Annotated in this window: 57 protein-coding genes (1 of these 57 running past the window's edge); 10 read left to right on the top strand and 47 right to left on the bottom strand. The window is 41.1% G+C overall.

Annotated features, from left to right (window positions below; genetic code table 11):
- The 12 genes from CKK03_RS06840 to CKK03_RS06785 form a co-directional block, all read right to left on the bottom strand.
- On the bottom strand, window positions 1-487 hold the 5' portion of the coding sequence (locus tag CKK03_RS06840; RefSeq protein ID WP_099361879.1) for an SDR family oxidoreductase. The gene continues 269 nt to the left of window position 1, outside the view; only the first 487 of its 756 coding nucleotides appear in the window; it begins with the start codon at window positions 485-487; the stop codon falls past the left edge of the window.
- Window positions 488-497: 10 nt separating this feature from the next.
- On the bottom strand, window positions 498-1,502 hold the full coding sequence (locus CKK03_RS06835; protein ID WP_099361878.1) for a zinc-dependent alcohol dehydrogenase: 1,005 nt from the start codon (window positions 1,500-1,502) through the stop codon (window positions 498-500).
- Window positions 1,503-1,576: 74 nt separating this feature from the next.
- Window positions 1,577-2,881 carry a TRAP transporter large permease gene (locus CKK03_RS06830; protein ID WP_099361877.1) on the bottom strand — a complete coding sequence of 435 codons (1,305 nt, stop codon included), beginning with the start codon at window positions 2,879-2,881 and terminating at the stop codon, window positions 1,577-1,579.
- Window positions 2,882-2,907: 26 nt separating this feature from the next.
- Window positions 2,908-3,399: a TRAP transporter small permease gene (locus CKK03_RS06825; RefSeq protein WP_099361876.1), complete on the bottom strand. Its 492-nt coding sequence runs from the start codon at window positions 3,397-3,399 to the stop codon at window positions 2,908-2,910.
- A 187-nt stretch (window positions 3,400-3,586) separates the two neighbouring features.
- Window positions 3,587-4,624, bottom strand: coding sequence for a TRAP transporter substrate-binding protein (locus tag CKK03_RS06820; protein WP_099361875.1), 1,038 nt, complete (start codon window positions 4,622-4,624; stop codon window positions 3,587-3,589).
- Between the two features lie 26 nt (window positions 4,625-4,650).
- Window positions 4,651-5,619, bottom strand: a complete 969-nt coding sequence (locus CKK03_RS06815; protein WP_099361874.1) for a C-terminal binding protein — start codon at window positions 5,617-5,619, stop codon at window positions 4,651-4,653.
- 102 nt (window positions 5,620-5,721) lie between these two features.
- A complete protein-coding gene (gene yiaK / locus CKK03_RS06810; protein WP_099361873.1) occupies window positions 5,722-6,726 on the bottom strand; it encodes a 3-dehydro-L-gulonate 2-dehydrogenase in 1,005 nt (334 codons plus the stop codon).
- Window positions 6,727-7,041: 315 nt separating this feature from the next.
- Window positions 7,042-8,136 carry a YecA family protein gene (locus tag CKK03_RS06805; protein WP_099361872.1) on the bottom strand — a complete coding sequence of 365 codons (1,095 nt, stop codon included), beginning with the start codon at window positions 8,134-8,136 and terminating at the stop codon, window positions 7,042-7,044.
- A gap of 586 nt (window positions 8,137-8,722) precedes the next feature.
- Window positions 8,723-14,065: a LysM peptidoglycan-binding domain-containing protein gene (locus tag CKK03_RS06800; RefSeq protein WP_099361871.1), complete on the bottom strand. Its 5,343-nt coding sequence runs from the start codon at window positions 14,063-14,065 to the stop codon at window positions 8,723-8,725.
- Window positions 14,066-14,197: 132 nt separating this feature from the next.
- Window positions 14,198-14,368, bottom strand: a complete 171-nt coding sequence (locus tag CKK03_RS06795) for a YvrJ family protein (RefSeq protein ID WP_099361870.1) — start codon at window positions 14,366-14,368, stop codon at window positions 14,198-14,200.
- Between the two features lie 61 nt (window positions 14,369-14,429).
- A complete protein-coding gene (locus CKK03_RS06790) occupies window positions 14,430-14,645 on the bottom strand; it encodes a DUF2922 domain-containing protein (protein WP_099361869.1) in 216 nt (71 codons plus the stop codon).
- A gap of 36 nt (window positions 14,646-14,681) precedes the next feature.
- Entirely contained in the window at window positions 14,682-14,912 is a 231-nt protein-coding gene (locus CKK03_RS06785; protein ID WP_099354519.1) for a DUF1659 domain-containing protein, read from the bottom strand.
- 258 nt (window positions 14,913-15,170) lie between these two features.
- On the opposite strand from CKK03_RS06785, the gene CKK03_RS06780 reads away from it, so the two are divergent.
- On the top strand, window positions 15,171-17,561 hold the full coding sequence (locus tag CKK03_RS06780; protein ID WP_099361868.1) for a bifunctional diguanylate cyclase/phosphodiesterase: 2,391 nt from the start codon (window positions 15,171-15,173) through the stop codon (window positions 17,559-17,561).
- Window positions 17,562-17,827: 266 nt separating this feature from the next.
- On the opposite strand, the gene CKK03_RS06775 is transcribed toward CKK03_RS06780, so the two are convergent.
- The gene (locus CKK03_RS06775; RefSeq protein ID WP_099361867.1) at window positions 17,828-18,364 is read right to left on the bottom strand and encodes a glycerol-3-phosphate responsive antiterminator; all 537 of its coding nucleotides are present in this window, start codon (window positions 18,362-18,364) and stop codon (window positions 17,828-17,830) included.
- Between the two features lie 832 nt (window positions 18,365-19,196).
- Between CKK03_RS06775 and CKK03_RS06770 the strand changes: the two genes are divergently transcribed.
- Window positions 19,197-19,661, top strand: coding sequence for a hypothetical protein (locus CKK03_RS06770; protein ID WP_245864046.1), 465 nt, complete (start codon window positions 19,197-19,199; stop codon window positions 19,659-19,661).
- 517 nt (window positions 19,662-20,178) lie between these two features.
- A complete protein-coding gene (locus CKK03_RS06765) occupies window positions 20,179-20,883 on the top strand; it encodes a YwaF family protein (RefSeq protein WP_099361866.1) in 705 nt (234 codons plus the stop codon).
- 142 nt (window positions 20,884-21,025) lie between these two features.
- On the opposite strand, the gene CKK03_RS06760 is transcribed toward CKK03_RS06765, so the two are convergent.
- From CKK03_RS06760 to CKK03_RS23645, 3 genes are all read right to left on the bottom strand, one after another.
- On the bottom strand, window positions 21,026-21,676 hold the full coding sequence (locus CKK03_RS06760) for a response regulator (RefSeq protein ID WP_099354526.1): 651 nt from the start codon (window positions 21,674-21,676) through the stop codon (window positions 21,026-21,028).
- Window positions 21,651-23,507, bottom strand: coding sequence for a GAF domain-containing sensor histidine kinase (locus tag CKK03_RS06755; RefSeq protein WP_099361865.1), 1,857 nt, complete (start codon window positions 23,505-23,507; stop codon window positions 21,651-21,653). The genes CKK03_RS06760 and CKK03_RS06755 overlap by 26 nt, the downstream gene beginning before the upstream one ends.
- A gap of 368 nt (window positions 23,508-23,875) precedes the next feature.
- Window positions 23,876-24,037 (bottom strand): YwzD family small protein, encoded by a 162-nt coding sequence (locus CKK03_RS23645; protein WP_180271186.1) that lies wholly within the window; start codon window positions 24,035-24,037, stop codon window positions 23,876-23,878.
- Window positions 24,038-24,381: 344 nt separating this feature from the next.
- On the opposite strand from CKK03_RS23645, the gene CKK03_RS06750 reads away from it, so the two are divergent.
- From CKK03_RS06750 to CKK03_RS24120, 3 genes are all read left to right on the top strand, one after another.
- Window positions 24,382-25,980, top strand: coding sequence for an SWIM zinc finger family protein (locus tag CKK03_RS06750; protein WP_099361864.1), 1,599 nt, complete (start codon window positions 24,382-24,384; stop codon window positions 25,978-25,980).
- A gap of 12 nt (window positions 25,981-25,992) precedes the next feature.
- Entirely contained in the window at window positions 25,993-28,746 is a 2,754-nt protein-coding gene (locus CKK03_RS06745) for a DEAD/DEAH box helicase (RefSeq protein ID WP_099361863.1), read from the top strand.
- A gap of 122 nt (window positions 28,747-28,868) precedes the next feature.
- The gene (locus CKK03_RS24120; protein WP_281254478.1) at window positions 28,869-28,994 is read left to right on the top strand and encodes a hypothetical protein; all 126 of its coding nucleotides are present in this window, start codon (window positions 28,869-28,871) and stop codon (window positions 28,992-28,994) included.
- A gap of 36 nt (window positions 28,995-29,030) precedes the next feature.
- On the opposite strand, the gene CKK03_RS06740 is transcribed toward CKK03_RS24120, so the two are convergent.
- The 9 genes from CKK03_RS06740 to ssb all read right to left on the bottom strand — a co-directional run bounded on the left by CKK03_RS06740 (window position 29,031) and on the right by ssb (window position 34,451).
- Window positions 29,031-29,648: a hypothetical protein gene (locus tag CKK03_RS06740; RefSeq protein ID WP_142354003.1), complete on the bottom strand. Its 618-nt coding sequence runs from the start codon at window positions 29,646-29,648 to the stop codon at window positions 29,031-29,033.
- A gap of 86 nt (window positions 29,649-29,734) precedes the next feature.
- The gene (locus CKK03_RS06735; protein ID WP_245864048.1) at window positions 29,735-30,187 is read right to left on the bottom strand and encodes an RNA polymerase sigma factor; all 453 of its coding nucleotides are present in this window, start codon (window positions 30,185-30,187) and stop codon (window positions 29,735-29,737) included.
- Complete coding sequence (locus tag CKK03_RS23640; protein ID WP_180271184.1) at window positions 30,132-30,281, bottom strand: hypothetical protein; 150 nt, start codon at window positions 30,279-30,281, stop codon at window positions 30,132-30,134. The genes CKK03_RS06735 and CKK03_RS23640 overlap by 56 nt, the downstream gene beginning before the upstream one ends.
- 82 nt (window positions 30,282-30,363) lie before the next feature.
- Window positions 30,364-31,554: a hypothetical protein gene (locus CKK03_RS06730; RefSeq protein ID WP_099361860.1), complete on the bottom strand. Its 1,191-nt coding sequence runs from the start codon at window positions 31,552-31,554 to the stop codon at window positions 30,364-30,366.
- Window positions 31,555-31,570: 16 nt separating this feature from the next.
- Window positions 31,571-32,401 (bottom strand): hypothetical protein, encoded by an 831-nt coding sequence (locus CKK03_RS06725; RefSeq protein WP_099361859.1) that lies wholly within the window; start codon window positions 32,399-32,401, stop codon window positions 31,571-31,573.
- The gene (locus CKK03_RS06720; protein ID WP_099361858.1) at window positions 32,398-33,087 is read right to left on the bottom strand and encodes an ABC transporter ATP-binding protein; all 690 of its coding nucleotides are present in this window, start codon (window positions 33,085-33,087) and stop codon (window positions 32,398-32,400) included. The genes CKK03_RS06725 and CKK03_RS06720 overlap by 4 nt, the downstream gene beginning before the upstream one ends.
- An 11-nt stretch (window positions 33,088-33,098) precedes the next feature.
- Complete coding sequence (locus tag CKK03_RS06715; protein ID WP_099361857.1) at window positions 33,099-33,464, bottom strand: GntR family transcriptional regulator; 366 nt, start codon at window positions 33,462-33,464, stop codon at window positions 33,099-33,101.
- A 433-nt stretch (window positions 33,465-33,897) separates the two neighbouring features.
- Window positions 33,898-34,074: a hypothetical protein gene (locus CKK03_RS23635; protein WP_180271183.1), complete on the bottom strand. Its 177-nt coding sequence runs from the start codon at window positions 34,072-34,074 to the stop codon at window positions 33,898-33,900.
- A gap of 35 nt (window positions 34,075-34,109) precedes the next feature.
- Window positions 34,110-34,451, bottom strand: coding sequence for a single-stranded DNA-binding protein (gene ssb, locus CKK03_RS06710; RefSeq protein WP_099361856.1), 342 nt, complete (start codon window positions 34,449-34,451; stop codon window positions 34,110-34,112).
- Between the two features lie 305 nt (window positions 34,452-34,756).
- On the opposite strand from ssb, the gene CKK03_RS06705 reads away from it, so the two are divergent.
- Window positions 34,757-35,194, top strand: coding sequence for a YwpF-like family protein (locus CKK03_RS06705; RefSeq protein WP_099361855.1), 438 nt, complete (start codon window positions 34,757-34,759; stop codon window positions 35,192-35,194).
- A 48-nt stretch (window positions 35,195-35,242) separates the two neighbouring features.
- Here the strand turns inward: CKK03_RS06705 and CKK03_RS06700 are convergent, their stop codons facing one another.
- From CKK03_RS06700 to CKK03_RS06615, 18 genes are all read right to left on the bottom strand, one after another.
- A complete protein-coding gene (locus CKK03_RS06700) occupies window positions 35,243-35,647 on the bottom strand; it encodes a hypothetical protein (protein WP_180271182.1) in 405 nt (134 codons plus the stop codon).
- A 160-nt stretch (window positions 35,648-35,807) separates the two neighbouring features.
- Window positions 35,808-36,242, bottom strand: a complete 435-nt coding sequence (fabZ, locus tag CKK03_RS06695; RefSeq protein ID WP_099361854.1) for a 3-hydroxyacyl-ACP dehydratase FabZ — start codon at window positions 36,240-36,242, stop codon at window positions 35,808-35,810.
- Between the two features lie 151 nt (window positions 36,243-36,393).
- Window positions 36,394-36,690, bottom strand: a complete 297-nt coding sequence (locus tag CKK03_RS06690) for a DNA-directed RNA polymerase subunit beta (RefSeq protein WP_099361853.1) — start codon at window positions 36,688-36,690, stop codon at window positions 36,394-36,396.
- 148 nt (window positions 36,691-36,838) lie between these two features.
- On the bottom strand, window positions 36,839-37,681 hold the full coding sequence (locus CKK03_RS06685; RefSeq protein WP_099361852.1) for a flagellar hook-basal body protein: 843 nt from the start codon (window positions 37,679-37,681) through the stop codon (window positions 36,839-36,841).
- Between the two features lie 93 nt (window positions 37,682-37,774).
- Entirely contained in the window at window positions 37,775-38,611 is an 837-nt protein-coding gene (locus CKK03_RS06680) for a flagellar hook-basal body protein (protein WP_099361851.1), read from the bottom strand.
- A gap of 151 nt (window positions 38,612-38,762) precedes the next feature.
- The gene (locus CKK03_RS06675; protein WP_099361850.1) at window positions 38,763-39,764 is read right to left on the bottom strand and encodes a rod shape-determining protein; all 1,002 of its coding nucleotides are present in this window, start codon (window positions 39,762-39,764) and stop codon (window positions 38,763-38,765) included.
- Window positions 39,765-39,912: 148 nt separating this feature from the next.
- The gene (gene spoIIID / locus CKK03_RS06670; protein ID WP_010677153.1) at window positions 39,913-40,188 is read right to left on the bottom strand and encodes a sporulation transcriptional regulator SpoIIID; all 276 of its coding nucleotides are present in this window, start codon (window positions 40,186-40,188) and stop codon (window positions 39,913-39,915) included.
- 299 nt (window positions 40,189-40,487) lie between these two features.
- Window positions 40,488-41,144 carry a 3'-5' exonuclease gene (locus CKK03_RS06665; RefSeq protein ID WP_099361849.1) on the bottom strand — a complete coding sequence of 219 codons (657 nt, stop codon included), beginning with the start codon at window positions 41,142-41,144 and terminating at the stop codon, window positions 40,488-40,490.
- 13 nt (window positions 41,145-41,157) lie between these two features.
- Window positions 41,158-43,038: a DUF294 nucleotidyltransferase-like domain-containing protein gene (locus tag CKK03_RS06660; protein WP_245864045.1), complete on the bottom strand. Its 1,881-nt coding sequence runs from the start codon at window positions 43,036-43,038 to the stop codon at window positions 41,158-41,160.
- Between the two features lie 77 nt (window positions 43,039-43,115).
- Complete coding sequence (locus CKK03_RS06655; protein ID WP_099361848.1) at window positions 43,116-44,774, bottom strand: sodium:solute symporter family protein; 1,659 nt, start codon at window positions 44,772-44,774, stop codon at window positions 43,116-43,118.
- 212 nt (window positions 44,775-44,986) lie between these two features.
- Window positions 44,987-45,289 carry a DUF4212 domain-containing protein gene (locus CKK03_RS06650; RefSeq protein WP_099361847.1) on the bottom strand — a complete coding sequence of 101 codons (303 nt, stop codon included), beginning with the start codon at window positions 45,287-45,289 and terminating at the stop codon, window positions 44,987-44,989.
- Between the two features lie 101 nt (window positions 45,290-45,390).
- Entirely contained in the window at window positions 45,391-45,570 is a 180-nt protein-coding gene (locus CKK03_RS06645) for a hypothetical protein (protein ID WP_099354549.1), read from the bottom strand.
- A 591-nt stretch (window positions 45,571-46,161) separates the two neighbouring features.
- On the bottom strand, window positions 46,162-46,689 hold the full coding sequence (locus CKK03_RS06640) for a chromate transporter (protein ID WP_099361846.1): 528 nt from the start codon (window positions 46,687-46,689) through the stop codon (window positions 46,162-46,164).
- Window positions 46,686-47,237, bottom strand: coding sequence for a chromate transporter (locus CKK03_RS06635; RefSeq protein ID WP_099361845.1), 552 nt, complete (start codon window positions 47,235-47,237; stop codon window positions 46,686-46,688). The genes CKK03_RS06640 and CKK03_RS06635 overlap by 4 nt, the downstream gene beginning before the upstream one ends.
- A gap of 176 nt (window positions 47,238-47,413) precedes the next feature.
- A complete protein-coding gene (pcp, locus tag CKK03_RS06630) occupies window positions 47,414-48,019 on the bottom strand; it encodes a pyroglutamyl-peptidase I (protein WP_099361844.1) in 606 nt (201 codons plus the stop codon).
- Window positions 48,020-48,034: 15 nt separating this feature from the next.
- Window positions 48,035-48,565, bottom strand: coding sequence for a chromate transporter (locus CKK03_RS06625; protein ID WP_099361843.1), 531 nt, complete (start codon window positions 48,563-48,565; stop codon window positions 48,035-48,037).
- Window positions 48,562-49,137: a chromate transporter gene (locus CKK03_RS06620; protein ID WP_099361842.1), complete on the bottom strand. Its 576-nt coding sequence runs from the start codon at window positions 49,135-49,137 to the stop codon at window positions 48,562-48,564. The genes CKK03_RS06625 and CKK03_RS06620 overlap by 4 nt, the downstream gene beginning before the upstream one ends.
- A 24-nt stretch (window positions 49,138-49,161) precedes the next feature.
- A complete protein-coding gene (locus tag CKK03_RS06615; RefSeq protein WP_099361841.1) occupies window positions 49,162-50,772 on the bottom strand; it encodes a gamma-glutamyltransferase family protein in 1,611 nt (536 codons plus the stop codon).
- A 271-nt stretch (window positions 50,773-51,043) separates the two neighbouring features.
- On the opposite strand from CKK03_RS06615, the gene CKK03_RS06610 reads away from it, so the two are divergent.
- Both CKK03_RS06610 and CKK03_RS06605 read left to right on the top strand, forming a co-directional pair.
- On the top strand, window positions 51,044-51,493 hold the full coding sequence (locus CKK03_RS06610) for an Lrp/AsnC family transcriptional regulator (protein WP_099361840.1): 450 nt from the start codon (window positions 51,044-51,046) through the stop codon (window positions 51,491-51,493).
- 129 nt (window positions 51,494-51,622) lie between these two features.
- Window positions 51,623-52,357 carry a polysaccharide deacetylase family protein gene (locus CKK03_RS06605; protein ID WP_099361839.1) on the top strand — a complete coding sequence of 245 codons (735 nt, stop codon included), beginning with the start codon at window positions 51,623-51,625 and terminating at the stop codon, window positions 52,355-52,357.
- Between the two features lie 108 nt (window positions 52,358-52,465).
- On the opposite strand, the gene CKK03_RS06600 is transcribed toward CKK03_RS06605, so the two are convergent.
- Entirely contained in the window at window positions 52,466-54,889 is a 2,424-nt protein-coding gene (locus tag CKK03_RS06600; protein WP_099361880.1) for a S8 family peptidase, read from the bottom strand.
- Between the two features lie 326 nt (window positions 54,890-55,215).
- On the opposite strand from CKK03_RS06600, the gene CKK03_RS06595 reads away from it, so the two are divergent.
- Window positions 55,216-55,581, top strand: a complete 366-nt coding sequence (locus CKK03_RS06595; RefSeq protein ID WP_099361838.1) for a cupredoxin domain-containing protein — start codon at window positions 55,216-55,218, stop codon at window positions 55,579-55,581.
- A 33-nt stretch (window positions 55,582-55,614) separates the two neighbouring features.
- Here the strand turns inward: CKK03_RS06595 and CKK03_RS06590 are convergent, their stop codons facing one another.
- Genes CKK03_RS06590 through CKK03_RS06580 form a run of 3 tightly spaced genes read right to left on the bottom strand, consistent with a single transcriptional unit; the run spans window position 55,615 to window position 57,501 of the window.
- Complete coding sequence (locus CKK03_RS06590) at window positions 55,615-56,394, bottom strand: ABC transporter permease (RefSeq protein WP_099361837.1); 780 nt, start codon at window positions 56,392-56,394, stop codon at window positions 55,615-55,617.
- Window positions 56,391-57,302: an ABC transporter ATP-binding protein gene (locus CKK03_RS06585; RefSeq protein WP_099361836.1), complete on the bottom strand. Its 912-nt coding sequence runs from the start codon at window positions 57,300-57,302 to the stop codon at window positions 56,391-56,393. The genes CKK03_RS06590 and CKK03_RS06585 overlap by 4 nt, the downstream gene beginning before the upstream one ends.
- 1 nt (window position 57,303) lies before the next feature.
- The gene (locus tag CKK03_RS06580) at window positions 57,304-57,501 is read right to left on the bottom strand and encodes a PLDc N-terminal domain-containing protein (protein WP_099361835.1); all 198 of its coding nucleotides are present in this window, start codon (window positions 57,499-57,501) and stop codon (window positions 57,304-57,306) included.
- Window positions 57,502-57,671 lie beyond the last annotated feature (170 nt).

The raw sequence follows: 57,671 nt of genomic DNA, 5'->3' as shown, positions 1-57,671 counted from the left end.
CCGCACCCTTACTTGCTGCATAGGCAGGTACCGTAAAGCCACCAAAATATGAAAGCATCGAAGCTAAGTTAATAATCTTACCTTTACCTTGTTCAATCATATGCTTGCCAACCTTTTGACAAAGGAAAAAGACAGCATTTGCGTTAACATCCATCACGAGATCCCAATCTTCTTTTGGAAATTCCACAGAAGGATGTCTTCGTTGAACACCAGCATTATTGACTAAAATATCAATTTTGCCCATTTCCCCGATGATTTGCTCAACTAAGCCGTCAAGCCCATCAACATCACCAAGGTCATATGAAATTCCAACTGCCTTAACTCCTTGGCTACGGATTTCTTCAAGAGCATCTTCTTTTATAGTACGCGCTACAACGACAACATCTGCCCCTGCACTTGCTAACCCGATGGAAATGTCTTTACCAAGACCACGCGTACCACCTGTGACAACAGCTACTTTTCCGGTTAAATCAAATAATTTATTCATTTTCCTCACCTCATCCGAAAGAATACATGACCTTGACAGCATCAGAAGGAGTTGTTAACAGCTCAAACCCCTTTTGTGCTTCTTCAGGTGGGAGGACATGTGTAATGATTTTTTCAAAGTTTGGTTCTTTCGCTACTAATTCAGCGGCGATCTCAAAGTCCTTATGTGTATAGACGCGAACAAATCGAATCGAAAGCTCTTTGAACATTCCTTGCTGCAATTGAAGAGCAGCAGGATTTTTATAGGAAGCAACAATTACAACGGTGCCTCTTACTTTTACAACTTCAGTCACTTGAGTTGCTACTGCCGGATGACCTGCACAATCAAAAACAAAGTCAAAGCCACTGCCGTTTGTTTCCGCTAATACAACTTCCTTCACATCTTGGGTGAGAGAATGAATAGCTGTAAAACCAAGCTCCTCCGCCTTTTTAATACGGTCAGGATTTGTTTCAACGATCACGACTCTACGCGCACCCAAGTTTTTTAATGCAAGAGCCACACATAGACCGATTGTTCCAGCTCCATAAACGAGGGCTTCATCTCCTGGTACAAATCCAGCCTGTCTTACAGCGTGCACACCTACTGCAATTGGCTCCATGAGCGCACCAAGCTTAAGGGAAACACCTTCTGGTAGTGGAATGATTTTATCAATCGGAGCTTGAACATATTCTCCCATGCCGCCGTCACAATCGATACCAACTAATTGTAAGGTTTCGCATACATGAGATTGACCAGATAGACATGGTGGACATGTACCACAGCTAAGTAATGGATTCACTGTTACTGGGATTCCTGGCTTTAGGGTCGGATGACCACTAACAATTGTACCGGAAAATTCATGTCCAGGTATAAGGGGAGCAGCAGCACGCGGGTGCGTGCCGCCATAAATGATTAAATCTGTACCGCAAATGCCAGCATGCGAGGCCTTAATTATAGCCCACCCTTCCTTTACTGCAGGCATTTCTCTTTCTTGGACGTTTACTGTTTGAGGTCCTTCATACACGATTGCCTTCAATTCTAGCACTCCTTTTTCTAGTCTTAACTTAGATGAATCTTTGTTTATCTCATACAAATTAAAATTTCATAGATTTACAAGCCGAACAAACTTGGAAGCCAGAGTGAAAGTTGTGGAATATATGTGACAAGCAATAAGGCTATGATCAATACTCCAAAGAAAGGTAGTAATGGCTTAATCACATTTTCAATTTTCAGATTGGCGACCTTCGCCCCAACGAATAAAACGTTTCCGACTGGTGGTGTAATGGTTCCAATACATAGGTTCATAACGATCATGATTCCGAAATGAACAGGGTCCATTCCAAAGTCCATTACAATCGGTAGAAAGATTGGTGTGAAAATAAGAACCGCAGGAGTTGGGTCCATAAATGTCCCAACAATTAATAACACAACATTCATGATTAATAGAATAATAATAGGACTATCCGTTAAGGCTAATAGAGTATCGGCAATTAGGCCTGGAATGTTCGTAAAAGCCATAACCCATGACATGATGGATGACACACCGATCAATAAAGTAACCATAGCAGTCGTTCTCGTTGATTCTAAAATAATTCTTGGTAGGTCTTTGATTTTAATTGCTCGATAAATGAATGATAATAACAGAGAATACACAACCGCAATCGCTGCCCCTTCAGTAGCTGTAAAAATCCCTCCGATAATCCCTCCGATTACAATGACAATCAGTAACAAGCTTGGGATCGCATCAAGAACAGTCTTAAGTGCTACTTTTAAAGAAACCCGCTCAGAGCTTCGGTATCCATGTTTTTTTGATATAAAAAATGCAACAACCATACAAGCAAGTGCCCATAAAATACCAGGGATATATCCTCCCATGAACAAGGCTGCAATGGACGTACCTCCACTAACTAAGGAGAACACGATTAATGTATTACTTGGGGGAATAAGCATTCCAGATGGAGCTGATGCAACGTTAACTGCAGCTGAAAACTCACGTCTGTATCCATCCTTCTCCATTTCTGGTGTTAAAGACGTACCTACCGCTGCAACAGCCGCAACAGCAGATCCACTAATTGAACCAAACATAGCGTTCGCTAATACGTTTGTCTGTGCAAGAGATCCAGGCATACGACCGCTTAGAACCTTTGCACAGTTTACTAATCTTGTTGCAATTCCCCCATTATTCATGATCACCCCAGCAAGGACGAAAAAGGGGATAGCAAGTAGTGGGAAAGAATTAATTCCTGTAAAAAGACGTTGTGCAGAGGTTAGCATTCCGTTATCAAAATCAACAATTAAAAACATTGCCAATACGGAAGGAATCCCAACTGCAATACTAATAGGTGCACCGATAAGTAATAAGATCACTAGACCTATCAACATAATCAGTGCCGCTTGAATAACGACCGGATCCATATTCGATCTCCTTCCTACAAAAGAAGTTATTGCTGCTGCTCTTCTAAAGTTTGCTTTTTCGCTAAAATTAAATAGATGCAATTAATAGCATAGAAAATGATAAAGGCACCACTCATTGGAATCCCCAAATATAAATAGCCCATCGGAAGCTTAAGACTTGGGTTAACTTGATTCCATGCTAGTTCAGCGGCATTGCCTCCACCTTTGACGAGAACAATCGCAGCAAATGCGATGATGACAAGCTGAATGAATAATTCAACACCCAGTCTAAGTGGTCTTGGAAATTTATCCTTGATAAAGTCCATCGCCATATGACCATTTTCCCCAAATAAAAATGCTGCTCCAAACAGTCCGAGCCACACAAAGCAGTACTTCGCAAGCTCTTCTGAAAAAGCACTCGGATCGTTAAAAATGAACCGAGTAATAACTTGCCAAGTAACAAGTACTACCATGGCCGCGAACAAAATAATGCAGATTACGCTTAATATTTTGTCTAATATACTTTTGATGAGTTTCATATAATCACTCCATTATTTATCCCGCATTAATGAGCATTTTCCCCCATAATCAAAGACCTCATTTGGAAGTCAATGAGTTAGGGGGAACGATTGCCCGATTAAGAAGAACAAAGACTAAGAACGCACATCATGTGGGCTCATCTACCATTCAGGGGGGTTATAGCTCCCCCCTGGATGATGTTTCACTTTATTGAGCTGATTCACGTACCTTTTCATATAGATCTTTTTGGAAATCATTTGCTAATTTTTCTTCTAATAATGGTGCAACTGCATCTTGGAAGATTGTAATATCAACATCGTTAAACTTAGCACCTTGCTCTTCTGCTGCTGCCTTTGCTTCTGCAACGAACTCAGCGAATAATTCGAATTCACGGTCGAATGCTGAAGTAAGACCTTCACGTAGAGCTTTTTGATGCTCTTCCGACATACCTTTTAACACATCTGCATTAATCATTAGATAGTCAGGTACCATTAAGTGTTTTGTGTAAGAATAATATGGTGCAATTTCAACATGCTTTAAGTTGTTATAGATTAACTCGTTATTTTCTCCACCTTCAAGAACTCCGGATTGAATAGCCGTGTATACTTCACCTTGTCCCATTGGTGTACCAACGCCACCCATAAGTTCCATCATTTGAATATTTGTATCAGATTCCATAACACGAACCTTCATACCTTTTAAATCATCAGGTGTATTAACTGGCTTCTCACTGTTGTATACGTTACGTACTCCACCGTGGAATCCACCTAGAACCGTTAAACCATTTCCTTCTAAAGAAGAGAATAACTCACCTGTTACATCAGGGTTGTTCAGAACAGCCTGTTGGTGTTCTACAGAATCAAATACATATGGTAAGTTAAATACCACGAAATCTGGGTTTATGTTTTCTAATAAACTTCCTGGTGTGATTGACATGGCAACTGTACCAGATTGAACTAATTCAAGAACTTCACGCTGAGCGCCTAGTAATTCGTTTGGATAGATTTCAATCTTATAAGCGCCATCTGTATCTTCGTAAAACTTTTCACTGAATTCTTCCATAGCTTTATATTGTGGGTGGTTTTCTGGTTGGTTAAAGCCTAGTTTTAAAACCTTTGTATCTTTTTTGCCTTCAGAATCTCCACCAGAAGTTGAGTCTGAGCTGCCTCCTCCACATGCTGCCAAGAATGACATCATAAGAATTGCTACTGCAAGAATTGAAAATAATTTAATCCCCTTTTTCATTTTCCTTCACTCCTATATATTTAAGTTTATTTACTACCTACGGTTAATTGGTTTACAGCGTAATGAACCTGCTCCCCATTTAAAAATCTGACTGTTTCCTCTGCAACCTTGCGTTTCAACTCAACTGCTGCTTCCTCTGAATACCAAGCCATATGTGGCGTAATCAGGAAGTTTTCATGTCTCATTAATTTGGCGTCTGCGCCCATTGGCTCAGACTTCGCCACATCAATGGCCGCTCCAGCAATCCAGTTTTCTTCAAGGGCGCGATCTAGAGCATCCTCATCAATGATGCCGCCGCGGGAAACATTGACAATATAAGCAGAAGGCTTCATGAGTTGAAGCTCTTTTTCACTAATTAAATTTCTTGACGTGTCTAGTGCACAGTGGATGGAAACCACATCTGATTGTTTAAGCAATTCTTCAAGTGAAACAAACTCGACAAAGTCTGGATATGTTTCTTTTTCATTAATGTCATTAACAATCACCCTACAGCCAAGAGCATGGACCTTATGAGCAAAAGCTGTACCAATCCGGCCAAGGCCGATGATTCCTACAGTTTGTACACTGTGGCGGTAGACAGGAATACTTTTTGAATAATCCCATGTACCTGATTTTACAAGCTGGTTCATGAATGTAATTTTTCGTGTTAACGCTAACATTAAAGCTAATGCATGGTCAGCCACTTCATTCGTTCCATAGTCAGGCACATTACAAACCTGCACGCCATATTTTGTTGCCGCTTTCAAATCGACGTTATCAACGCCAACTCCGTAGCGTACGACAAACTTCAAATCTGGCAAACTAGCAAAAACTTTTTCTGTAATCGGTGCATATTGGTTAATGAACGCTACAGCACCCTGGCACTGGTTAATCACATCATCCTCCGTCTTGCACTGAAGCAATTCAAATGAATAACCTGCTTTCGAAAATACAGTTTGCTCTGCATCAAAATTATCATGATCACAATCTGTAATAATCACTTTTCTTTCAGTCATGTTGTCTACTACACCTCCGCAATTTCATCACCACTCAACCGCAAACGCTGTCAGTTAAGTGAATTTTCCATACTGTCTGTCTGTTGAAAAAGGGTAAAAGTCTTATAGACTCTTAACCTTTTCCCAAACAGAATCATCTGCATGAATGCCTTCTGTCTTACTTCTTTCACGAGCTGCTGCTTGACCTTCACCAGGGTAACGTACTGTCGCACCTTCTTGAATTGGTGTGCTGTTCTTTAGTTGGTCTACGGTACCTTGGATAATCGATTCCATTTGCTCCTCTGTAATAAAGCGCTTAGGATCAAATGCCATGTAGATTTGCGAACATCCTGTACAGCTTCCTTGATTAATCTCATCCATCATGGCTGTTGTGTTACCGTTTGCAAGAACAGATCCAAATAAATCTAGTAAAATCGCAAAGCTTGAACCTTTCCAGTAACCCATTGGCATAATTCTTCCAGAATCCTCAATCTTACCTGGGTCTGTTGTCACGTTACCTTCAGAATCAAATCCACCTGCAAATGGTAACTGTTTTTCAGCTAGCCGTGTTACTTGAATTTTACCCCAAGAAAATTGGCTTGCAGCCATATCTAGCAGGAATGGACCTTCTTCTCGCGGAATACCCATACAGATTGGATTGTTCCCGATATTTTGATTCGCAGAGCCCCATGCTGGCATACAAGATTCTGTATTTGTCCAGCTAATTCCCATTAATCCTTCATTAATCATATCTAGAATATATGTACCACCGCGCATCCAGTGTGTTGTGTTACGTAAAGCCACAATTCCAACACCATTTTCTTTCGCTAATTCAATCGCGCGCTGTGAAGCTTTTTTCGCATTGATAATACCTATACCACGATGTCCATCATATTGTTCAACAACACCGAAGCTGTTCACTAATTCAAGCTCAGCCTCAAGATTGATCCAACCTTTTTTAACGTAATTCAGAAAACGAGGAACACGGTTCAAGCCATGAGATTCAATTCCATCTCTACTGTTTTCCGTATGCACCTGTGAACAAAGCTCTGCTTGCTCTTCGCTAAGTCCATTTCGTAAAAATGCTTGTTTAACTTCATGCTTCATATCCTCAAAAGCAATATACATTTATATCCTCCTCTGTGTTTCCTGGCACCTAGAATCCCATTACGGACCCTTTTTTTGCAAGAAAATGGTCTTTTTTGTCAAGTAAGCCCTTTCATCGAAGTTAAAAAAATATAGTCTGGCTTACTTAGATGAATTTGTTAAATACATGAGTACTTGTATACAAGTATGCTAACATAGCGATAGTAGAAATAGCAATCCCCTTTTTTAGAAAATTTTACATATTCATTTTTCGCAAATTTTTTCCCAATTTCACCTTAAACAAAGATGCTACCCATAAAAAAAACAACCCATCAAATGGATTGTTAGTGGTTTTTATTAATCGAACAAAAATTCATCATCTATATCAGGGCCATTGATAATTTCATCGTATTTCTCGAGTTCTTCCTGAAGGACTTTTTCGAGTTCTCTAAATTTTGTCGAGATGCTGCTTGGTGACACATCAAATTCTTCAGCAAGCTCCTCGTGCGTAGAAAGACCCTCGTATGGATAGATCATTTCAAGCATGTAGACCAAAGCTGCCTCGTAAATACCTGTTTTGATGATCCTTGGATTTTTGCGCTTGCAGTATTTATGCCATAGCGAAAGTCCAATTCCAACGATCTCCTCGTCGTAATCGTACTCTTTCATCCGAATCTGAAACATTTCGGCGACCTCTTGCTGTTTTGGCGTCTGCCACTGGTAATCATCCGCAGATACTTTCGCCTTTCCGAACATAAAAACCATGAATACATCGATAAATTCATTGGACATAAACTCAACCGGACTCGTCTCACCGCTTTGTTTATAGAGTTCGAGAATCATGTTACGCATATCGCCTGCAAACTCCGTTGGCAATTCAAGAAATGTCGGGAAAAAGATCGAGTTCGCACCTGCAGGCAGTAACATTCCGAACACAAAATAGCCTGCTTCCACATCTGTTTCCGTCTCATAAATTCGCACCTGATGCTCATCTTCCGTAAAAATATCCTGAACCGTCATATACGTTCTCCGCTCATCAACCTCAGTCACCGTATATGCAGAAGGTCTTGCAGCCTTCCATCTCTGTAAAAGGTCCCGCGTCCGTGGACGGCTATATTTTGGACCGTACATATCAACATACTCTTCTAAAATCGTTTTTCCATCGGCCGGAATCGAACTAATGATCCAAACTCGTGAAAAGAATGAAAATAAATCGTACACATCATCTGGTAGCTCATCAAAAATATCACCATACTCATCCAGAACGTCATCAAAAAACTCATCATACAAATGAATGGCGTACTGAAACATATCATGTTGGACATCGTTCAGTTCATTTTCAACGACTTGGTCAATGGAAACTACCGCAGACCGTCCACAGCATCTTTTATACTTTTTCCCACTCCCGCACGTGCATTGGTTATTCCGTCCCGCTACCTTCATGAAATTCATTCACCCTTCTTTGTTATCCTATGACACTATCATATCACTTTTTTTCGGATATTTCAGTGGGCGATGTGGTCTATTGGCGATAAATTCATTCAATTTGAAATATTTTAATGAAACCGGCGATAAATTGTATTTTCGCCATTATTTTACTGGCGATCCGCACTAGTGAATGATTGTTTTTATTAAAATAAAGACAATCTAAAAACTCCGAACGACGATTTACGGCTGATAATTAAAAATTACGGCCAATAAATAAAATTTTCGGCTGATATTCGGAAAATATGGCTGATAAACAGTGTTTATAGACGATAGCATTTCGCTTCAAATTTTGTGAGGTAAACGCAACGGCGATTTACTATCACTATTCTCAAAATACTATCACTATCCCAGAAATACTGTCACTGTTTGAAAGTTACTGTCACTAGCCCGAATACGAATACTGCCACTATTCCAGATTTACTGCCGCTAATCTTAAAATACTGCCACTATCCAAAAAATACTCCCACTAATCCAAATTTACTGCCACTAGCCCAATTCACCCCCACCACCAAAAACCCGAATGCCTACGAAAAGCATTCGGGTTCACATCCTAAACCTGGATCTTCAACGTTTGTCCGATACTGAGTATATCGCTTGTTAGATTGTTGGTTGTTTTGATGTTGGCAACGGTAGTGTTATATCGCTTGGCGATACTGTACAGGGTTTCGCCGGATGCCACTGTGTGAGTCACAATGTTTGTTGGCACTTTTAATACTTGCCCAACGTAGATCATGTCCGATGTTAAGTTGTTAGCATTTTTAATGGCGGTCACGATAGTGCCATTTTTAACAGCAATTCCTGACAGCGTATCGCCCGCTACTACTGTATAATTCACCGTATACACGGGTGCAGTTGTCCCAGTTTCAGGCACAGACGTAGCAGGTGGTGTGACTACACTTGCCTCGCCCGTCGGAATCCGTAAGACTTGGCCCACAAACAGTGAATCTGTCGTTAGCCCATTTGCTTCCCGCAATTCACTAACTGTCGTATCGTTTCGATTGGCGATTCCCCAGAGCGTATCGCCTGCCGATACGGTGTACGTTTTATAGTTTTGGGCTTGCCCCGTATATACTGGCGACACGACAGGAACCGTGTTTGGCAGTGTCGTCGTATAGCTGTTCCAGACATTTTTATTTTCCTGGCCGAGACTCCAGTTGCCGACACCGCGAATGTTATATTTGCCGACAAGCTCAAGCTTCTTAGCTATTGACTCTTCATTTTCATACCAAATCGTATAGGTCCCCGGAGAAAGTGTAGTGCCATTTACTACTGTCACGGGATCGCCTGCTTTAATCGTGATAATCGCTTTTGGTGTTTTGCTGACTTCATCAAACACAACGGTCCCATTATAGCGGTCAATCATCGTCTGAACCTGCGTGTTCGAAATTCCGAAGCCACCATAGCTTTTACCCTCGATCCAATAGCGTCCAAAATGCGCGATTCCAAGGACAATTTTATCGGGCGCAACATCCTGCGCGAGCGCATACTGAACTGATTTTTCAACCCACGAATAGCTTGCGACCGAGCCAGGGTCGCCTCCCTGATAGCTCTCATCGTACGCCATAATCATGAGATAATCCGCATACTTCGCAAGACTTGTGTAGTCATACGACCCATGCCAGCCTGCTGCCCAGCCATTTGGATTCGCCGCGACTGCAACTGAAACTTCCTTTGTCGGCGGTATTTTTTCACGCAGTAACCTTACAAATTCGGTATAGTTTGCGCGGTCAGCATCGGTCACATTTTCAATATCAACATTGACCCCATCCAAGTTGTAGCGCGCGATTGCATCGGCAATCTGTTGAGCCGCAAGCTCCTTGTTTGCAAGCATCGCACGACCGACATCGCGGTTCCAATGATTACTTAAAAATGGAACCACGCGAATTCCTTGGCGGTGCATGGTCTCGATAAAATTAGGATCTACCTGGTAGGTGAGCTTCAGCGTTCCATCCGCATTGATATCAAAATAACTTGGCGACGCAATGTTCACCGCGTGCCCCGTCGAATTTACTGTATTTACATATTGCTTCGTATTTCCAAAATACATGTAGCCAAGATTGACAACTTCACTCGCCGTGATCGGCAGGCGCAATGTTTGGTTCGCTTGAATCGTGTCACTCGTCAAATTGTTCAGCGACATCAATGCATCAACTGTTGTATTATAGCGCTTCGCCACGGCATACAAGGAATCACCCTGCGTAACGGTGTACGAGCTTAACGAAACATTCGTCACCTCACTCGTATTTCCAGCGACATCGGTTTGAGTAACAGATGCCGAAGCAACCTTGGAAGCATTGTCGACAAACACATCTACGGAGTAAAATCCATTCTCGTCCGCATTCGCAATTCGCGTTACAAGCACATTTTTATCGGCATCAAAAAGTGATACTTCCACCTTCGCATTTGCTTCAGCGGTTCCAATGACGGTATAAATGTACTGCAGGTTTTCATAACGGAAACCATTTTTCGTTGCGACCGCATTTTCAACCACCGTATCCTTCACAATGGTTGTCGCTTCAACGATACTTCTATTTCCGAACGCGTCAGTTTGTCGCGCTTCAAAGGTTAATGTCCCATCCTTCAGCCCCGACAGGTTAAAACTGGCACCGAAAGCTCCGTTCACAACCTGAGCAGTTTGCCTCACTGTTGTCGTGCCATCACTCACTACCATCTCAACCGTTGCGCCTTCTTCAACGCTCGAGCCCGTAATTGTAAAATTGGACTGGTTTCCGCTGTTGACATAAGTAGGCTGATTCGTCACCACTCCAGCCGGTGCTGTTGTATCTTTTTCAAGCGTAAAGGTTTGCGCTTCACCAACATTACCCGCGTTATCCGTCGCTCGGAAAGTAGCTGTAAGCTCGCCATCCCTGAGCGTACTCAGGTCAAAGATTTCCTCAAATCTGCCATCGCCATCCGTTTCAATCGTTTTCGTAACCGCATTGACACCGTCAGAAATTTCGACGACCACTGTCGCATGTGGCTCCACTACCCCTCGTATTGGATACACCAGAACATTATCCGTAAAAATAGGCAGTGGAGTTTCCATCTGAATCGCGTTTGGCCCCACCGTATCCTTGATCAATGTCTTCGTTACTGCAGGACTCACATTCCCTGCTTGGTCGACCTGGGTCAATTCAAACGACAAATCCCCATCCGAAAATTCCGTTAGGTCAACTGGCACACGGTATTCCCCGTTTTCATTTGTGGTTGCAGTGACCGTTTTTTCCTGGCCATATTCGTTATAGATACGAATTTGCAGGTCCGTGTTTGCCTCAGCTTTTCCGAGCAACTCGTAGTTTGCCTGATTTTCTATAGTGATGAAATGATCGTTGTGAAAAATCGGCGCAGTTGGCGCCTGCGTATCTTTTTCAACTGTGCTATTGCTGACATTACTTGTGATACCGGCTGCACTCGTTTGAAACGCCGAAATCGTTAGGCTAGTGTCTAACAAGGCGCTCACATCAACTGAGAAATTGTACTCACCGTTTTCGTTCGCGGTTGTTGATGTGATGATATCAGGATTCACCCCATCAGACACCGTGATATCAACAGTTGTCCCCGGCTGTGCCATCCCAAAAATATGATAGCTACTTGCATTTTTACTATTAATTATTTCGGTATTGCTGATCACTGGTGGCGCAAGAGTCGTTTCCTTGATTAAAGTGGCTTGCTCGACCTCACTACGATTTCCGTGCTCATCGATTGCACTTGCCGTGATAAAAATTTCCCCGTCGTTCAAGGTACGTAGGTCAACATTGGTCCGAAATTCACCACTGTCATTCGCAACAGCCTCCACTGTCAGCTCAGGATTTACTCCGTCAGATAAGACAATTTGTACAGTCGAGCCCGGGTCGGCCATCCCAACTAACGTATAGCTATTGGCATTTTGCGTCGTGATCGATTGCCTTGTATCAAGAATAGGCTCACTAACGAAGGTGTCCTTTGTTACAGTAACCTGCTGCTGTTTCGAGCTATTTTGAGCTTCATCAGTGGCAATAGCAGTAAACGTGATTGCTCCGTCATTTAGACCTGATAAATTGAGATTTGTCCGGAAATCACCATTCTCACCTGTTGTAATCACTGCCTCCACGGCTGGTTTTACACCGTCTGTGGCACGAATCGTAATGGTTGAGTGTGGCTCCGCTGTTCCCGCGAATGTATAGCCGTTCGCATTTTCACCAGAGATGTTCGGAAGTTCCTGAAAAACGGGTGCATCAATTGTGGTATCCTTTTTCACCGTTAGTTTTGTCATACCACTTTCATTTCCGAATGAATCCACGGCCTTCGTGGTGATTGAAATGGGGCCGTCACGTAATTTGCCAAGGTTAACTAATGCACTAAATTCTCCTTTTTCATTCGCCAGTATCTCCGTGGTAATCGGTGCATTTACTCCATCGAAAAAGACGATTTGTACTCGCGATGCAGGTTCAGCCGTACCTCTTACAGGATAAGCGGTCGTCGATTTGCTGTTGATGATTTGCGTATTGACGATAGTTGGTGCATCTATTTTAGTATCTTTTTTAATGGTTTGGATTGCTTCCGTGCTCTTATTTCCTGCTTCGTCCGTTGCTGTTGCTGTGATTGTTAGCGAGCCATCCCGGAAGCCCGACAGATCAATTCCCGTCTGAAACGCACCATTTGCATCTGCCTTCACTTGAATGGCCTTAGGCTCATTCACTTCGTCCGTTATTCGGATTGTTACCAGCGCATTTGCCTCTGTCGTACCAGCCACGTTAAGATTCAACTGATTGGCTGTTGAAACCAATGGAATCGGCGCGAGTGTTGGCACGATTGGCGCGATGGTGTCGGCAGGTGGTGGCGCGGGCTCTTCTGGTGCAACTGTTGGCTCCTCTGGTGGAGGCACCGGTGCTTCTGGTGCATTCGCCTCTCCCGGTATCGTCAACACCTGGCCAATCGATAAATTTGTTGATGTTAAATTGTTTGCAGCCTGTATATCGCTTACCGATACGCTAAATCGTTGCGAAATATTATATAAGGTATCACCCGCCGAAACCGTATACGACGTAGCCGGAGCCGGACTTGTCGGCACAGGTTCTGGTTCTGTCGGTGCAGGAGCCGTTTCCACAGGCTGTACTTGGCCCGTCGTCCCAGGAACCTTCAACACTTGTCCAATATTAAGTACGTTTGTCGTCAAATTATTAAGTGACTTCAGCTGATCGACTGTCGTACCAAATTTTACAGAAATCCCATACAACGTATCGCCCGCTATGACTGTATAAGTCGACGTCTCTGGCGTTGGTGCAGGTTCCTCTACAGGTACTGTCTCTTCCGCAGGTGGTGGTGTTGTCGTACTTGCCGCCTGGAGTTGCGGAATTCTTAGTTTTTGGCCAATCATCAGCATGTCTGATTTTAATTGGTTTGTACTGCGAATTTGGTCCACTGTCGTGTTATATCGCTTTGCAATGTTATACAGTGTATCGCCTGAGCTTACGGTATATGTAAAGAACGGCAGCCTCAGTTGTTGGCCGACAAATAACATATTCGATGTAAGCCCATTGACTTTTTTGATCGAATCGACCGATACATTGTAACGAGTCGCAATTGAGTACAGCGTATCACCCGCTTTTACTGTGTACATATCATTGATGGACTGCGTTTGACCACTAGTGGTTTGGGCCCCCACATTTGGCGCGGTTGCACCTAAGTAAAAAGTGGTGATCAGCATCGAACCTGCTAGCACCTTTGCCACCCTTACCGGCAGGTGCGGGAACTTTTCTTTTACTAGATGGCGAATTTGTGTGTTCAGGTCCTTTTTTTCCTGATGAAAATGGTTGCCAAACTCAGATGCAAACTCTGTCATATGAGACTCCACATAGACAACTAATGTATATTCATTATTGTTTTTTTCAAGCTTATACCCTCGAATCTCCAAACGAAACACCTCATTATCGCTTCTTCTCGTCTTAGTTTCTCAACTTCCCTTTTATTCATTCCTATTTTTAGACTTTAGACCAGTTTGCCCCTATAAAAAACACCCGACTCATCTAAGTCAGGTGTTCGTTCTTTACGATATATTTTTCTTCGTTTCAAATGATGGTTCGGCCTTTATGCTATGTGGCAGCATTTGAATCGAGTCTATGACACTATCTAGCTTTGATTCGATTCGGTGCAGCAGATAGAATGTCACGACGACAGGAAAGCCAACCTCCTGGATAAAAGGCAGTAGCTGATCCATTCCATTTTCCTCCTCCCTAAAAGGAAAGCCAACTCCCTAAAGAGAGCTGGCTCCATTTTAATTAAAGTTGAACTTCTTCAACATTACGTTCTACAATACGTGCGCCTTTTTTTGATACAATCGGACCACCCGATGTTAGGAATGCATCCGTTGCTATGATTAAATCCATTGCTGCGGTAAGTGCTTGTACATCTACAGGTTCGACTGGATTTTCAATCGAAACGGTTGCTGTTTTTCCAGCTATATTCGTAAACTGCATTTCCAGTGTTTTTGCCATTTATTACTCCCCCTTTCTAAATATTCAATGTAAAAATTACTCTGCAATGCCTACTAACATAAAGCTATCGTTACGCTCGATGTCAGATAGATCTAATGTTTGAAGACCGATGATTGCTGTTGCAACTGCATGTAAATCATCCGCTGATACAGAAGGGTTAATATTGTTATAGTTTTTGTTTTTATAAACGAGCTTTCCCTTACCGTCCACACCGTTTTCAAACACTAGACGTAACTGTGTATCTAGAATTTCCTGTTTTGCTGCCATGTCTCTCACCTCCTTTACACTATTGTTATAGAGGGGGGAGGGGCGAAAAGGGGCATCATATTTAAAATTTTGGGCAAAAAAAATACCTCCACTAGGGAGGTCAACAAAAATATATAACAAAGGGGGGGAATACATTATACAGGATGACCCCTTTTCACCCATCTTATACCCCAAAAAGAAAAAATTCTCGGAAGTCCCATTAAATTCCCTCTAATGGCTCATACTAATCCTACATTTGCATGTCGCTGAGGTGTACGTATGATTTCTATTTTTATGTCCGAACTCAATATCGCATATTCCTTATTTTCCATTTTTATTGCGCTTTCTGCGAGCATTATTTGTTTTGATATCGCGTTAAACCTTGTCCCGAAATCAAATAAACGTATCGGGATCATTTGGCTTCTACTTGCTACTCTCACCTTTAGCCTTGGAACCAAGACGGCTTATGTCGTGGGCGTTTCTGGTCTTTTCGAATTTTCGACTGTTCAATTTCGTATTACAGCATTTTGTGTGTCTTTCGTAATAATGTTCATTACGAGCTTTTTAGGATTAAAATTACTTTTACATCGGAATACCCCATATCTTGTTCCAGCGATTTTATTTACGATTGGAAGTAGTGCTGCCTATTTTACCATCATCATATCAAACAGCGCCTTCACTCTTTCTTTTTACAATAAGTGGTTTTTACTTAGCGTGGTTACTAGCTTCATTCTTAACATGGTTGCCAGCCATTTAATTAAAAAGAAACTTCTAAAGAACAATTCGGTGAAAACAGGTTTAATCGGTGTGTTATTTGGAATTTCCATGATTAGTCATCACCTACTCTCGATAAAAGGACTTCAGCATGTGATAACGTACGATGATCATGTGTATACAGGCAATGTCATAGTGCCTTTCCTTTTATTAAGTGTATTTTTGTTTATGTTCATTGCATTAATCGGCAATTTGTATCAGCAAAAACTACTTGCTAAGCAAAGAAAACTAGAAAGCCAGGAGCGCTATTATCGCTCTCTCTATGAGTTAAATTCGCTCGCGATTATCATGATGGACGTAACAGGAACCATTATTGATTTAAATCTAACTGCAGAAAAACTTGCTGAGATGGAAAAAGAAGAAATTATCGGAATGCATTATCTCCAATTCATACCTGAATACGAGCAAGCATTTGCGAAACAGCAATTTGAAAAAACGATAGCAGGTGAAGTGGTTGAGTATGAAGTTCAAATGTACAATTCTTCTGGTGATATCATTCATTTAACTGTCAGAAACATTCCGATTTCGGTCGATTATAAGATTCATGGCATCTACGGGATGATAAAGGACATCTCCGAAGAAAAAAGAAATCTGGAAAAAGTTCAATACATGGCCTACCATGCCCCACTCACAAATTTACCGAACAAGCGAAAACTTAGTGAGGATATGGCCAAAAAAATGTCGGAGCAAATCCCTTTTAGCCTTGTTTATCTTGATTTAAATGAATTTAAGAAGACAAATGACCGCTACGGACATTTAGCTGGTGATGCTGTTTTAGTTGAGGTCGCCAACCGGCTTCGGGAGAATAATGACGATGGTGTTGCCTACCATATCGGCGGAGATGAATTTGCTGTTACTCTTCCAATTGTAGAGAGCGAAGGTACTGAAAAGATTGTACGTCGCATGGCAGACAAAATTCGCCTGCCAATCAACTATCAGGAGTTTACTTTAGAGGTATTTGCAAGCTTTGGGATTGCACGTTTCCCATACGACGCCAATGCCATAGAAGAATTACTTCAGAAGGCTGACCTTGCGATGTATGCATCCAAAGATAATGACGGAAGCGACATGGTGTTTTATCACGAGAAACTTTTAAAAAAGGTCGAGGAACGCTTCCTACTTGAGCAGGACCTAAAAGAAGCCCTTGAGAAAAATCAATTTGAACTGTATTATCAACCACAATTCGATATCCAAACAGGCACTTTACGTGGCGCTGAGGCCTTATTACGCTGGAATCACCCTGAAAAAGGGATCGTTAGTCCGGATGTTTTTATCCATGTGTTGGAGGATACTGGCCTAATCGTGGATGTCGGTGAGTGGGTTATTACACAAGTTTTAGAATCGATTCATTCATGGGCAAACGCGGGCTTTACGTTCGGAAAAATTTCGGTAAACATCTCAGCAAAGCATTTTGAAAAGCAGAATCTCTTTCGGTTTATCCAGGATGTGAACGCAGGAGGGGCTGCCTGTCTCAATTGCTTAGACATCGAAATCACAGAAAGCGCCTTACTTAATTTGGAAAAATCAATCGATCATGTGCTGCAATTGAAAAAGCTCGGTATCAGCATCAGCCTTGACGATTTCGGCACAGGCTATAGCTCCCTAAGTGTTCTTCACCAACTGCCAATTGATAATGTAAAAATTGACCAGTCGTTCATCAAAGACTTTAATAAAGACTCCAAAAGCATCATCACAATGATTATCCAAATGTCCAATAATCTGAACGTCAAAGTCGTAGCCGAGGGCATTGAAACGAAGGAACAACTCGACTTCCTCATCCAAGAAGGCTGCAGCTTTGGCCAAGGCTACTACTACAGCAAGCCACTCCCTAAAGGCGAATTCGAAGAAAAGTGGCTAAGAAACCACAGGGACAGTTCTCTTGGTCCCTTGAAGTGACAGGGACCATGGGAACCGTCCCCATGGTTCAAATCCGTTTATAAGAAGAGCTGTGATAGAAGCTTAATCCAACCAAAAAACGCGATCCACAAGGGAATGCTCAATGTCGTTCCCCACACCATGCCCACTGCCAATGGATTCGTATTCTCTTCCATCACTTCGCCCCCTTCATCTTCTCTTACTTACATTATAACGGAATAATGACAACGTTTTCATAAAAACTTACCAACAAATTATGCCAAAATAATTGAAAACGAGCTTCAGCGTTATACCCAAAGCTCCCTTTTAGACGTCGTAATCGCCGTCGCTCCTGCCTCAAGTGCTCGTTGTACATCTTCTCTCGTCCGAATGAGACCACCTGCAAGCACCGGAATGTTCAATGTTTCCTTGACCTCTTTAATCATCCAAGGCATGGCCCCAGGCAGCACCTCAATGTAATCGGGTTTATTTTTTGCAATCAACTTATAGCTTTTTTCAAGAGCATGAGTATCAATTAGAAACATCCGCTGAATCGCGAATACTCCCTTTTGCTTCGCCTTTAGGATGACACTTGATTTCGTCGAGATCAGCCCATATGGTCGAAACTCCTGGCAAATAAATTCGGTCGCATATTCATCACTTTTTATCCCCTGTACCATATCCACATGATAGATCATCTTCTTCCCATTTTCCCTTGCCATTCGATTAATATTTTTCAACTGAGCGATGTGAATTTCCGTAAAAATCCCAATTTCATATTTACTTTTTAAAAAGGACTCGAATTCCTTCATCGTCGTAGACGCGGGCAATATACGTTGATCCAACTGTCTCCCCTCTTTCAACCACCTATTATAAGTAGTATACACTCCCTTCATCTTTGAAAAAACAGCAAAAAAAGGCCCTACTCACACTGGAGCAGGGCAAAAGAGAAAAAAGTCTACAGGTAAAAAATTTATAGTCAAATGTAGAAAACCCCATTCTCTACATTAACTAACAAGAATGAATACACTAGTTCGACAGGAGATCCTACCAATCTAGTATTTTACTATAATTATATACTACCAATGTATTAGAAAAATGTATATTGGGAAAATCGGTGTAATTTTATAGCGATTATTGGGGTATTTTTAGGGCAACTTTCCTAAAATAGGCCTTTTTTCGCGATTTTTGTCTAAAAATGCATTAAAAATTTTAATTATTTTCTACACGTTTCCACATTTTACGCAAATTGGACATGCTATCCTATAATTATTAGTTTCAGATAATTCAAAAATATCAATGATAAATAGAATCATTATTAAGATTGGGGGAGGAGTTCTAAAAGTGCCTTATTATACGTTTAAAGAAATTTGGACACCATTCAGTATCGTCGGAGTTCGCTTTTACAAACGACTCGAGGATCGGATTTATTTCATACGAGTCAAAAACGGCCCACGCCGTCCATTTCTAACTCGATTCAGTAAGACCAACGCTAGAGTCTAAACTCTAGCTTTTTTTGTTGTCTTTGGGACACAGGGACAGGTCCCTTGTCCCACTTGCGCGGGTCGAGGGACCTGTCCCCCTTTACCCAGAAAGTTATTTTGTTCTTGTACTAGGACAACTTTCCGAGGGCATATCCATATTAGTAAACAAGCTTAAGGAGGATTTTGTTTACATATGAGACGACTTCGACGCGGCGTGCCGATTCAGCTGATTCTGGTTTCAGTTGCGGCCATATTGATTGTGATCCTGTTTTTTTCATTGTTTCGTTCATCACCGGAGGAGGATGCGAAGGAGATTGTCCAATCCTTTTATACATTCGAGCAGGATGCGGATTTCGGGAGCTCATGGGAATTGTTCCATCCCCTGATGCAGGAGCGGTTTGAAAAAGCTGACTACATCCAGCAGCGCAACCATGTCTTTGTGGGTCACTTTGGAACCGATACCTTCAAATACACTGTAGAAGACGTTGAACACCTCAAAAGCTGGCAAATGGCCAAAAACACCACAACCTTTCACGACGTCTATAAAGTGCCCATCACCCAAACCTACAAAAGCACATACGGCACCTTTGCCATCCAACAAGACATCTTCGTCGTAAACGAAGACGGCGACTGGACGATTTTGTGGTCGTATCATTAGGGGTTGGGCGGGACCACGGGGACGGTTCTCGTGGTTCCAAATTGAGCCGAGAGGCGTAGGGGATGAAGAACTTTTTCATCGGGATTTTCGCCGCGAGTTGTCTTCATCACACTTATGAAGGACTCTTTGACTCTATTCTCTGCTTGAAATGGTCTTCATCCCCGAGCAATCTTTGTTTGCCTGGGACAAGGGACCTGTCCCCGCGACCCATAAAGCCTTCCGGTTCACCCGGAAGGCAAACTATCTAATGCCGTTTTTGGTTATCGGACAAAAAAGAGAATATATCGAACAGAGTTAACCGGATATCGGACACAGCCTGAATTTTATCGGACACAATTCTACTTATATCGGACACAAACTATAATTTATCGGACAAACCCAAATCCTACCTCAGGGTCGGCAGCCACTCTAAAAGCCTCCACCAAAAAAATCTATTTCCCTCAAATTGTCCAAACGTCTAAACCACACCAAACCCCGAATAGACTAATAGAAAACCATTTAGAAATGGGGTGACAGCATGTTTTCAGCTGAAGGTATGCAATCGTTTGAGTTGTTTTCCGTTTCGCATCTTGTGACGCTTCTGATTTTCATGGTCCTCACCTTCCTGCTCATCGCCCTCAGAGAAAAACTCGGACCTTATCAGTCAATCATCAAATGGACATTTTTCAGCATCTTGGTTGCTAGTGAAGTGTCACACCAGATTTGGCTCGTCGCGACCAATCAATGGGAAATCGGCTCCCTCCCGCTACACCTTTGTTCCATCAGCACTTTTATTTGCATCTTCCTATTCTTTAAGCCTAGTAAAAAAGCATTTTACCTCGTGTTCTTTACAGGATTGCTTCCACCGATTCTAAGCATGGTGACTCCCGAACTACTCCATGATTTTCCGCATTATCGCTTCTTAAAGTACTTCTTGCATCACGCCACAATTGCCTGGTCCGTGCTCTATTTCATTTTTTACGAGGGCTATCGTGTACCGCGAAAAGCAGTTTGGACCGCCTTCTTACTCCTTAACCTAATCGCTGTTCCAATCTTTTTCATCAATCTCCTTCTCGACACAAATTTCTTTTACCTAGCAAACCCAACCGAATCCACAACGATCCTGTCTTATTTCGGCTCCGGCATTACGTATTACCTAACCCTTGAAGTTGCTGGTATAATCGTATTTGTTATCACCTACCTCCCGATGGCAATCTGGATGAAAAAAGAAAAAGGCCATTAAGTCGTTGACTTAATGGCTTTTTTTGCCCTTCTGGTAAAATATGGACAATGAATAAAATTTATGGCTGTTAGCCCTTTTCATAAAAATGGAACCAATAGAACCGTCCCCCTGGTCCTTCCCGACATAACTCAAGCAATCCCCATTAAATCCCAGGGTTTTGCATGGGAACTAGTTTGTTTTGTACGGCGTAGATGACGACTTGCGATCGGCTTTTGACGTCGAATTTTTTGAATATCTTGCTGACGTGTATTTTTACCGTTTTGTCGCTGATGAAGAGACGATCCGCGATTTCCTTGTTGCTCATCCCTTCCACCAGGCATTGGAGAACTTCCATTTCCCGTTCTGTTAGTACGTTTTCCTTTGGCTGCTCCTGCTGTTGTTGATGGAAATTGAGGAGCTTTTTCGTCATCGATGGATGAATCACAGACTCGCCTCGTGCGACCGTACGAATCGCTTCGACGACCTGCTCTGATGGTGCATCCTTCAGCAAATATCCGTCAGCGCCCTCGCGTATCGCCGCCATGAAATACTCGTCATGGTTGTGCATCGTCAGTACCAGCACTTTAATCGAAGGATATTTTTTCTTCAGAATGCCCGTCACTTCCACTCCATTTTTCTCAGGCATGTTGATGTCCATTAAAATCACATCTGGTTCGCACATGGGTACCTTCTTTAGTGCGTCATCACCTGAAACCGCTTCGCCGACAACGCGAATATCATCCTCGAGCTCTAATATATTTCTAAGTCCGTCACGTAACACAGCATGATCATCCACCAGCATAAGCTTGATCAACAGTACTACCTCCTTCAAGTCCCATTTTGGGAACAGTTAATGTGATATCCGTACCTTCTCCCTCTTTAGAATCAATTTGGAGGGTTGCATTGATTTTTTCTGCGGCGTCATTCATATTTAAAATCCCAAAGTGAGGGTTGTTTTGCGCTTTGACCATCGCCTGAAACAGTGAAAACCCAACGCCATTGTCCTTGATTTTTAATATAATATGCTCCTTTTGATAGCTTAACAGAACGTCAATTTCTGTGGCCCTTGCATGCTTGATAGTGTTTTGCAAGCTCTCTTGAAAAATATCAAACAATTCCTTTTCTACCATCGAGCTGAGCGGAACCTCTTGACCTCTTATATCAAACGAAAACTTGATATTGTACTCACCTTCTACCATTTCAATTCGCTTTTTAATCGCAGTTGACAACCCCACTCGTTCAGTCGGATATGGACGCAACTCATAAATGGATTCGCGAACTTCTCGTAAACTAAGTCTTAATTTATCCATGCTTTCTCGAATGTGTTTGATTGTTTCTTCCGGATTTCGATTAAATTTTCGTTCAGCCGTTTCAAGCTTCATGACCGCACCCGCAAGAGTCTGGGCAACACCATCATGAATCCCCCTTGCGATTCGGTTGCGCTCCTCGAGGATAATCCGTTTTTCTTTTTCTTCTATTAAAAATCTCGTCTTCACCGCAACCGCGAGCTGGTTCGAAAGGGTGGCAATCGAATGGATTTCGTCTTCCCCAAAGCTACGCGCACGACTTTTTGCAACTACGAGCATTCCAATTGTTTCATCCTCGACGACCATCGGTGAATACACGAAGGCCTTCATATCCTTTTTAAAAAATTCATCAATGGGTCCAAGCTTTCTTACCCTGTCCTGATAGACAATGGGTTGCTTTTTTCCATCAAAACGGGCCAACGCTTCACCTGTTAAAGCATCTTTTGGAGTGACCCTGCCATCATAATACAAAATCTTCCACACATCATTTTCCTTCACCCAAAGCATGAGAGCTTGAACATCAACAATTTGGGAAAATGTATTTTTAAACGTCTCAATCCATTCGGTTGAATGGATTTTCTTATTCACACCTGTTGTTATTGCAAACAGCGCATTTAAACGTTTCTTTTCATTTTCAAGTGTGGAGATGACCGAATATAGTAGCGATACAGCTACCAATGGCGAGAAAAAGAAGAATAGTGAGAATGCGTCAACCGTTCGACCACCAAGGAACGCCATGATAACCCCATATAGCAAGGAAATCAATGCATTTCCCAACTCTGTTAACGTCTTTCCTTTAAACATGTAAAATGGATAAGGTTGCGGACGAATCAGCAGGACAAAGTCAACAATTAGATTATTTATAATAAAAAAGAGTGCAACAAAAAGACCATATGTAAGGATACCTGTCAAAAGTTCACTGTTTGTCGCAAGAACCTGGGTGATTGTTGTATGTTTTAAAATGTAGTCTGCAAGAAATACACTAACCGCTAGCTGAGCTGGGTTAAACAGGACAATTCTCAGCGGACGTTGACGAAGAATATTAATGATTAAGACGATTGTCACATAAATGATAATTGGATACGATATTCCAAATAGCGCTTGCATGACGAAGATAAATGGAAACGTAATCGTCGTGGAGCCTCTCAAGAGCTGAATCGGAAAATACTCGATTAACGCTAAAAATGCTGTAAGTAATAGGAGAATCGCAATTTCATCGGTTGGTTTAATAATAAAAAACGAATACCCTACAACCGTCCAACCAAGTATTGCGATTAAAATCATATAGATCTTTGCATAGTTCTCCCTCTTATGGGAGGACACCATTGGAAGCTTCACACTTCTCCCCCTTATCATAACATTCTGTAAACTATTGTCTGTTATTATTATAATATATGTACTGTGGAAAAATAACAAATGATACCATTGAAAACGAATACACTCAATCCGCATAAAAACCCAGACTAGTCGAATGGCTTGAAAACCACTGACCAATGCTGGGTAACCACAAACACCTGTAATGTTTGTGGAAACAATTATGCCAAAAAAACACACGATTTTCTATGACCCAAATTTATTATTTCGATAAGCCAAAAGTAGTATAACATGTCCTTTTATGCGCAATAAAAAAACTGCCACCTCAAAGGCAGACAGTGTTGGACAGGTCCCTTGGCCCAAATCTATGTTTTGGCTTAACACGTAATTGGCTATGCTGTAGGTGAGCCTTTAATATCGTTAGCTATGTCTGTGATAAATTTCTTCATATCTATATCGGTACTTCCTTCGCCTTTCATAAAAGCACGAATTAGCGCTCTTCTAACCTGGTTCTGATCAATCGAAATATCCTTACCCGAAGATTTAGGATCCAAATTATGTTCACTCCTAGCTGGAAAAATACATTGATTTCGAACCCTGCTACTATGAAGGATGGAGACGCCTCCACGGAGCAGAGTTCGATAAGTGCCTGAGTGGCCAGGACACTATGGGAGAAAATGATTTCTTGGGGAGTTTGGATGGAGAAACCAGCTCCGCCAAGTAATTTACTATACATGTACGCTGAAGACTTCTTTTTTGCGACTGTCTATTGAAAAACTTTCTAAATTTAGGTATACGCGAACACTTTCCTCGTCCGAAATGCCAATTCATTCTATTTTACGGTATAATAAAAAGATGTGATTTCATTAATCTATGCAATATGGGGAGTGAGACTAGCTTGCTTCAAAAAGATATTCCAAAGGATGCGGTCATGCATTTTTCCGAGAAGCTTCGGGGCATGATTACATTTGACAATGAAGATGACCGGACATTAATCAAAAAAGGACTAAACCTCTTCCGCCAGGGGAGTGTTTATAATGTAAAATACAACGGGCAGAAACTAGAAGGACGCGTTCAGGATGTCACACCCGTTGATGTTACTCTTGATCTCGATTTTCTCGAAATGAGCAGCTGTACGTGCCCAACCACTGCTTTCTGCCGTCATCAAATGGCTTTGTTTTTCTATATGTATGCGAGTGTTGACCGAGTCGGGTCCCTGCTTGAGCAGTGGAAAGAAGGCAGTAAACCAAAGCCTACCCTTGAATCAATTCCTGTAAAAAAAGGAAGCATCCTAGAGCGTGTGGAATACAAGGAAAACTCACTCGAAAGCTGGCTTGCCCTTTTTGAAAAGGAATACGAACGGTTTGAATCAGGACACCCTGAAAAAACGATTTACTTTTTCGCAACGCTGTACCATTCTTTTTTTCAAACATTAAAAAGGAAAGCTCCTTATTCGGAGGAGTACAAGCGCTTATTTCATATTCATGCAGCCCTTTTTTGCATTCGAAAAACTATCGAATTGCTTGAGCAAATGGAAGTACGAAACTATCAAGTGGACACGTATATCAAGCCTTATTTTCATAATTTCACAGACATCGTCCTTGATCATTCATTAGAAATGAAGAAAGTGTCACTGCCATTTTCGTTTGACACGCTTCTTGAGGAAAGCATTCAACCGGTCCGTGAGACCCTGCTTTGTCAGTCGATGTTTCAATATGAGCGCATGCAAATGTATCGTTTGCTATGGGCGACCTTTTTCAATCGAAAAAAATGGATTGAAATCGAACAGAGTGCCCTAGACACGGATCATCCAGTACACCAGATTGCTTTTGCCCATCTTCATTTTTTGCTAAAGGATGATACGAGTGCGATCGAATCGATGAAAAAGCTTGGGCACGATGCAACACCTTATAGTTTCTGGTGGATTTCCTATTTATCTGAATCAAAAAGTTGGGATCGAGTTCGTCCTTGGATTGACCATGCTTTAGAAGGAATCCGGACGTTTATTTTTGGCATCCAAAGCTATGAAGGCCGGCGCCACATGACAAGATTGTTTTTACAAAACATTATGCCGTACGCCGAGGAACAGGACGAAACGGTTTATATGGATGCCGTTAAAAAGCTCCTCCCGTACAGTTATGTCGAGTACAATGACTTTTTGCTTGAGACTGAACAATTCCGGAAATGGGTCGAACTGCAAATCATGCTCGGCTATGATATCGATGAAATAGACCGATATATTTTAAAAGAAATTGAAAGCCACGATCGAAGTGCATTGTTTCCTCTTTATCACCAGGCAGTCGCAAAGGCAATTGAGGGTAAAAATCGGCCTAGCTATAAAAAAGCCGTTAAATATTTGCGCAAGATCCGAACTCATTATAAAAAATGTAAACAAGAAGACGTCTGGGAGGACTATATTACGAAACTTGCCACAATGAACAAGCGATTACGTGCCTTCCAACAGGAGCTGCTTCGGGCTTCTATGATTTCGGAGTAAAGGGGTGAGATGATGGTAATTGGAGAAACATTTTTAATTCACGCGGAATGGGTTGCCGACAAAGGTTTTTATATTTGGTGCACCACAGAAGATGGCAACGAGCTTACGATAAACAATTGGAAGCGAAATCTCTTTGCTTGGCATGAGGCCACCTTTTACGGGACCTTCCTCGAAGAGAACAACTTTCTACATCATGATGCCGTCCTCCTTTCACCCTGGCAAGCATTTACCTATTTTGGAGAATTACCGGTTAATTCCCTGATTGAAGTAGAGCTAAGCGAGAATGCTGAACAATTTCAATCCATTTCGAGAAACTTACTGCCGCTTATTAAGGAAGGCGATTTTATGCCCGACTTTGATTATTGGCGCAAGTCAGAGCGTTTTGGCTGGAAACCGATTGGAACTGAGATAACAGGATTTGCAGCTGAGTGGTTTTCTGAAGCCATCACCGATTGGATTCAAGCCGATTCCACGCTTTCTGATTCCTGGGAGGAAATTGCCTCAACCTTTCCGCTTGTAAAAAGTACTACGGGCGCTGAGTTTGTCGTTGATGAAAACAATTGGCTGGAACGGATTGGCTGGAAGGAAGACCTTACTCCATTTGATTGTCTCATCCAAATTGAGGAACCGGAAATGGACAATGGCTCGTGGAAGTTACACACTGTGCTCCGCAGCAAAAAAAAGCCCTATAAGACACATATGGTTTTACCAAAAGATTGGGCACCTTTTGAAGAAAAAATCACGAGTGACCAAGAGATGTGGTGTAAACTCGTTCCATGGCTTCGCGATGAGGAAGGAATCATTCACGAGTTAACCGAGCGTCAGGCCTGGGACTTTTTAACGGAATCAAGCTCAAGGCTCATCGACACTGGCGTAGGAATCCTATTACCCGCTTGGTGGCAAGCCATCAAGGACGCTCAACTTGCGATTAAAGCGAAGGTAAAAACAAATTCAGGTGGCGGACGCCAATCATTTGTTGGGCTACAGTCGATCATCAATTTTGACTGGCGTTTTTCAACAAATGGCGTTGAGCTTTCCGAAGAAGAATTCATGTCGCTTGTGAACGAGCAAAGACGATTAATCAATATCCGTGGTAAATGGATTAAGCTTGATCCTGCGTTTATTAAACAGGTTCAATCGATTCTAGAACGTGCGAATAAAGAAGGACTCCATGTCCGTGATGTGTTAGAGCAGGAACTACTATCTCTTTCGGAAAAAGCCGAACATGAGGAACAGGAAGCGTCACGAGCATTTGCAGGCGTTCAAATTGAACTCAACCGCCATCTTTCGCATATGATTACACAACTAACGGACATCAAGAAGATTCCACAGGCCGCCATTCCAGACACCTTCAAGGGTGAGCTTCGTCCTTATCAGCAACAAGGTGTCGACTGGCTCTTATTTTTACGAAAGTTCGGTTTCGGTGCCTGCCTTGCTGATGACATGGGACTTGGAAAAACAATTCAAATGATTGCCTACTTTTTAGCGGTAAAAGAAAGTGGTGCCAAGCCTTCGCTGATCATATGCCCAACATCCGTTCTAGGAAACTGGCAAAAGGAACTTGAAAAATTCGGACCTGATTTACGCGTTCACCTTCATTACGGTTCGAACCGCTTGAAGGGTGAAGAGTTTACCCAGCAAGTCAATGAGGCTGACATCGTGCTCACCTCATATGGATTGTCTCATCTAGATGAAGAGGAGATTTCCTCTTATGACTGGGGTACAATTTGCTTGGATGAGGCTCAGAACATTAAAAACGCACAAACCAAGCAATCACGTGCGATTCGAAAGCTAAAAAGCGACCATAATATTGCATTAACAGGAACGCCAATGGAAAACCGCTTAACCGAGCTTTGGTCGATTTTCGACTTCATCAATCGCGGCTATTTAGGTAGTCTTGGAGGATTCCAAAAACGATTTGTGTCTCCAATTGAAAAGGACCACGACCAAGAAACAATTGCTCAGCTGCAGCGCTTGATCAAACCATTTTTACTAAGACGTACGAAAAATGATGAAGCTGTTGCATTGAATTTACCAGACAAGCTCGAGCAAAAAGAATACTGTCCGTTAACGGTTGAACAGGCATCGATTTATGAGCAGCTCGTGAAGGATACATTGGAGCAAGTCGAACAGCTTGCGGGCATCCAGCGTAAAGGCTTGATTTTAAAAATGCTTGGACAGTTGAAGCAGGTTTGTGACCATCCGGCACTTTATTTAAAGGAAGCTGCACCGAAAAATGTAGACGATCGATCTGCAAAAATGGAAAAGCTCCTTGAGTTGGTGGACCATATTCGCGACCAAAACGAAAGCTGTTTAATTTTCACACAATATATTCATATGGGTGAAATGATTCAGGATGTGCTGTCAAAACGCTTTAACGAATCAGTAAAGTTCTTGAACGGAAGTGCTGCGAAAGTACAGCGTGATAAGATGATTGAAGGGTTCCAAAACCGGGAATACAATATCTTGATTCTTTCACTGAAGGCAGGCGGAACCGGATTGAACTTAACGGAAGCAAACCATGTAATCCACTATGATCGCTGGTGGAACCCGGCCGTCGAAAACCAGGCCACTGACCGCGCTTACCGCATTGGCCAAAAACGTTTCGTCCACGTGCACAAGCTAATCGCAACCGGCACACTCGAAGAAAAAATCGACGAAATGCTGGAGAAAAAGCAGTCACTCAACGACGAAATCATCACAAGCGAAAACTGGATCACCGAACTCTCCACAACCGAACTAAAAGAACTCTTAGGCACGTTCTAGATTTGGCACAGGGTTGGGTGGTGAACAGGGGCTGGTGGGACACAGGGACAGGTCCCTTGTCCCAGCTCATACGGGTTTTCAAATCTTGATGTCCGCAAAAACCAAAGGGGGAGCTGATTCAGTTGGCAGAAAAAACAACCAAACCAAAGAAAAGAAACAAAAAATTCGTGCCAAGTGAAAAGCACAAAGACAAAACCGAACCTTGGCAAAAATTTTATCAGCTAGTCGAAGAAAAACTTAAAAAATAAAACAGAGCTCAAGCAACCCGCTTGAGCTTTTCTCTATTATTTCAAATCCTGTTCAAATTGTTTAAATATCATATACCGCTGCAATCCCCGCGTTTTCTCATACGCCTTCTGAATCTCAACGATATACTCCTCCTGATGCCCAGCTTTCTTCGCAATTCCGGCTGCCAAAGCATGCTTCATCCACTCTGTTTTCACCTGTTCACGAAGCTCATCAGCCCGCTCTATTTTACCTTCCTCAATCGCAACAATCGCTTGATAATAGTATTTATATCGCGGAGGTTGAATCTGCTCAATGTCACTTTTCGCTCGTAAAATATCATCCTCATACAACGCATATAAGGTTTTAAACATCGCCTGACGAGCAGGCTGTTTATATTTTCGAAGCAAAATCTCCGTCGCTTCCTTCACATCCTGATCAATTCGATTACCCATCCCATAATAAAGCTTAAACAACGGATTTTTCCTTTTCTTTTCTAAATAGCACTCAATCTTTTTCACATTCTTCTCTAAATAAATCGGATACACAAATAAGTAGAGTGATAAGCTAAAAATCACGAATATGCTAATCACCACGCTAACAGGTCCCCTTATATCAAAGACCGCCAACACAATGCCCAAGAGGAATGCAACGACAAACAAAACTATGAACCTCATACACTCTCAACCCCACTACATTACTATGTTTGGATAATTGTACCTTATCCCTCGAAAAAGGGAAAGAACCCCATAAAAAAAACCAATCATGTCGTTTCCCATGATTGGCGGGACGAGGGTACATTTTCATTGTCCCGGCTTTCATAGATTTGCTTCAACATCCGCTTTCCGCGAAAAAGCTTATTTTTCACAAACGAAATATCTTTACGCAAAAGGTCACTAATTTCCTTGTAGCTATAATCACTAAAATAATAGAGAGATAGTGTTTGTTTGTAATCCTTAGGTAAAGCTTCGATTTGTTGGTAGAGCCTCTCTCTCTCGAATCTTTCTAATATTTCGTTCTCAACCATTTCATTGGCCGAATATCGCAAATCCTCCATCTCATCAATCAAGACAGTCTCTTTTACAACCTTACTCCGAAGATAGTCAATACATTGATTACGTGTGATTTTATATAACCATGATTTCAATTTAGACTGTTCTCTAAACGAATTCAATTTTAAGAAGATCTTCAAAAAAACTTTCTTGCATAATATCATCCACAACTGCCCAATTTCGAACATATCGAAAGGCCACGTATCGTAATTCTGTTCCGTAATTCGTAATGATTTCTTCAATTTTATGTTCCGCCATTTTTCTCACCTTATTGTGTGGGACACGGGACCTGTCCCCGCGACCCGTTTTTGCGGGACAAGGGACCTGTCCCTGTGTCCCATTAATTATTGATTTCGTAAATGTATAGTTTGTAGTCTTTATTTTGGTCTTTTTGGTTTTTGACAACAAGTTTTCCTTCGTATAGTGACTGTCCTGTGTTTAAGTCACTGATGACGAGTGGATATTTTCCATCAACTGAGCTAATGATATAGATTTTTCCGTTTTGCAACTTGATAAAAGGTTCATGCTCACCCTTGTCATGTTCCACTTTAAATAGTTGCTTTTCGCCCCAGCTGTCTTTTTCAATATTATACTGATTCACTTCTATTCCATTTGGGGTTGGGTTTGGAATATATACGGTATTATCATAGAGAGTATAGGAATCAATGCCGTATCCTCGTTCTTCCGGACTAATATCCAGCTTCTTCAATTCATTGGTCTCTATGTTATAGACCATGATTTCATCTGCAATGATTTTGGGTTCACCCGTTTCCACCGCTTCCTCATATACAGGCTCTTCATGGGCGTATACTTGGAACAACAGATATTTTTTCGGTTCAACTGAATAATATTCATCAACGACTCTTATATCTGACCATCCATTCTCAATCTTTGGAGATCCATATATGGTTTCATCACTAACGGCCTTTTTGTCCAAGTCAATTGTATATACATTTAGAACCTCACCGCCTTCAGCGCGAAATCCTCTTGCGATGACCTTAATTTCGTTATTGAATAATTGGACATCCATCACCTCGACCCATTGATAGTTCTCTTTATTAGGAACATCCAACTCCATTGATGTCGTTTTATCTGTTTTTGTATCTAATATTTCAATGTTGAAATACATATCCTTTGAAACATTTCCATTGCCTTCCACATTTACATACACAACAAAATTCTCATCTGCATATAAGCTATTTGCTAAGTATTTTTTTCCTCTCATAAAATGGCTATACTTTTCTTTTAGCTGATTAAAAGCAGGTACCGTACTCGTCCCTGTCAATTGTTGAATGAACGATTGGTTACTTAAATCAATCGTTTCATCTTTCGAAATTAGCAAAGAGTGATGGATATTATTACCTCCAAGGTCTCCGTTAATCCGTATATTCTCTACTTCTTTTTCATTTCCACTTACTTTTTCGATGCCGATTACAATCTTTTCAGCAGCCAAACTAGAGTTTATATAAAAAGCGCCAATCACAATCACCGTAACTAAACTAACCGTGATTATTTTCCAATATCGTTTCATGCTTTTCGACCTCCTATCATACCCTTATTTTTTTGTTCATGAGGTAATTTCCGATCCAAATTGCCCCAGCTAGGGTAAGTAAGCATGTACCAAGTTCCATATAGAACAATTCATTCGCATAAAAATAATTACCTAAGATAAATTCATTCACTAATATCGGTGCAAAAAAGACTAAAATGGATACTGCGGCATAAAGGATCCCGAAGAAAATCCCTTTTAATCGATATGAACGTTCAAATAGAATCGCTGTAAACACGACACATACCGCTACAATCCCAACACCGTATATGAGAATAAAGTCTGCAATTGTCATCGGGAATAAAACACCCAAGTAATAGTGGTTGGAAATTGTGGAAATTGAAAAATCAGTACGAAACTCATCTGGAACCAACCATTTTATAATCTGCATTTCAACCGGAGCCAAAATTAATTGTAAGGCAATGAGACCTAAAACAAGGAGTAAAACCGTTGTAGCCTTCGCCAAGTAAATATTCAATCTTGCAGTTGGTAAAACGAGCAAACGATAACTAAATGTGTTCTTTCCAAGCCAGTCTCGGTACCAAATAAAGAACACATAGATTAGTAATGTGACACCAGCTAGCACAATCGGCCCCAAAAACCACAATGTCTCCGAAAAACGAAAAATAGTCATTGTGCCATATTGTGAGATAAAATCACTCTTTGATAATAAATCTTCATATATCGCCTTGTTCGCACGGCCTACATATCGTCTGGCTTCAAATATAACGCCCACCATTTGACATAGCACCGTAATCCCAAATAAAATAAGATATAGCTTTAAAAATCGAGTAAACTCGAAATTGACTAGTTTCAAAAATCGATTCATGCTCTATACACCTCTCTCATCACATCGATGACCGATTTCCCCTCATTCTCCCTGACTTCTTCGGTATCGAATTCCCTTAACACGACGCCATTATCTAGCAACACGACTTTATCGATTAAATGCTCGATATCATTGATTTCATGGGTTGTAATGATCACACCACGGTCCTCAATTAAATGGCTTGTAAACACATCCGCAATCTGCTCTCGGCTAAAAATATCAATCCCCGAAAAAGGCTCATCCATTAAGACATAATCGACATCCAATGCCAGTCCAAGGATCAAGTTTACCTTTGCCGTATTTCCCTTTGATAAATCCGAGATTCGCTCCGTTTCTTTTAATCTAAAAAATTTGAGTAGTTCCTCGGCGCGTTTTTGATTCCATGAGTCATAGAAATCTGCCATAAACGTGAATGCTTCGTGAATTTTCATTTGAGGCAGCATCGTAATCGTATCTGGGATAAACGTAATTTTTTCATAACTGCCCTTATGAATTTTTTCACCATTAATGAGAATTTCACCACTATTAATTGGAGTTAGATTCATAATCGCCTTCATAATCGTTGTTTTTCCAACCCCGTTAATCCCAATCAAACACGTAATCTTCCCTTTTTCAGCAGTGAAGTTTACGCCGTTTAACACAGTCTTCCTACCAAACTTCTTGGTTACGTTCTTTACTTCAATCACCAAGATCCCCCCTATTCCTTTTCGTACTCTTGTTCGACTATTTTCAATGCCTCTTCTAATGGCATATTAATTGACCGAACTGAATGAATAAATGTGGTAACTGCGTCCAATACCAATTCCTCACGAACCATCTTCAACACTTGTTCATCCTTTGTAATGCGACTAGGTAAATTTCCCTCTGTAAAAATCAACCCTTGTTCCTCCATTTCTTTATACGCACGCTGAGCCGTATTTGGATTTATCTTCAATTGATTCGCTAACTCTCTCCTTGACGGAATCTCCTGACCTGGTTCAAAGAAGCCTTTCGCAATTTGTTCCTTAAAGAACTGAATGACTTGAACATATACAGGATCCCGATTATTAAACTTCACATCCATAGACCCAACTCCTAAAAAAATTTATCCCCTGTATCAAAGGGTTAATACACCAAACTCAAAAAAAAGCTTATTTTGACGACTGTATTAAACACACCATACAGCTGTGATAAAAAAATTCCATGGTGTATCAATCAGTTAGTACACCTTATGAATGTATTATATGGTTAATACACTTTCACTGTCAACATTAAAAAAGAAAAAAATGTAAACAAACCCATTGACCAACAGGAACAAATGTTCTATTATGAAAGTAAGAAAAAGGCCAACCATGTTGTGACCATGATTGGCGAAGAATTGAAGAATCACTGGAGCATCATCTATCTCTAGAGGAACCTTTTTGAAATGACGACTGAGGCTGCTTATTGCGAGGTACATGGATAGTGGGGATATGGAAACTTTTCATATTCTATTTCTCTTTTTTACAGTTCTCAAATTACAACACCTTCCTTTCTAAAAGACGATTGAGTTGTAAAAGTCTTTCATTATAGTTTTGATCAATCTGATCCATACGTTCTCCAATTTGGCCTTGTAATATTTCTAGATGTAACGCAATACCCATAGCAAGCTTATTCAGCTTATCGTTAATTGTCTTAATCTCATCATTGTTCATACATACACCTCCTGCTACTCAGGCATCAAGGATCGTTAATTTTCTACAAGCTCCCTAGGCTTTCCGCCAAGAAATTTGACAGAGTCTGCTAACACTTCAGTCACATACACCCTTTTGCCCTCATTGTTTTGATAGTTCCGGGTTTGAATTCGTCCTGTAACACCTAGAATGGAACCCTTTTTACAATAGTTTGCCGTATTTTCCGCAGTTTTCTGCCAAAGTGTACAGTTAACAAAATCGGTGTTAATTTCACCACCCGCATTTTTAAAATTACGGCTTACCGCTAGTGTCACATGCGCTACAGCTTTCCCGTCCTGGGTGTAACGCAAATCAGGATCGCGGGTCAATCTTCCAACTAAAATAACTTGATTAATCATATGCTTTCCCCCTTAGTTAAATCTAACAGGGCTATCATACTTCATGATTCGACAGAGGTAAAATTAGGAAAAATAAATTATTCCCATGATGACTTTATAAAAAATTAGATTTCTCTACACCTCTTTTAAGTTTTTAATTGTAAATAGAATTAAACCCAACAATTATCTAAGATTCTACAAATTTTTTTAAAAAGGGACACAACTTTCAGATTCATTTCCCCTTCTTCTACATATAATAACCAAGTAAATATGCTATAATTTAACTATCTTTGTTAGTACGAACGATTTATAAGGGGGTCAGGTAAATGAAAACGTTTAAGTTGGTGTCACTTAAAGTTCTTCATCAGGACGAACAACCGGATCGGGTCGAGGATATTCCGTTGATTGATGGATTAATCATTAATCGGGAGGATGGAGAAAACCGTTGGATTGTGGAGGCTTTTATTGAAAAACCGTATAAGGCTATTTTCGAAAAAGCAAAACAAGCCCAAGAAAAGCTTAATCTCCAAGTAACCATTTCAAAAAAATCAAATGATCCTGCCCCCTTATTGGGTGAAGTAAAGATCATTAAGGAAATGGAGAATAGTGTGAGTGTCCTTTTAGACGGAAACTTAGTTCCAAATCGACTCAACATGGCTGAGCTTGTACTAACCGACCTTATTAAGCAAGGCCTAGAAGGCGAGGGCCTGCTAACAGAATTTAAAAACAGAATACAAGAAAAGAAAAAGACCATACAAAGTTAAATAAAAAAGGCAGGACATGATCCCGCCTTTTCTCACTTTTATAGAGACTTATTTGCCTCCACCTGTACCGTTTGTACCACCATTGTCTCCGCCAGTACCACCGCCAGGAGCCATTTCATTGTCACCTAGATTATCGTCGTCATCTTTACCTATGTCTAGGTCACCATCGTTATTGTTATCTCCGATTCCGTTACCGTCACCGTTTGTACCATTGTTGTTCATGTCATTGTCGTTGTTATTCAAGTCATTATCGTTGTTGTTCATGTCATTATCACCAGGAACGACATCTTCCTCCGGAGTCACATCATTATCCAGGTTATTGTTGAAATCCTCACCAGGTGTTTCTAGTCCATCATCCTCTGGAGGCGGATCTTGATCATCGGCATTACAGCCGGTTACTAATAACACAGCAAGTAGTGATCCCATTAGCTTTAAGAACCATTTTTTGTTCATTGCAAATTCTCCTTTCTGTTTTCTTTTAAGTATTTTTGTGACCACTTGGTCTTGGCTTAGCTTTCCCCGAAGTTTACAAATGTATCAAAGAAATTACATTTTTTTTTTGGCCAAATAAAAAAACCAGATGATCCCTCTCATCCGGTTTCTACGTTAATCTTTATTCTGTTTTTTCACCTAGTGCAAACATAATTTCCGTTTCGCAAACAAGCTCGCCGTTAACAGTTGCAATCCCTTTTCCTTTGCCGATAGAGCCTCTAAGACGTGTGATCTCGACTTCTAGACGAAGTTGGTCTCCAGGTACTACTTGTCTTTTAAAGCGGCAGTTATCAATTCCAGCAAAGAAAGCAAGTCTGCCTTTGTTTTCTTCTTTTTTTAGCATGGCTACTGCCCCAACCTGTGCTAATGCTTCTACAATTAACACACCTGGCATGACTGGGTATCCTGGAAAATGCCCGTTAAAAAATTCCTCATTTGCCGTTACATTTTTAATGCCTAACGCTCGTTTGCCGTCTTCCATTTCAAGGATGCGGTCGACTAGTAAAAATGGGTAACGATGCGGAATGATTTCCTTGATTTCATTGATATCGTACATCTTACAATTTCCTCCTCTATGTAAATAAGGACTTACTGAATAAAGTCAGTATCTTATGCCTATTATAATACAAGTGTTGTGGAAAATGGAAACTTCGTCGGGAAAACCGAAAATTTCTACCCATAAAAAAAGAAGGCATAGGGCCTCCGATTTATTTTTCTGCATCCTTATTTACAATGTCAACAATATGCTGCCATGTTTCTTTTTTCAAGGCATCACTTGGCTTACCATCCCCAATGACTCCGTAACCCACAACCACACCGATTAAAATGCTGGCTGCAAAAAGAACAACGACAAGCAAAAGTCGTACCCAAATCGGAATTAAGCGGATTCGAATTTTTGGTTCGCGCTTTTTCTTAGGTTCTTTTTCCGTATTCTTTTGTTCGTCACGCGTTTTTCGAAAATCCTCGCGTGATTTTACTTGTGTATTGTTTAGTTCACTAGTCACTGAGATTACTCCTTATCTATAGGGTGTTCCAAGATTTGCGATTGTCTGCCTTAAATTATAGTATTCCGTAGGTTTCTATTTTTATCAATCGTACCTAATCAAATATGTCAAGGCGTATTTGCGCCCGATTGGTTCACGCTGAATAAAGTTATCGTAAACCGTTCACAAGCCCCATCATTTGGTCTGAGATGGAGATTGATTTTGCATTGAATTGGTAGGAACGTTGCGTCAGTAGTAGATCTGACATTTCGGTTGTTAAATTAACGTTCGACTGTTCAAGTGCTCCTTGTTGCAGACTTACTTGTTCACGTAATGCTCCTTGAAGAGAAACGAATACGTCATCCGCTGCGATTCCAAGCTCAGCTAAATTTGGTAACGCAAATTGATTTTGACCTACTGCTTGAAGAAGCTGTGGTTTTTGCATTTCTACAACGGACAGATTAAATCGTTGCGGTGCACCTATTTCAGGGACAACCGTTATCTCCCCGTTTGCTGAGATCTGAATTTCCTTAAAACGATCAATAAACGCAATTGGTTCTCCGTCTTGATCGAGTACAGGATTACCACCGCTTGTTACAAGAGCAACACGATTTGTTCCGTCATTAGTTGGTGATAAATAAAGCGCTCCATCCCTTGTGAATCGAGGAACTTGAACCCCATTTTCATCCACTACTATTTGTAGAAATTGATTTTCCTTAGTAAAGGCAATATCAAGTGCACGGTCCGTTGTTTTTATCGCACCTTGGGTCATCATCATATTTGTAGAACCGAGTTTTGCACCAACACCTACGCGAACACCATTTGGGGTCAAGCGGCCTTCTTCCTGCGCAGCAACTGGTTGGTTATTAAACTGTTGGGTTAACAGCTCACTAAAGTTTACCTGGCGTTTTTTATAACCGGTCGTGTCAGTATTGGCTAAATTATGCCCAATGGTATCAAGCTGTTTTTGTAGCTGACTCATCGTATTAGTTGCTGTAATCATCGAGCGCATCTGAAGACCTCCCTACCATTTTTTATATGTCTAGCTCCAGGTGCCATCGGCTCTAGTTAATAAGCCAATAATCCGGCACGCATAGCGCTTTTCTTATAATCTTCCAATCTCGTTAACCGCTTTGTCCATACTCTTATCATACGCCTGAAGAACTTTCTGGTTGGCTTCAAATGTACGGTATGCTGTCATCATTTCCGTCATTGCCTGTGTTACATCCACATTTGAGCCTTCAAGAAATCCTTGCTTTAGCGTGTATGACACTTCAGGATTTACCGTTGCATTAGGTAACGCCAAACCATCATTCGTACGGTATAAGCCACTTCCCTCTTTAATCAGGTTTTGTGGGTTTTCTGAGTAAGCTATGCCAAGACGCGTTTGGGCTAGCCCATTTACAAGAACACGGCCATCCGAAGTAACCTCAAATTGATTACTATCGACCTGAATTCGATTTCCATTCTCATCTAATACGTAAAAGCCTTCATTTGTCGTTAAAGAACCGGTTGGGTCAACCGTGAAGTTTCCATTTCTCGTGTATCTCACATCACCGTTTGCATTTTGAACTGCAAAAAACAAAGAGCCCGGTTTGTTAGTCTCAGGGTTGATCGGTAAATTTCCGTCCATTAATGCCACATCTGTGGAGAGTCCTGTTTCGCGGATATCTCCTTGCTTGAACAGTGGAATCATTTCTTGCATATACACGCCTGTATTCAGTCCACCAATCGTACTTGCTGTCCGAAGAGTCCCACCATTTTTAGCAGGACTTTGTACACCCTCAAGACGTTGCATTAACATTTCAGGGAAAGCACGTAATGAACCTTGGTCCACTTTGTAGCCAGGTGTATTCGCATTAGCAATATTGTTTGTTAACATTTCCGTACGACGCTGTCCAGCAAGCATTCCAGATGCTGCAGAATAAAATCCACGTAACATAGACTCACCTCATTTTTCTATCCGAACGTAATACTACTTTTATTATAGTAGGAAATTCCTATTTCTTCATCTGTAAATTTTAGCCACGTAATAAAAATGTTGAAATGTTAGAAAGGACCTGCCGAGTCGGAAAGGTCCTCAATTACGTATTTTAGACTAATTTTCTTCGTGGAAGCTTGTCCAAGTTTTCAAGCATGACGCCTGTACCGATTGCGACACATTCCATTGGGTTTTCAGCGATTAACACAGGTACACGCAATTCCTCAGCTAAAAGCTGATCGATACCGTGAAGCAATGCTCCACCGCCCGTTAAAATCACACCGCGGTCAATGATGTCTGCAGAAAGCTCAGGTGGTGTACGTTCAAGTACACTTTTCGCAGCTTGTACAATTGCAGAAACCGGCTCACGTAGGGCTTTTTCAATCTCACCAGATTTAATTGTAAGTGTGCGCGGTAAACCGGTAACCATGTCACGGCCACGAATGTCAATTTCTTCATTACGTGATTCCTGGAATACTGTAGCTACTTGTATTTTAATATTCTCAGCTGTTCTTTCACCGATTAATAGCTTGTACTGACGCTTAATATAGCTTAGAATTTCCGCATCAAAAGTGTCCCCAGCCATTTTAATCGATGAGGCGGTGACGATATCGCCCATTGATAGTACAGCCACATCTGTAGTACCACCGCCAATATCAACTACCATATTTCCGCTTGGTTGGAAAATGTCCATGCCTGCTCCAATCGCAGCCACTTTTGGTTCTTCCTCAAGATAGATTTTCTTCCCACCGCTTTTTTCAGCTGCTTCCTTAATTGCCTTTTGCTCAACAGAAGTAATATTCGTTGGACAACAAATAAGGATTCTTGGTTTTGAAAGAAATCCTTTTACATTCAACTTATTAATAAAATGCTTTAACATAGCTTCTGTTACATCAAAATCTGCAATAACTCCGTCTTTTAAAGGTCGGATCGCAATAATATTACCTGGTGTACGACCCACCATGCGTCTTGCTTCTTCACCAACGGCTAAAACTTTTCCAGTGTTTTTATCTAATGCCACTACAGATGGCTCGTTTAATACAATTCCTTTGCCTTTTACGTGTATGAGCACGTTTGCAGTTCCTAGATCAATACCGATATCCCTAGCTAACATTTGAGTAACTTTCCTCCTTGCATTTTAAACAAAAATGCATCTATTTTCCTAATAATATATTGTATCACAATTTACCATATAAAATAGATGTTTTGTAATTTTTTTGTAGTAAAATGTCGTAAATGCAAGAAAGAAAGTCACAGGCATGTTATTTCACTGGTTCTTCTTGTAGCTCTTCCTCTTTTTTGTACTTTAGCTTTGTCGCTTCTCCACCCCGTAAATGTCGTATTGATTTATGATAATCAAGGATTTCTTTTACTTCATTTGCCAATTCGGGATTGATTTCAGGTAGCCTTTCAGTTAAATCTTTATGGACAGTACTTTTGGAAACGCCAAATTCCTTCGCAATGACGCGAACTGTTTTTCTTGTCTCCACGATATACTTTCCAATCTTGATAGTTCGTTCTTTGATGTAATCGTGCACACTACTCGCCCTCCCTATATGGATGTGAGAAGTGTGAAATGAGACGCGTTCATGCTTCAACGAAGAAGATGTAGTATTTGAACAATATTCGGCATATGTTTTGCTGGAACTTTGAAGACGGTCTACGCCCCCTCACCTCAAACACTCTCTTTGTTAGGTTTGTAACCATTTTATTAGCTTGGTTGAGGGATTATGCTATAAAAGTCAAGAGGGACAAGGGTTTTATCAAAATATTTTTAAAAATGGCTTGTTCTACCGATTGAGACAGGCTATTTTTAGCCATTGGACAACCTGTTATCTTAAAAATGATTCTGATTATTTTCTGTTGCCTGAAGCAGATCACCCCAAGTTCGTTTTCCTCGGCTTTTAAAATGATGAAGGAGTTCGACAAAAAGATAGGCTGTCGTTAAGGCATCACCTGTTGCCGAATGACGATCATACATTCTCGTTCCAAAATTCTGGGCGTATCTGTGTAGATCCCGCATATCATAAGACGGGGAAATATAACCGATCAAATCTAACGTATCAATCGTCGGCATTCGCCCTAAACTAAATTTTTCCCGTTTCAATTCACTTTTTAGCGCAACAATGTCAAACGATACATAATGTCCAACCAAACAATTGCTGTTGTGTTCTTTTATAAAATGAAAAAGACTTTTGATTCCTTCAATAGACGTGGGAGCGTTTTCGACCTTTTTATTTGTGATTCCTGTCAATTCGATTATTTCCTGAGAAATTTGTCGTTTTGGGTTTATAAACGTATGAAATTGTTCCTCTTCACAAACCCTCAATCCATTTACCTGGACAGCCGCAATTTCGATTAAACGATCGACAGACAAAACCCGAAACCCTGTCGTTTCTGTATCCAAAACTGTAAACGAAATCTCCTCAATTGGAGTTGATAACGGTATTTCCTTATGAAGTTGCTGAAAAAGTGGTTTTCTACCAAAAAACACAGACTCCCTCCTTTCATATTTGGAAGTGGGCATTTACTAGAGTTTGAATCTCTTTTAATATTTTCACACTTAAAATGAGTTCTTCTTTTTCCTTCGTTGTTAAGTGGGAAAAATGAAGAACCGATGTGAGTTTCTCCTTGTTTTTATATTGACGCCACCTTTGTCTTACAAAATTCCGCATCACATCTGAAGCAGCCGCTTTTACATCCTTTCCAAAACTAGCACTAAATGCCTTCTTCTCTACTAATCTATCGATTCTCTCAAATGGCGTACCCGAGATGATTCCATATTCAACCGAAAGAATTTGCAAGCAATGGTGGTATGGAAATAAAATTTCTTTTTTAATATCCAACTGCTTTCGCTCCAATTTAAAAAGAGCACGAATTGGATAGTCTAATGAGGGAATGTGATGATCTTGTTCGTGTAGGCGATACAAAAATATTTTGGCATTTTTCATTTGTTGAAGAAGTCTTGCTTCAAATTCCTTATGAAGTTTCTCATCTCCATATAAATAGCGATACGAAAAGAAGTTCTGAGCGAGAAGCATATTCTGATTAGTTGCCGTTGTCCTCCATGTTTGAACCCTGCTCATCCACGTTTCCAATGATCCTCGCCAGCTTGGATTGCTCGCCATCATCTCTCCTAAACAGCGTTCATACCCCGCTTTCTCTAATAAATGAACGATTTCTGCTCCTAATCTTGAAAAATAATTCTCTATCTCTGGGCTATTTTTATCATAGACTAGAAAATGGTCTTGATCGGTTAACAAAAATTGCTCTTCACGGCCCGCGCTCCCCATTTGATAAAAGCAAAAGGCAGTAGGTGGAAGGAGCCCTTCTCGTTTTGAGAGTGCTTCAATGGCCATCTCTATACATCTCTTCACAAGCCGGTCATATAGTCTTGTCACGCTATCGAGTACTTTAAAAATGGGTACGTCGTCCTGTAATAGAGTATCAATAACGTCATAAATGGCCATTTTTACAGAAGGTAACGTTTCATGGGTTGCAGCTTCAATTGTCTTAATCGTTCTCATCATGCTGTCCTTATTGTGCCTTAATACATTTGAAAGTGTGATAATTCCTAGGATTTTTCCATTCTCCACAACTGGTAAATGTTTAACTCCGTTTATGAAAAAAGCGGAAAGTGCTTCATAATAATAGGCATATTTTGAAATGGTAATGGGGTTTTTCGTCATCACCTCAGATGCAAGTGTGTTTCCATTTTTCTTTTCAGAAATAACTCTTGAAACGAGGTCACGCTCTGTGATAATTCCTAGCAACTTATTCTTTTCAATGACAAGGACAGAGCTTGTGCAATGCTCAGTCATTAGTCTTGCTGCAACGCTCATGGCTGTACTAGAGTCCACCGAGACGAGTTTTTTTGTCATGATATCCTGCACTCTTCTGATGAAGGTACCATTTTCCTTCGCCATTTTCCTAAGCGTTATCTGCTCTGCTAAAGAGCTATAGATTTCTCTTAGACGAATAGCAAGCTGAGTAAAAAGGTAATGATGGAAATGTTGATCATGTAGGCGTTTTTCAACGACATGAATCGGGATTAATAAGCATTGTCCCGCTTCGGTTGCCATCACACCCACCCGATACTCTAGGTGGGGTTTTTGCTCGCCAATTAAATCCGCAATACTGGAAAGCCCAATCAATTCGCCTGGTTTTAAAATTTCGAGAACCTCCCGATTATCAGGTGGTCCAACAAACACTTCCGCAACGCCAGAAAGCAGCAGAAGTAATCCCTCCCGCTGCTCATTGGCATGAAACAATAAATCTGATTCCATATAATTTTTTTGCTGGCATAAGGATAATAATTGTATCGATTCTTCTCGTGACAACCCATGAAAAAGCGGATGATCTTTTACCATTTTATATAGCTGTTCCATGTTTTTTCCCTCTTTTAAAACGGCCCTACGGGATTTCCCGCAGAACCGTCAGTTGATTTTTATAAGGCTAGGCTATCTTAAGCCTCATCTTTAAGCCAAACATCACCATCTTTGTATACCATTTGTTCAGGGTAACGCATATCGACAACTTCGTCCTGCTTAGCTTGCGATGGCGCCTCGGTCATGAGTGAAACAATAATGTTTCCTAAGAAACCAGCTGCTGCCCCAAAGATCCCTGCTCCTGTATCGATAATGCCAAGAATTGTGAAGCCACCGTATTTCGCCGCAAAAATATATGTTAACACGACTACTAATCCGATGATCATTCCAGAGATAACACCTTTTGCGTTCGAACGCTTCCACCATACTCCAAGAACGAGCGCCGGGAAGAAAGTACTAGATGCAATTGCAAAGGCCCATGCCACGATTTGCGTAATGGCTCCTGGAGGATTTAACGCAACCAATCCTGCGATTAAAGTTGCAATCGCAATAGACCAACGTGCAACACTTAAGCGATTTTTCTCTGATGCATCCGGCTTTAAGACACGATAGTAAATATCGTGAGCAAATGACGAGGAAAGGGAGATCATCAATCCACCCGCCGTTGATAATGCTGCCGCCATTGCACCTGCAGCCATTAATCCGATAACAAACACTCCAAGGTTTGCAATTTCAGGTGTCGCCATAACGACGATATCATTCGCAATCGTCATTTCTTGCCACTGCAAGATTCCGTCACCATTCGCGTCCGCAAGTTTTAATAAACCTGTATCAATCCAACTTTGCGTCCAATGAGGAAGCTCCGACATTTTTTGACCAGCAACCTGTGTCATTAGAATGAAACGTGAAAATGCTGCATATGCAGGAGCTGATAAATATAATAATCCGATGAATAAAAGCGCCCAAGCTCCTGACCAACGAGCAGCTTTCATCGTAGAAACCGTATAGAAACGAACGATAACGTGTGGAAGTCCAGCCGTACCACACATTAACGTAAACATTAATGCAAGGAACTGCCATTGTGAACCTGTTGCAAACGGTGCAAAGTATTCGGTAAAGCCAAGTTGACGATCTAACTCGCCAATTTCCTCAACAATTTTTCCGTAAGATAACCACGGCAGCGGATTGCTTGTTAATTGTAAGGAGATAAAAATAACCGGAATCAAGTATGCGACAATTAACACGATGTATTGCGCTACCTGTGTCCATGTAATCCCCTTCATTCCACCCATTGCTGCGTAAAAGGCAATTAACACAACCCCAATCATTGTTCCAACCTTAGCATCAATTTCAAAAAGACGCCCAATTACAACTCCTGATCCAGATAACTGGCCAATCGAGTATGTAAAGGAAATAATGATTGTACAGATTGCAGCTACAATACGAGCCGTATGGCTGTCAAAACGATCCCCGATAAATTCAGGTACAGTGTATCGGCCATATTTTCGAAGCTGTGGCGCTAGGAGGAAAGTTAATAGTAAATATCCACCTGTCCACCCCATAATATAGGCAAGACCGCCATAACCAAGGGCCATGATCGTTCCGGCCATTCCAATGAATGAAGCAGCACTCATCCAGTCTGCCCCAATCGCCATTCCATTGTAGACTGGCGGTACTCCACGCCCTGCTACATAAAAGTCCGAGGTTGCCCTTGCTCGGTTGAAGATGGCAATCCCAATATAAAGAGCAAATGACGCTAAAATAATAATTAATGAGACCAGAAATTGCGTATCCAAATTTCCTCCCCCTTTAGGTTCAAATATAGGCACTACATTTAAATCGAAAACTGCCTGTTTTTTATCAATTTGTATAGTTTTATAGGTTTGTGACATGTTGTGTGGGGTGATTCTTACTTCGTTTGAAACTTAAGAAACGTCTTTAGATGTAGGGGTTATTGTTATATCCGTAGGTTCTAAGTTTGAGAGAATGTTTGTTAGGTTGAATGGTTTTAATGATCAAGCACTTTTCCAGAACTAATTTGCTCGTTCTTCTCTTCATCAATGCCGTACTTTTGGTCAATTTTGTCGCTTACTTTCGCATTCACAAATAAGATAATGATAAACGTTAAAACTGCACCCTGAGCCCCCATGAAATAATGGAATGGCAGCCCGTTTACCGAAAACGTGGATAGCGGCCTTGCAAACAGGACAACACCAAATGAGACAAGAAATCCAATGATTAAATAGATAATAATATTTCTTGTTCGCTCCCTAAAGTATCCTTCTGCAATCTTCTTATCAACTTTTTTCAACTACTAGCACCTCCATAAAAATATAATTGGACTGGACTTTCGGTTGCACCCTTCAGTTTGGCATCACCCCCTTCAAGCTTGATTAATATAAACCAATACTTTTATCCAAGATTAAAAATAAAACGAATCGTCTCCCCAAGCGGTGCCGGAAAACGGATAATTTCAAAGATAAAGTACCCAAAAATAGACACAAATGGCAGAAGTAAAAACAAGGGGCGCTTACGCTTAAACGCCATAAAAAGGCTGAAAATAACAATAAACAGCATTAAGTATAAGATCATGACAGGTTCACTCCTTATAATGTAAGCGTTGTCAATTAATGAATATTAGAACAAGTACATTTACTATATGTACGACATACATTTTGTAATATTACGAAAATTACTACATTTTCATTATGAATTTTTTTCCAAGGCTCGTCAAGGAAAGATTTTGGCGAAATTTGGGAGGGGGTTTTAGGGGATTTATATTTCAAGAGGGGATTATTATGGCATCACTTTGAGGGATTCGGTATGGTGAGGGTATGAAAACTAGCTAATCGTACCCTCACTTGCAAGATTATTAGACTTTGAGGGTATGATTAAGCCCTTATCATACCCTCAGTCTTATTTTTTTGCGCTACTGACGGTATGATTATTGAAAAGGAGTAACTTTTAGAACGACTTTTGGAGTTTTATGGAAAAGGTTATGGCATAAACTACTTTTATGGCAATACGTCTGGGTTATTCTGGATAAAATCATTGCATAAAAGCCTTATATGACATTACTTTTGGAAATTAAAGTAAAAAGTATCAACATAAACATCTCATTTCAGTATTTGTGTAAACAACCAACTATAAAACCACCTTATGATTGTCCTTTTTAGAAAAACCCTACAACAACACAGCCCCATACACGAGTGACCCGACAATTACATACGCAGGGTGGACCCTCCATTTTTCAAGCAGCAAAAAACTCACCACCACTAAAATAAGTGTATGTACCAACCCTGCGTCCTCATACGATTCCGCAAAAAAACGATACGCCATTGCCCCAAGGAGTACAGCGATCGTCGGACGGATATAGTTCGTCATCCGTTTAACCTTTGGAGTATGCTTGAACTTCTTCAAAATACTCAGCAAACCTATCATTAAAAGCAACGAAGGAGCGACTGTTGCAAAAACAGCAACTACTGCACCCAATATGCCCGCCTGTTGAAAACCGATATAGCCGGCCATCTTCGTTGCAATTGGTCCTGGCAGTGCATTTCCGATCGCAATGACCTCACTGAATTCATGAACGGAAAGCCAATGATAGCGATGAACAACTTCATTTTCAACAAGTGGAATTGAGGCTGGCCCGCCACCATAGCCAAGAATACCCGGAATTAAAAAGGCAAGAAAAAGCTGCATGTAGATCATTGTTGTTTCTCCTCCCGCTTGTCCTTTTTCAACAAGGCAACTACTAGTAAAACTCCAACTAAGATTCCTGGATGTACTCCCAACACATCTAAAACCAGTATACTGGCGACTCCAAGAAAAATGGCTCTCGTCCAACCAAGACCTTTTTTCGCATTCATGAAAAATTCCCAGGTGAGTTGAGCAAGCATGACCCCAACTACGGCCAGCACTGCTTTTGTCATTCCCTGCACCCAACTAAGATTTTTAAATGAAGTCAATGAAGTGAGTAGTACAATCATTAATAATATCGTCGGAACTGAGGTTGCCAAAATCGCATTGACCATGCCAAGCCAACCGCCAACGCGATACCCGATATAGCCGGCCATTTTTGTTGCGATCGGACCAGGCAACGTATTCCCGAGCGCAAGAATGTCACCAAAATCATCATCATTTAGCCATTTGTAGCGATCTACCGCTTCCTTATGCACAAGCGGAATCGATGACGGACCACCGCCATACCCAAGTATACCTACTTTGAAAAACGCGTAAAAAATATGTAATTGCTTCATTTTAAATTCCTTTCTGAAGCTTTCAATGTAAAAAGAGGAAGCCTAAATTAGGCTTCCTCTTAGTGTTTTCAATTATTTTTCTTGTATTCAAATGGCTATTAGCCTTAATTTTAATTTATTGGCCGTAAATCTAAATTATCAGCCATAATTCAAAATTTTTAGCCATAAACCCATGTCTACTCCCCAAGCACTTCGATCATCGCGCGAATGGACTCTGTCAAATCCGCCAACGACCAACTCGGAATGCCCGATTTCTTAAGCGCAAGTTCATGTGAAGCAGGAATATGGATGAATCCCGCTCGCATCGGGAGTTGTTCTTGTTCAATTTTATGCAAAACGGAGTACATCACATTGTTGCAAAGATACGTCCCTGCTGTGTTCGAAATTGTGGCTGGGTAGCCTTTTTCAATAGATGCATTTACAAACGCTCGAATTGGTAATGTCGAAAAATAACCCGCTGGACCGACTTCATCAATTGAAGCATCCTGTAATCTCACACCGCTATTATCTGGTTCACCATCGCGACAATTAATCGCAATCCGCTCCGGTGTGACTTTATTTCTGCCTGCTGCAAGGCCTAATGAAATCACGACATCAGGCTTTACCTCATTGACATGCTCGATACATTGTCTTGCTGACTCTGCAAAATCAACCGGCAGAATCCTTCCAACAATCTCGTATCCTCCGATTGTTTGCCCCTCCAATGCCTTCACAACCTCCTCAGTCGGATTGATTGGATTATCTAAAAATGGGACAAACCCTGTTAATAATAGTTTTTTCATTCTTTACACCTCTTTTTATGCTAGAAAAAATGCTCCGTATCCTAATGCGCCAATAATCACATAGGCTGGGTGGACCTTCAGCTTTTCCATTAATACAAAGCTCACCACAATGATGATGATGGTTTGTAATAAGCCTGCACCTTCATATGAAGTTGCAAAAAAGCTAATTGTCATTGTTCCGAGTAAAACGGCAATTGCTGGACGAACATAGCTGGACATGCGTTTTACCTTTGGTGAATCCTTGTGTTTGTATAAAAAGCCTAACAGCACTACCATTAGAATGAGTGATGGTGCCACGGTTGCAAAGATGCCAACAAGCGCACCTGGGATTCCCGCTACATCATACCCAATATAGCCGGCCATTTTTGTCGCAATTGGTCCTGGAAGTGAGTTTCCAAGAGCGAGTACCTCACTGAATTCAGAAACCGTTAACCAGCCGTAACGTCCCACAACTTCATTTTCAACAAGCGGAATTGAAGCTGGCCCACCACCATAACCGACAATTCCTGGTATAAAAAAGGCTAAGAAAATTTCCCAATAAATCACATGCCAACACCCTTTTCTATTGATTGCTTAACCTCTGGAGCTTTGTCTTTCTTAACGATTGCTGCGACTAACAGAACTCCAATGATGATTCCAGGATGAATCCCAACAAACTCGATTAATAAAAAACTTACGACGATGATTCCTACCGCAAACTTCCAACCTAACGAGTCCTTTGACTTTTTAAAGAAATCCCATGTTAGGGTTGCAAGCATCACACAAACAACTGGGACAACAGCCTTTGTCATCCCTTGCACCCATGGCTGATCTTTAATAGAAGTTAAAAAGGTTAACAGGATAATCATCATAAAAATAGTGGGAACTATGGTTGCTAATACGGCATTAATCATTCCCAACACACCTGCGACACGATACCCGATATAGCCGGCCATTTTTGTTGCAATAGGTCCAGGCAATGTATTTCCAAGGGCGAGCACATCAGCAAATTCATCATCGTCCATCCATTTGTACTTGCCGACTACCTCTTTATGAACGAGTGGGATTGAGGAGGGGCCGCCCCCATACCCCAACAGCCCCACACGTAAAAATGCTAAAAATAAATCAAGTTGTTTCATACTATCAACTCATTTCCGTTTCAATTACCAAGATGCAATACTACCGTCTGTTCTCGCTTCCGTACCACCTGCAAGGACACCTGTCTTCGGATCTCTCCAGATGATTTGACCTCGACCAAAGCTACCACCATCAAGTGCCACTTGAATTTGGTGCCCACGTCTAGCAAGCGCTTGGGCAACATGTGAAGGGAAGTTTGGTTCCACCAACACTTTTTTATCCTCAATCCATTGCCATCTTGGAGAATCAAGTGCTGCCTGTGGGTTCAGATGAAAATCAATCGTATTCATTATAACCTGCGTGTGGCCTTGTGGCTGCATGTATCCACCCATAACACCGAATGGACCAACTGCTTCCCCGTCCTTTGTTAAGAATCCAGGGATAATGGTGTGATACGTCTTTTTACCCGGCTCTAATGCATTTTCATGACTAGGGTCTAATGAGAAATCATGACCACGGTTTTGTAGAGAAATTCCTGTGCCCGGGATAACAATTCCAGAGCCAAAGCCCATGTAGTTACTTTGAATATAGGAAATCATGTTTCCTTCAGAGTCAGCTGCCGCTAAATACACGGTTCCTCCACGTGGTGGTGTTCCTGGTTCTGGAGCGAGAGCCTCATCACCAATCAGATTTCTTCTTTGTGCCGCAAATTCTTCAGATAAAAGGTGTACAGCAGATACTGACATTTTTTCAGGGTCTGTCACATATTTCTTCCCATCGGAAAAAGCTAGTTTCATAGCTTCAATCTGCTTATGGTAGGTTTCGACTGATTCTTTTTCCTTAATGTCAAAGCCGTTCAAGATGTTGAGCGCCATCAATGCGACAATTCCTTGCCCATTTGGTGGTATCTCCCATACATCATAGCCTCGGTAGTTCACTGAGATTGGCTGCACCCACTGAGGTTTATAGTCTGCTAGGTCCTCTTTTGAAAGGAAGCCTCCATGCTCTTTGAAGAAAGCATCTATTTTATCTGCAAGCTCGCCTTCGTAAAAACTTTTTGCATTGGTTTCAGCAATCGAACGAAGTGTATTCGCATGGCCTTCAGAGCTCCAAACCTCTCCAATTTCCGGTGCGCGCCCTTCAGGTGCAAACGTGTCAAACCAGCTATTAAACTCTGGATCCTTAAACGTTTCTTTATATTTGTTATAAGCTGCTTTCCAGTATTTTGCTAGAACAGGTGATAATGGGTAGCCTTCTTCCGCATATTTTATCGCTGGCGCTAAAACTTCAGTTAACGGAAGTTTACCAAATCTGCGTGATAGCTCTGCCCATGCGGACGGAACTCCTGGTACCGTAACTGGAAGCAAGCCATGTGTCGGCATTTTTTCATGACCTTTTGCTTTTACAGCATCAATCGAAATGCTTTTCGGTGCTGGTCCGCTTGCGTTTAAACCGTGCAGTTCACCTTTCACCCAAACAAGTGCAAAGGCATCCCCACCGATTCCGTTTGAAGTAGGCTCTACAACAGTTAAAGTCGCTGCCGTAGCAATTGCGGCATCAATCGCATTTCCACCTTTTTTCAAGATATCCAAACCTGCTTGCGCCGCTAATGGCTGTGATGTTGCGACCATCCCATTTTTCGCAAAAGTCGCCATCCGTTGTGAAGCATACGGGTAATTCAAATAATCAAGATTCATTTTTACTAATCCCCCTCTATGTACCTCATTTTTGACAATTGTTAGTTATTTTTCAAAAATCAACTAACAAACGGAATATCTAAGTTATAATTATGATTATAATTGAAATTTAGAATATATTCTATAACTTTGATAAAATAAGTAAAAACGCGGGAAAATCGGGCTAACGGCGGATGACAAAACGTAAGCAAGTCCTATTTTTTTGGTGTGTGTTGTATGAACCGATGGTAAAATATACGTAAGCAAGTAAACCGTGAAATGTGGTGATACAATGAAACTCGATGAAACTGATAAAAGAATTCTCGAGCTTTTGACGATAAATGGGCGAATGTCCTACGTGGATATTGGAAAAGAACTTGGTCTTTCAAGGGTATCGATTCGTGAGCGCGTCAATCAACTGATTGAAAAAGGCGTGATTGAAAAATTTTCTGTTGTGATTAATTCTGAAAAAGTTGGAAAAGGGGTATCAGCCTTTTTCGAGGTCGACTGTGAGCCTTCTTCACTTGTACGTGTAGCTGAAACTCTTGCAAACAATCCAAGTGTCGCAAGCTGCTACCAAATGACTGGGCCAAGTACCCTGCATATGCACGTTCTTGTGGAGGACTTTGCGAAGCTTGAAAAATTTATTAACGAAGAGCTCTATAGCTTGGACGGAATTACGAGGGTGGAAAGTCACATATTGTTGAGACGATTTAAGAGTCGGACGGGTCTTAAATTATAAAGGTGTTGGGGAGTTTTCCCGACACCTTTTTTGCTTTTGTGGTAGATGAGGTGAAATAGTGGAGAAATTATAATAGTCCTATGTTTTTAAGGAACAATAAAGGAATAAGGATATAAAGCGAGGAGTTTTATGAAAAAGGTTGTTATGATTTTTCTATGTCTTCTTATACTACTTCTTCCATCACAAGTTTTTGCTCAACGTAAGGTTCCTATTTTGGTATATCATTCAATCGATGAATTTACAGGGGTGGGTTCGAAGGATTTATATGTAACACCATATAATTTCGAGAAACAAATGATTTATCTAAGAGACCACGGCTTCACATTATTAACATTTGATCGATGGAAAGACATTGATAAAGTAAACAAACCCATTTTCATTACCTTTGATGATGGATACAAAAACAATCTGAATGCTTTTCGTATTTTTCAAAAACTGAAAAACGAGCGTTTTAAACCAACTGGTACCATTTTTGTTATTTCTGACTTTATCGGTCGTTCCAACCGATTATCAAAATCGGATTTAAAAATGATGGCTGATTCGGGAATCATCTCCATACAGTCTCATACCGCTACACATCCTGATTTGACGAAAATAAAAAATGGTGAATATGAACTGAAAGGATCCAAAGATAAAATTCAAAAAATAACGGGTAAACCAGTTATCGCTCTTGCATATCCATACGGAAATTTTAGTAACAAGGTCGTAGTAGAAACGAAGAAATACTATTTGTTTGGACTTACGACAACTCCTGAACTATTTTCTGAGAAGGGCATAAAAGATGAAGTCTATCTCTTGCCACGAATCTATATCAAGTATTCAACTACTCTTGATGACTTTGCAAAAATTGTTGAAGGAGAATAGAGGCGATTCCTATAAATAGTAAAATAACAAGGCATAGCCAATTGGCCATGCCTTGATTCAATATTACATGGTGTCGAGGCGAATGGGCCTGACACCTTTTTAAAAAGTTTAGTAACGGAAGTTTGTTCCGGCTAGGTCTGATTGACCTTTGTAAGTTGCGTAGGCGTACACATTATAATATTGACCTTTGGCTAATGTAACGCCATTAGTAAGGGTTCCATCCCATTCAAAGTACTGATAGCCAGCAGGTACATTTTCATAAAATGCAATGTCACCTAAGTATTCTAGTGCCTGACCAGCCGCATTTGATCGATACACAAAGAATTCTACTGACTCTGCCCCACCTGGGAATAAACCACCAACCTGAGTTAAATTACCATTTTCACCGAATGAAACAAAGACCGCTTCAGCACGAGGATAATCAGGTTCTTTTACAAATAGGATGGTCGGAACATCAAATGTTTCCTTACCGTCGCTAATCTTGATTGAACCTTCATAATAGCCTGGTTCAAGCTTACCAGCATCCACTTGAACATTCAGATTAACCTTTTGTGATTGGCCAGCATTCACTTTTAAATTGTTGCTGGTCATTACCTTAATGCCCGCTGGGTTACCCGCAAACGAAACATCAAAATTATATGTTTTTCTTTCTTTTGATAGATTTTCTAGTGTAAAATGTTGCTTTTCTACTTGTTTCCCTTTGTCCTTGTAAAACACACCAAATGAATGGCTACCAGGAGTAGCAAGTGTTTCTGTATTGATTGCATCAAGTGGACGGATACTTCCAGCCCCTTGGGTATTGTGCGGATATACATTTCCATTTGCATCCTTTAACTCCACTGCAGTATTCATTAATGCTGCTTTTACATCTTCTACAGACCAGTCAGGATGTGCTTGTAAAACTAATGCAGCTGCACCAGCAACATGCGGAGAGGCCATACTTGTACCTTGCTTCGCACCATAGCCACCTGGGATGGTACTCGTAATGTTTACACCTGGTGCTGATACGTCGGGCTTGATCATCCATGTTTGAGTTACTGGCCCACGAGATGAGAAGTCAGCCATCAATTCGCCTACACCGTGGGAGAATTCGATATTGAAGCTTACATTGTTATTGCCGTTTTCTAATTCAGTAAGTAATTTTGCCCCATCATCTTGTGAAACCTTAATGGTTGGAACTGCCATTCCAGGCACATCTGGTTGCTCACCAGCTACATTATTATAAATAATCGCACCTGCTGCGCCCGCTGCTTTAGCTGCAGAAGCTTTATCAACGAATGCGATTCCTGCTCCACGGCTAATTAATGCGATTTTACCCTGCAGATCTTTTCCAACAAACTCTGCTGGTGAACCAAATCCAACATGGACAAACTCGAATTCTTTCCCATTCAAAGCGAGTAATTCAGCATCACTTGGGAAACCTTGTACCTTTGCAGATGAATATTCAACGCCCGCAGAAGTTGTAATGGACGCATTATACACATTATACGGAAGCTGTGTAGCCCCTACAGAAATAGCGTCACGAGATGTACCCGGTGATCCAACTGTCCAATTCATAGGTCCAGCATTCCCGTTTGAAGTAACGGCTACGACTCCTTCTGCCATCGCCCAGTCTAGCGCAATGCTTGTCGCATAATCTGGATCATTCAGTGAGTTACCTAACGAAAGGTTCATCACATCAGCGCCATCTTGAACAGCCTTTTCGATTCCTGCGATTACATTCTCAGATGTCCCGCTACCGCCAGGACCTAAGACACGGTATGCTAAAAGTGTAGCCTCAGGTGCTACTCCCTTAATACCACCGTTTGCCGCTACTGTACCAGATACGTGCGTACCATGGTCCGTTTTTGCTCCACGCGGATCGTTAGCTGGTGTTTCCTGAGGATCATTGTCGTTGTCTACAAAATCCCATCCTTTGTAGTCTCCAAATGCATGATTTAAGTCAGGGTGAGTATAATCAGCACCAGTATCAATAACAGCTACTGTAATTCCTTTCCCTGTATAACCCGCTTCCCAAGCATCATTAGCACCAATAAATGGAGCACTATCAGCCATTTGTGGACTAAATTCCTCTTGTGAAATGGTCTCACCAGTATCCTCTGTAATCGTATATTCGACATCAGGATATACTGCTTTTACCCCTGGAACAGACAGTAGTGCGGGGATTTCATTTGCTTTTAATTCAACCGAGAATCCAGAGAATACGTAATCGTACTCGCGGTTCACCTTACTAGACTTCGCAGCTTGTTTCACTGCGTCTTTAACTTTTTTACGTTCCTTTGCTAGATTTGCCTTTGTTTGAGTTTTTCCTGCATGTTTTGCTTCCACAATCGATGTTTCTGTCATTTCCACGATTACTGTAGTAGATTTTGAGGATTTAAGATCTATATTGCCATGTAGTTCTGCTAACTGTTTTGGAGCAGAGGAATTTGTGTCGTTTGTTTGTGCGAAAGCTCCCATTCCAAATGAAGAAAATGCTAATAAAAAGGTTAATAGGATAAATATAGGTTTAAGTGTTCGTTTTTTTCTCATGACCAACGCTTCATCTCCCTAATCATAATATTGAGTTAGCCTTTTCCCCTAAATACATACTCCCTCCTTTTTAACATTTTTTGCAAGGCCTTCCCCAATACTACATAAATTCACCCTTTCTTCTTTTTTGTCCTTGAGCATTCGTACTCATTGTTTCGTCATTGAAAATAATACTATCAGACTATTTCTGTACTATTTTCGAGTTTATTCGATTTTTTTAGATTAGAATTTTTAAAAATGCCATTTTTAATGACAGATAAACCTAACTTTTGCTGATAATATTTAACAAATTAGAAGAAAATAGAAGAAGAAAGGAGGGATTGCAAATGTCTGCGATTAAATGGTTAACAGGATTATGCCTTGCGCTGGCGCTTCTTGTGGTTGGTTCACTTGGTGTATTTGCCGAAACTCAGCCTTTGGAGCCGATTCAAAAAATTGAGGTCGAATTGAACGATGATTACTTTAACCCAAAAGCCATCACGATTCCCAAAGGAAAACCGATTGTGTTGGTCTTGAAAAATAATGGCGTTAAAGAACATACCTTTACAGTACAAAAGCTCGGAATCGACTATGAAGTGAAACCAAAACAAATAAAAATTGTGACTGTGGAACCGAAAAACGCTGGTACATATGAACTGATATGTAGATACCACGAAAAAGAAGGAATGGTCGGACAGGTAATCGTAAAATAATAGGCACGGCCAATTGGCCATGCCTGTTTTTGGTTACGCTGCTCTTTCCTTTTTTGCAAAGAGATAAATGGAACTCACGAGCAGGACAAGAATCAATAGAAGCGAGACAGTCAAAGATAATGCAAATTGTTTGTCTGGACTTCCTGTTAAAAGCAGTGAACTTGCGTGTGTTGAGAGCCTCGCGGGACTCCAGGTCATCCACTTAGATAATAATGAAGTGAGTGCTGACAACCCAATCGCAACTAGCAACGACATAAACGCTACAAAGATATTACTTTTAAATAATGAGCTTAATAGTAGTGTAACGGTCATGAGGAACACAAGCCAAGTCCCGTACACGAGTGAACCTTTCATTAGTTCGCCAAATTCTAGGTCACCGATTAATACTCCCGTGTAATACCATGACGCTAAGATGCCTAGTAAAAATGAACCCAACGTCATGATCGTGATGCTTACCCATTTTGCTGTAATGTAATTTGCGAACGAAACCGGTTTTACAAGAATGATATCAGAAACGCCACTGTTTTTTTCCGCCGCAACAATCCCCATAAACGCTAATACCAACACGAGAACCCCGATTTGGCTGTACTGTCCGAAGGTTTGCACGAGCACCTCTTGTGGGGTTGGCACCGGGATATCAAAGACCGCTCCCTCTGGCAACTCACCCGCTGCTTTGATGATTTCCGGCAAATAATAAGAGGTTACAGGCTGCATGATCCCAAGTAAAATGAAGACAAGTGGAATCCACAGGATTTTAAAATTCCGCGTCATCTCAATCCATTCTTTTTTAAATAGCACTGACCACTGTCTCATGACTTCACCACCTTCATGAATACATCCTCGAGGGACGATTGCCCAATTTTAAACGTTGATACTGGTATATTTTTAGTCAATATATCTTGTAAAATAGCATTTCTTGCAGGTTCAAGTTGAGAAACAACAATTGTCGCTGTTGTGCGCTCTGCCGTCACTTCATGAACCGAGTCAATTGCGGTTAAACCGCTTGCCCAAGTTGTAATATCCGTTTCTGCTTCAATAATGATCACATCATGCTGGTGCTTTTTTCGTAGACCAGAGAGCGTATCACTTAATGCCAATTCTCCTTTACGGATAATGACGATATCATCACAAACTTCTTCTGCGTCATGCAACACATGTGTTGAAAATAGAATCGTTGTCTTCTTTTTCAATTCCCGCATCATTTCAATGACTTCGCGGCGTCCGACAGGGTCTAATGCAGAAACTGGTTCATCAAGCATGACCAGCTTTGGTTCATGAATCATCGCCTGTGCAATCCCGAGGCGCTGCTTCATTCCGCCCGAAAAACCTCCGATTCTCTTTTTCTTTGCATCTGAGAGTCCTACCAACTCTAGTAATTCATCCGCTTTTTGCTGGGATTCCTTTTTCGATAAGTGGGCAAGTTGCCCGACATAGACCAAAAATTCATTTGCCGACATCCAATTGTAAAATACAGGGTGTTGCGGTAGGTATCCGATGTATTTCCGATTGTCGCCATTTTCCATGCCATCAAAGGAAATTTTACCTGAGGTAGGATGAAGAAGGCCCGCCAACATCCGTAAAGTCGTTGTTTTCCCCGCTCCATTCGGGCCTAGTAAAGCTGTACAGCTTCCTTTTTTAATATCAAAGGAAAGATTGTTAACCGCCGTTTCCCTTCCAAACCGTTTCACCAAATTTTCAATCGAGACCAATGTTTCCGTCATTCTATCTCTTCCTTCCGATTACAAAATAGAGAATCGGGCCAAGTATACTGACCAAAAGGATGACAAACACCCACAAAATCTTTGGTCCATTCGTTTCTTCACTTCTCACAAGATCGACTATGGCCGTTACTAATAAAATTAATTGAATCACAATGATCGGAGCAATAACCGCCCAATTTATTCCTTCAAGTCCTGTCATGCTGAATCACGTCCCCTTCAATTTGTTTTCCGAAGATAATACGACCGAGGTTCGGAAAAAGTTCAGTGCAAATTAAAGTTTTTTTGGGACACGGGGACAGGTCCCTCGTCCCACCATATTTTTACAGGGACACGGGACCTGTGAACTATAACCCGAATAATGGACAATTT

Origin of the sequence: Fredinandcohnia onubensis, from assembly GCF_002734215.1 — a bacterium.
In the GTDB taxonomy this organism is placed as follows: domain Bacteria; phylum Bacillota; class Bacilli; order Bacillales; family Bacillaceae_L; genus Ferdinandcohnia; species Ferdinandcohnia onubensis.
Note: the sequence above shows the minus strand (reverse complement) of the source record. Positions and strands in the feature narration are given on the sequence as shown.

Excerpts from the sequence above, each read along its gene's own strand:
- CKK03_RS06815 (WP_099361874.1), bottom strand. The coding sequence starts at position 5,619 with ATGACTGAAAGAAAAGTGATTATTACAGATTGTGATCATGATAATTTT.
- CKK03_RS06585 (WP_099361836.1), bottom strand. The coding sequence starts at position 57,302 with ATGACGGAAACATTGGTCTCGATTGAAAATTTGGTGAAACGGTTTGGA.
- CKK03_RS06785 (WP_099354519.1), bottom strand. The coding sequence starts at position 14,912 with ATGGCAGCAAAACAGGAAATTCTAGATACACAGTTACGTCTAGTGTTT.
- CKK03_RS06795 (WP_099361870.1), bottom strand. The coding sequence starts at position 14,368 with ATGGATCAGCTACTGCCTTTTATCCAGGAGGTTGGCTTTCCTGTCGTC.
- CKK03_RS06705 (WP_099361855.1), top strand. The coding sequence starts at position 34,757 with ATGAAAACGTTTAAGTTGGTGTCACTTAAAGTTCTTCATCAGGACGAA.
- CKK03_RS06715 (WP_099361857.1), bottom strand. The coding sequence starts at position 33,464 with ATGGATGTGAAGTTTAATAATCGGGATCCTGTATATGTTCAAGTCATT.
- CKK03_RS06590 (WP_099361837.1), bottom strand. The coding sequence starts at position 56,394 with ATGAGACAGTGGTCAGTGCTATTTAAAAAAGAATGGATTGAGATGACG.
- CKK03_RS06735 (WP_245864048.1), bottom strand. The coding sequence starts at position 30,187 with ATGATATTATGCAAGAAAGTTTTTTTGAAGATCTTCTTAAAATTGAAT.
- CKK03_RS06700 (WP_180271182.1), bottom strand. The coding sequence starts at position 35,647 with ATGAACAAAAAATGGTTCTTAAAGCTAATGGGATCACTACTTGCTGTG.
- CKK03_RS06645 (WP_099354549.1), bottom strand. The coding sequence starts at position 45,570 with ATGATCTTATACTTAATGCTGTTTATTGTTATTTTCAGCCTTTTTATG.
- CKK03_RS06725 (WP_099361859.1), bottom strand. The coding sequence starts at position 32,401 with ATGAATCGATTTTTGAAACTAGTCAATTTCGAGTTTACTCGATTTTTA.
- CKK03_RS06740 (WP_142354003.1), bottom strand. The coding sequence starts at position 29,648 with ATGAGGTTCATAGTTTTGTTTGTCGTTGCATTCCTCTTGGGCATTGTG.
- CKK03_RS06640 (WP_099361846.1), bottom strand. The coding sequence starts at position 46,689 with ATGATCTACATGCAGCTTTTTCTTGCCTTTTTAATTCCGGGTATTCTT.
- CKK03_RS06790 (WP_099361869.1), bottom strand. The coding sequence starts at position 14,645 with ATGGCAAAAACACTGGAAATGCAGTTTACGAATATAGCTGGAAAAACA.
- CKK03_RS06620 (WP_099361842.1), bottom strand. The coding sequence starts at position 49,137 with ATGAAACAACTTGATTTATTTTTAGCATTTTTACGTGTGGGGCTGTTG.
- CKK03_RS06610 (WP_099361840.1), top strand. The coding sequence starts at position 51,044 with ATGAAACTCGATGAAACTGATAAAAGAATTCTCGAGCTTTTGACGATA.
- CKK03_RS06595 (WP_099361838.1), top strand. The coding sequence starts at position 55,216 with ATGTCTGCGATTAAATGGTTAACAGGATTATGCCTTGCGCTGGCGCTT.
- CKK03_RS06675 (WP_099361850.1), bottom strand. The coding sequence starts at position 39,764 with ATGTTAGCTAGGGATATCGGTATTGATCTAGGAACTGCAAACGTGCTC.
- CKK03_RS06780 (WP_099361868.1), top strand. The coding sequence starts at position 15,171 with ATGATTTCTATTTTTATGTCCGAACTCAATATCGCATATTCCTTATTT.
- CKK03_RS06825 (WP_099361876.1), bottom strand. The coding sequence starts at position 3,399 with ATGAAACTCATCAAAAGTATATTAGACAAAATATTAAGCGTAATCTGC.
- CKK03_RS06680 (WP_099361851.1), bottom strand. The coding sequence starts at position 38,611 with ATGTTACGTGGATTTTATTCTGCAGCATCTGGAATGCTTGCTGGACAG.
- CKK03_RS23635 (WP_180271183.1), bottom strand. The coding sequence starts at position 34,074 with ATGAACAATGATGAGATTAAGACAATTAACGATAAGCTGAATAAGCTT.
- CKK03_RS06745 (WP_099361863.1), top strand. The coding sequence starts at position 25,993 with ATGGTAATTGGAGAAACATTTTTAATTCACGCGGAATGGGTTGCCGAC.
- CKK03_RS06830 (WP_099361877.1), bottom strand. The coding sequence starts at position 2,881 with ATGGATCCGGTCGTTATTCAAGCGGCACTGATTATGTTGATAGGTCTA.
- pcp (WP_099361844.1), bottom strand. The coding sequence starts at position 48,019 with ATGAAAAAACTATTATTAACAGGGTTTGTCCCATTTTTAGATAATCCA.
- CKK03_RS06685 (WP_099361852.1), bottom strand. The coding sequence starts at position 37,681 with ATGCGCTCGATGATTACAGCAACTAATACGATGAGTCAGCTACAAAAA.
- CKK03_RS06820 (WP_099361875.1), bottom strand. The coding sequence starts at position 4,624 with ATGAAAAAGGGGATTAAATTATTTTCAATTCTTGCAGTAGCAATTCTT.
- CKK03_RS06770 (WP_245864046.1), top strand. The coding sequence starts at position 19,197 with ATGAGACGACTTCGACGCGGCGTGCCGATTCAGCTGATTCTGGTTTCA.
- CKK03_RS06660 (WP_245864045.1), bottom strand. The coding sequence starts at position 43,038 with ATGGAACAGCTATATAAAATGGTAAAAGATCATCCGCTTTTTCATGGG.
- yiaK (WP_099361873.1), bottom strand. The coding sequence starts at position 6,726 with ATGTATATTGCTTTTGAGGATATGAAGCATGAAGTTAAACAAGCATTT.
- CKK03_RS06580 (WP_099361835.1), bottom strand. The coding sequence starts at position 57,501 with ATGACAGGACTTGAAGGAATAAATTGGGCGGTTATTGCTCCGATCATT.
- CKK03_RS06765 (WP_099361866.1), top strand. The coding sequence starts at position 20,179 with ATGTTTTCAGCTGAAGGTATGCAATCGTTTGAGTTGTTTTCCGTTTCG.
- CKK03_RS06730 (WP_099361860.1), bottom strand. The coding sequence starts at position 31,554 with ATGAAACGATATTGGAAAATAATCACGGTTAGTTTAGTTACGGTGATT.
- fabZ (WP_099361854.1), bottom strand. The coding sequence starts at position 36,242 with ATGTACGATATCAATGAAATCAAGGAAATCATTCCGCATCGTTACCCA.
- CKK03_RS06600 (WP_099361880.1), bottom strand. The coding sequence starts at position 54,889 with ATGAGAAAAAAACGAACACTTAAACCTATATTTATCCTATTAACCTTT.
- CKK03_RS06635 (WP_099361845.1), bottom strand. The coding sequence starts at position 47,237 with ATGAAGCAATTACATATTTTTTACGCGTTTTTCAAAGTAGGTATACTT.
- CKK03_RS06605 (WP_099361839.1), top strand. The coding sequence starts at position 51,623 with ATGAAAAAGGTTGTTATGATTTTTCTATGTCTTCTTATACTACTTCTT.
- CKK03_RS06805 (WP_099361872.1), bottom strand. The coding sequence starts at position 8,136 with ATGAATTTCATGAAGGTAGCGGGACGGAATAACCAATGCACGTGCGGG.
- CKK03_RS06615 (WP_099361841.1), bottom strand. The coding sequence starts at position 50,772 with ATGAATCTTGATTATTTGAATTACCCGTATGCTTCACAACGGATGGCG.
- ssb (WP_099361856.1), bottom strand. The coding sequence starts at position 34,451 with ATGATTAATCAAGTTATTTTAGTTGGAAGATTGACCCGCGATCCTGAT.
- CKK03_RS23640 (WP_180271184.1), bottom strand. The coding sequence starts at position 30,281 with ATGGCGGAACATAAAATTGAAGAAATCATTACGAATTACGGAACAGAA.